The organism is Micromonospora sp. NPDC048894 (genome assembly GCF_040649765.1).
In the GTDB taxonomy this organism is placed as follows: domain Bacteria; phylum Actinomycetota; class Actinomycetes; order Mycobacteriales; family Micromonosporaceae; genus Micromonospora; species Micromonospora antibiotica.
On the sequence record NZ_JBEZFY010000004.1, the window covers coordinates 470,826 to 524,809 of the forward strand.

The 53,984-nt window shown below is 72.8% G+C and carries 46 protein-coding genes, 1 tRNA gene and 1 other RNA gene (1 of these 48 only partly in view); 19 read left to right on the top strand and 29 right to left on the bottom strand.

The window, feature by feature from the left end; genetic code table 11:
- Both AB0C22_RS11720 and AB0C22_RS11725 read left to right on the top strand, forming a co-directional pair.
- Positions 1-672, top strand: partial view of a gluconokinase gene (locus AB0C22_RS11720; protein WP_308291029.1) — the end only. 882 nt of this gene lie to the left of the window's left edge; only the last 672 of its 1,554 coding nucleotides appear in the window; the start codon falls outside the window, past its left edge; its stop codon occupies positions 670-672.
- 48 nt (positions 673-720) lie between these two features.
- On the top strand, positions 721-2,277 hold the full coding sequence (locus tag AB0C22_RS11725; protein WP_219467539.1) for an SLC13 family permease: 1,557 nt from the start codon (positions 721-723) through the stop codon (positions 2,275-2,277).
- A gap of 76 nt (positions 2,278-2,353) precedes the next feature.
- On the opposite strand, the gene AB0C22_RS11730 is transcribed toward AB0C22_RS11725, so the two are convergent.
- From AB0C22_RS11730 to AB0C22_RS11760, 7 genes are all read right to left on the bottom strand, one after another.
- Positions 2,354-3,133 (bottom strand): hypothetical protein, encoded by a 780-nt coding sequence (locus tag AB0C22_RS11730; RefSeq protein WP_219467536.1) that lies wholly within the window; start codon positions 3,131-3,133, stop codon positions 2,354-2,356.
- A 260-nt stretch (positions 3,134-3,393) separates the two neighbouring features.
- Positions 3,394-3,678: an antibiotic biosynthesis monooxygenase family protein gene (locus AB0C22_RS11735; RefSeq protein WP_219467533.1), complete on the bottom strand. Its 285-nt coding sequence runs from the start codon at positions 3,676-3,678 to the stop codon at positions 3,394-3,396.
- Between the two features lie 62 nt (positions 3,679-3,740).
- Positions 3,741-4,499 carry a MerR family transcriptional regulator gene (locus AB0C22_RS11740; protein WP_219467530.1) on the bottom strand — a complete coding sequence of 253 codons (759 nt, stop codon included), beginning with the start codon at positions 4,497-4,499 and terminating at the stop codon, positions 3,741-3,743.
- Positions 4,500-4,634: 135 nt separating this feature from the next.
- Positions 4,635-6,899: an EAL domain-containing protein gene (locus tag AB0C22_RS11745; RefSeq protein ID WP_308291028.1), complete on the bottom strand. Its 2,265-nt coding sequence runs from the start codon at positions 6,897-6,899 to the stop codon at positions 4,635-4,637.
- Between the two features lie 116 nt (positions 6,900-7,015).
- Complete coding sequence (locus tag AB0C22_RS11750; RefSeq protein ID WP_357534802.1) at positions 7,016-8,512, bottom strand: hypothetical protein; 1,497 nt, start codon at positions 8,510-8,512, stop codon at positions 7,016-7,018.
- Positions 8,509-9,597: a hypothetical protein gene (locus AB0C22_RS11755; protein WP_219467525.1), complete on the bottom strand. Its 1,089-nt coding sequence runs from the start codon at positions 9,595-9,597 to the stop codon at positions 8,509-8,511. The genes AB0C22_RS11750 and AB0C22_RS11755 overlap by 4 nt, the downstream gene beginning before the upstream one ends.
- Before the next feature lie 238 nt (positions 9,598-9,835).
- Complete coding sequence (locus AB0C22_RS11760) at positions 9,836-10,069, bottom strand: zinc-ribbon domain-containing protein (RefSeq protein ID WP_219467522.1); 234 nt, start codon at positions 10,067-10,069, stop codon at positions 9,836-9,838.
- A 124-nt stretch (positions 10,070-10,193) separates the two neighbouring features.
- On the opposite strand from AB0C22_RS11760, the gene AB0C22_RS11765 reads away from it, so the two are divergent.
- Both AB0C22_RS11765 and AB0C22_RS11770 read left to right on the top strand, forming a co-directional pair.
- On the top strand, positions 10,194-10,523 hold the full coding sequence (locus AB0C22_RS11765) for a YciI family protein (protein WP_219467520.1): 330 nt from the start codon (positions 10,194-10,196) through the stop codon (positions 10,521-10,523).
- Positions 10,524-10,618: 95 nt separating this feature from the next.
- Entirely contained in the window at positions 10,619-11,887 is a 1,269-nt protein-coding gene (locus AB0C22_RS11770; protein ID WP_308291027.1) for a sigma-70 family RNA polymerase sigma factor, read from the top strand.
- A 91-nt stretch (positions 11,888-11,978) separates the two neighbouring features.
- Here the strand turns inward: AB0C22_RS11770 and AB0C22_RS11775 are convergent, their stop codons facing one another.
- The 5 genes from AB0C22_RS11775 to AB0C22_RS11795 form a co-directional block, all read right to left on the bottom strand.
- The gene (locus AB0C22_RS11775) at positions 11,979-12,914 is read right to left on the bottom strand and encodes a trypsin-like peptidase domain-containing protein (RefSeq protein ID WP_357534806.1); all 936 of its coding nucleotides are present in this window, start codon (positions 12,912-12,914) and stop codon (positions 11,979-11,981) included.
- Between the two features lie 604 nt (positions 12,915-13,518).
- Positions 13,519-14,382 (bottom strand): SRPBCC family protein, encoded by an 864-nt coding sequence (locus tag AB0C22_RS11780; RefSeq protein ID WP_219467516.1) that lies wholly within the window; start codon positions 14,380-14,382, stop codon positions 13,519-13,521.
- A complete protein-coding gene (locus tag AB0C22_RS11785) occupies positions 14,375-14,935 on the bottom strand; it encodes a helix-turn-helix domain-containing protein (RefSeq protein WP_219467513.1) in 561 nt (186 codons plus the stop codon). Before AB0C22_RS11785 ends, AB0C22_RS11780 begins: the two co-directional genes overlap by 8 nt.
- Positions 14,936-15,034: 99 nt before the next feature.
- Positions 15,035-16,372: a cyclopropane-fatty-acyl-phospholipid synthase family protein gene (locus tag AB0C22_RS11790; protein WP_357534808.1), complete on the bottom strand. Its 1,338-nt coding sequence runs from the start codon at positions 16,370-16,372 to the stop codon at positions 15,035-15,037.
- Positions 16,369-17,751 (bottom strand): FAD-binding oxidoreductase, encoded by a 1,383-nt coding sequence (locus AB0C22_RS11795; RefSeq protein ID WP_219467511.1) that lies wholly within the window; start codon positions 17,749-17,751, stop codon positions 16,369-16,371. The genes AB0C22_RS11790 and AB0C22_RS11795 overlap by 4 nt, the downstream gene beginning before the upstream one ends.
- Before the next feature lie 184 nt (positions 17,752-17,935).
- Here AB0C22_RS11795 and AB0C22_RS11800 point away from each other — a divergent pair, with 184 nt between their 5' ends.
- Both AB0C22_RS11800 and AB0C22_RS11805 read left to right on the top strand, forming a co-directional pair.
- Positions 17,936-18,220, top strand: coding sequence for a DUF427 domain-containing protein (locus AB0C22_RS11800; protein ID WP_219467507.1), 285 nt, complete (start codon positions 17,936-17,938; stop codon positions 18,218-18,220).
- A gap of 58 nt (positions 18,221-18,278) precedes the next feature.
- The gene (locus AB0C22_RS11805) at positions 18,279-19,001 is read left to right on the top strand and encodes an RICIN domain-containing protein (protein ID WP_357534811.1); all 723 of its coding nucleotides are present in this window, start codon (positions 18,279-18,281) and stop codon (positions 18,999-19,001) included.
- Between the two features lie 99 nt (positions 19,002-19,100).
- On the opposite strand, the gene AB0C22_RS11810 is transcribed toward AB0C22_RS11805, so the two are convergent.
- The gene (locus tag AB0C22_RS11810; protein WP_357534813.1) at positions 19,101-20,399 is read right to left on the bottom strand and encodes an MFS transporter; all 1,299 of its coding nucleotides are present in this window, start codon (positions 20,397-20,399) and stop codon (positions 19,101-19,103) included.
- Positions 20,400-20,469: 70 nt separating this feature from the next.
- On the opposite strand from AB0C22_RS11810, the gene AB0C22_RS11815 reads away from it, so the two are divergent.
- Entirely contained in the window at positions 20,470-21,486 is a 1,017-nt protein-coding gene (locus tag AB0C22_RS11815) for a helix-turn-helix domain-containing protein (RefSeq protein ID WP_357534815.1), read from the top strand.
- A gap of 21 nt (positions 21,487-21,507) precedes the next feature.
- Here AB0C22_RS11815 and AB0C22_RS11820 read toward each other — a convergent pair whose 3' ends face one another.
- Both AB0C22_RS11820 and AB0C22_RS11825 read right to left on the bottom strand, forming a co-directional pair.
- A complete protein-coding gene (locus AB0C22_RS11820; RefSeq protein WP_219467496.1) occupies positions 21,508-23,457 on the bottom strand; it encodes a VWA domain-containing protein in 1,950 nt (649 codons plus the stop codon).
- 2 nt (positions 23,458-23,459) lie between these two features.
- Positions 23,460-24,956 carry a magnesium chelatase gene (locus tag AB0C22_RS11825; protein WP_357534817.1) on the bottom strand — a complete coding sequence of 499 codons (1,497 nt, stop codon included), beginning with the start codon at positions 24,954-24,956 and terminating at the stop codon, positions 23,460-23,462.
- A gap of 92 nt (positions 24,957-25,048) precedes the next feature.
- On the opposite strand from AB0C22_RS11825, the gene AB0C22_RS11830 reads away from it, so the two are divergent.
- Positions 25,049-26,038, top strand: a complete 990-nt coding sequence (locus AB0C22_RS11830; RefSeq protein WP_219467494.1) for an aldo/keto reductase — start codon at positions 25,049-25,051, stop codon at positions 26,036-26,038.
- 194 nt (positions 26,039-26,232) lie between these two features.
- Here AB0C22_RS11830 and AB0C22_RS11835 read toward each other — a convergent pair whose 3' ends face one another.
- Entirely contained in the window at positions 26,233-27,186 is a 954-nt protein-coding gene (locus AB0C22_RS11835) for a lytic polysaccharide monooxygenase (RefSeq protein WP_219467491.1), read from the bottom strand.
- Positions 27,187-27,323: 137 nt separating this feature from the next.
- Here AB0C22_RS11835 and AB0C22_RS11840 point away from each other — a divergent pair, with 137 nt between their 5' ends.
- The 5 genes from AB0C22_RS11840 to AB0C22_RS11860 all read left to right on the top strand — a co-directional run bounded on the left by AB0C22_RS11840 (position 27,324) and on the right by AB0C22_RS11860 (position 36,306).
- Positions 27,324-29,768 carry a DUF4153 domain-containing protein gene (locus AB0C22_RS11840; protein ID WP_357534820.1) on the top strand — a complete coding sequence of 815 codons (2,445 nt, stop codon included), beginning with the start codon at positions 27,324-27,326 and terminating at the stop codon, positions 29,766-29,768.
- Between the two features lie 174 nt (positions 29,769-29,942).
- The gene (locus tag AB0C22_RS11845; RefSeq protein ID WP_357534822.1) at positions 29,943-30,266 is read left to right on the top strand and encodes a sigma factor; all 324 of its coding nucleotides are present in this window, start codon (positions 29,943-29,945) and stop codon (positions 30,264-30,266) included.
- Between the two features lie 2 nt (positions 30,267-30,268).
- Positions 30,269-31,042 (top strand): hypothetical protein, encoded by a 774-nt coding sequence (locus AB0C22_RS11850; protein ID WP_357534886.1) that lies wholly within the window; start codon positions 30,269-30,271, stop codon positions 31,040-31,042.
- 244 nt (positions 31,043-31,286) lie between these two features.
- On the top strand, positions 31,287-35,381 hold the full coding sequence (locus AB0C22_RS11855; RefSeq protein ID WP_357534824.1) for an Ig-like domain-containing protein: 4,095 nt from the start codon (positions 31,287-31,289) through the stop codon (positions 35,379-35,381).
- A gap of 217 nt (positions 35,382-35,598) precedes the next feature.
- Complete coding sequence (locus AB0C22_RS11860) at positions 35,599-36,306, top strand: EcsC family protein (protein ID WP_357534826.1); 708 nt, start codon at positions 35,599-35,601, stop codon at positions 36,304-36,306.
- Between the two features lie 146 nt (positions 36,307-36,452).
- Here AB0C22_RS11860 and AB0C22_RS11865 read toward each other — a convergent pair whose 3' ends face one another.
- Positions 36,453-36,653 (bottom strand): DUF397 domain-containing protein, encoded by a 201-nt coding sequence (locus AB0C22_RS11865; protein WP_219467478.1) that lies wholly within the window; start codon positions 36,651-36,653, stop codon positions 36,453-36,455.
- Between the two features lie 142 nt (positions 36,654-36,795).
- Complete coding sequence (gene ygiD / locus AB0C22_RS11870; protein ID WP_308291024.1) at positions 36,796-37,677, bottom strand: 4,5-DOPA dioxygenase extradiol; 882 nt, start codon at positions 37,675-37,677, stop codon at positions 36,796-36,798.
- Positions 37,678-37,932: 255 nt separating this feature from the next.
- Here ygiD and AB0C22_RS11875 point away from each other — a divergent pair, with 255 nt between their 5' ends.
- Complete coding sequence (locus AB0C22_RS11875) at positions 37,933-38,835, top strand: universal stress protein (RefSeq protein ID WP_357534828.1); 903 nt, start codon at positions 37,933-37,935, stop codon at positions 38,833-38,835.
- A gap of 180 nt (positions 38,836-39,015) precedes the next feature.
- Here AB0C22_RS11875 and AB0C22_RS11880 read toward each other — a convergent pair.
- Positions 39,016-39,088 (bottom strand) — tRNA-Ala (locus AB0C22_RS11880).
- A 108-nt stretch (positions 39,089-39,196) separates the two neighbouring features.
- Positions 39,197-39,787, bottom strand: coding sequence for a YqgE/AlgH family protein (locus AB0C22_RS11885; RefSeq protein ID WP_208569670.1), 591 nt, complete (start codon positions 39,785-39,787; stop codon positions 39,197-39,199).
- Between the two features lie 150 nt (positions 39,788-39,937).
- Here AB0C22_RS11885 and AB0C22_RS11890 point away from each other — a divergent pair, with 150 nt between their 5' ends.
- Both AB0C22_RS11890 and mdlC read left to right on the top strand, forming a co-directional pair.
- Positions 39,938-40,741, top strand: a complete 804-nt coding sequence (locus AB0C22_RS11890) for an S-methyl-5'-thioadenosine phosphorylase (protein ID WP_208569671.1) — start codon at positions 39,938-39,940, stop codon at positions 40,739-40,741.
- A 294-nt stretch (positions 40,742-41,035) separates the two neighbouring features.
- Positions 41,036-42,631, top strand: a complete 1,596-nt coding sequence (mdlC, locus tag AB0C22_RS11895; protein WP_357534830.1) for a benzoylformate decarboxylase — start codon at positions 41,036-41,038, stop codon at positions 42,629-42,631.
- A 177-nt stretch (positions 42,632-42,808) separates the two neighbouring features.
- Here mdlC and AB0C22_RS11900 read toward each other — a convergent pair whose 3' ends face one another.
- From AB0C22_RS11900 to pruA, 8 genes are all read right to left on the bottom strand, one after another.
- Positions 42,809-43,783 carry a hypothetical protein gene (locus AB0C22_RS11900; protein WP_357534832.1) on the bottom strand — a complete coding sequence of 325 codons (975 nt, stop codon included), beginning with the start codon at positions 43,781-43,783 and terminating at the stop codon, positions 42,809-42,811.
- A 253-nt stretch (positions 43,784-44,036) separates the two neighbouring features.
- Positions 44,037-44,412: a transfer-messenger RNA gene (ssrA, locus tag AB0C22_RS11905) on the bottom strand.
- A 104-nt stretch (positions 44,413-44,516) separates the two neighbouring features.
- Entirely contained in the window at positions 44,517-44,996 is a 480-nt protein-coding gene (gene smpB / locus AB0C22_RS11910) for an SsrA-binding protein SmpB (RefSeq protein WP_208570348.1), read from the bottom strand.
- Positions 44,997-45,131: 135 nt separating this feature from the next.
- Positions 45,132-46,007, bottom strand: coding sequence for a permease-like cell division protein FtsX (gene ftsX, locus AB0C22_RS11915; RefSeq protein WP_208570347.1), 876 nt, complete (start codon positions 46,005-46,007; stop codon positions 45,132-45,134).
- 70 nt (positions 46,008-46,077) lie between these two features.
- Positions 46,078-46,758, bottom strand: coding sequence for a cell division ATP-binding protein FtsE (ftsE, locus tag AB0C22_RS11920; protein WP_030331491.1), 681 nt, complete (start codon positions 46,756-46,758; stop codon positions 46,078-46,080).
- Between the two features lie 118 nt (positions 46,759-46,876).
- Complete coding sequence (gene prfB, locus AB0C22_RS11925) at positions 46,877-47,998, bottom strand: peptide chain release factor 2 (RefSeq protein ID WP_204927319.1); 1,122 nt, start codon at positions 47,996-47,998, stop codon at positions 46,877-46,879.
- A gap of 64 nt (positions 47,999-48,062) precedes the next feature.
- On the bottom strand, positions 48,063-48,578 hold the full coding sequence (locus tag AB0C22_RS11930; protein ID WP_145918036.1) for a PadR family transcriptional regulator: 516 nt from the start codon (positions 48,576-48,578) through the stop codon (positions 48,063-48,065).
- A gap of 259 nt (positions 48,579-48,837) precedes the next feature.
- Positions 48,838-50,466, bottom strand: coding sequence for an L-glutamate gamma-semialdehyde dehydrogenase (gene pruA / locus AB0C22_RS11935; protein ID WP_219467470.1), 1,629 nt, complete (start codon positions 50,464-50,466; stop codon positions 48,838-48,840).
- Positions 50,467-50,966: 500 nt separating this feature from the next.
- Here pruA and AB0C22_RS11940 point away from each other — a divergent pair, with 500 nt between their 5' ends.
- Entirely contained in the window at positions 50,967-51,968 is a 1,002-nt protein-coding gene (locus AB0C22_RS11940) for a hypothetical protein (protein ID WP_219467468.1), read from the top strand.
- Between the two features lie 6 nt (positions 51,969-51,974).
- On the opposite strand, the gene AB0C22_RS11945 is transcribed toward AB0C22_RS11940, so the two are convergent.
- Complete coding sequence (locus tag AB0C22_RS11945; RefSeq protein WP_208570343.1) at positions 51,975-52,487, bottom strand: hypothetical protein; 513 nt, start codon at positions 52,485-52,487, stop codon at positions 51,975-51,977.
- A 243-nt stretch (positions 52,488-52,730) separates the two neighbouring features.
- Between AB0C22_RS11945 and AB0C22_RS11950 the strand changes: the two genes are divergently transcribed.
- Together AB0C22_RS11950 and AB0C22_RS11955 are read left to right on the top strand one after the other, a co-directional pair.
- Complete coding sequence (locus tag AB0C22_RS11950) at positions 52,731-52,958, top strand: helix-turn-helix domain-containing protein (protein WP_067306191.1); 228 nt, start codon at positions 52,731-52,733, stop codon at positions 52,956-52,958.
- A gap of 102 nt (positions 52,959-53,060) precedes the next feature.
- Positions 53,061-53,642: an Rv3235 family protein gene (locus AB0C22_RS11955; protein WP_219467466.1), complete on the top strand. Its 582-nt coding sequence runs from the start codon at positions 53,061-53,063 to the stop codon at positions 53,640-53,642.
- Positions 53,643-53,984 lie beyond the last annotated feature (342 nt).

Genomic DNA, 53,984 nt, shown 5'->3' on the forward strand with positions numbered 1-53,984 from the left:
TGGGTCGTCGGCGGGGCGATCAACAACGGCGGGATCGTGCTCCAGTGGGCCGGCGACGCGCTCGCCCCCGAGTTAGGCGAGCACGGTGAGGAGGAACTGCTGGCGCTGGCCGCCACCGCCCCGGTCGGCTCCGGCGGGCTGATCATGCTGCCGTACCTGCTCAGCGAGCGGGCCCCGCACTGGAGCGCGCTGCCGCGCGGGGCGTACGTCGGGCTGACCCACGGGCACCGCCGCGAGCATCTCGTCCGGGCCGCGTTGGAGGGGGTGTGCCAGCAGCTCGCCCTGGTCCTGGCGTCGGTCCGGGCGGCCGGCAACGAGGTCCGCGAGGTGCGGGCCAGCGGCGGCTTCGCCCGCAGTCCACTGTGGCGGCAGATGCTCGCCGACGCGCTCGGCATGCCGGTGCGGTTCCCCGCCGGCCACGAGGGCTCCAGCTTCGGCGCGGCGCTGCTCGGCATGCAGGCGCTCGGCCTGATCGACTCCATCGACGTCGCCGCCGACCTGGTCCGCATCGACGAGACGGTACGCCCCGAGCCGGCCTCCGCCGCCACCTACGCCGCCCTGCTCCCCCTGCACTCCGAGCTGTACGACGCGCTGGTGCCCACCTTCGCGTCGCTGCGCCGGCTGGCCCCCAGCCTGCCGGCGGAGCCACCGCCCACCCCCGCACCCATGTGACCGTCCGCACCGCACCGGGTCGGACCCCGTCCGAAGGTCGTGATTACCGTGCTCACTCTCCTCGCCGCACCGGCGGAACCGGCCACCAGCGCCGGTGACGCCCAGCTCGTCGTGGCCGCCCTGCTGGGCATCGCCGCAGTGGTGCTGCTCATCGCCTGGGGCAAGGTGCACCCCTTCCTGGCGCTGATCCTCGGCGCGGCGGTGCTGGGCGTGGTCGCCACCATGGCCCCCGACACGATGATCGAGTCGTTCAGCGCCGGGGTCGGCTCCACCGTCGGCGGGGTGGGGCTGTTGATCGCGCTCGGTGCGATGATCGGTGGGCTGCTCGCCGAGTCCGGTGGGGCAGACGGCATCGTCAACCGGGTCGTCGGGCGGGTCTCCGGCACCGCCCTGCCCTGGGCCATGGCCGGGGTCGCCGCGCTGATCGGCCTGCCGCTGTTCTTCGAGGTCGGCGTGGTGCTGCTGGTGCCGATCGTGCTGCTGGTCTCGCTGCGGACCGACGTACCGCTGATGAAGATCGGCATTCCGGCGCTGGCCGGCCTGTCGGTGCTGCACGGCCTCGTCCCGCCGCACCCCGGCCCGCTGGTGGCGATCTCCTCCCTCAACGCCGACCTGGGGCTCACCCTCGGGCTGGGCCTGATCATCGCCATCCCCACCGTGATCGTCGCCGGCCCGGTGTTCGGCAACTTCATCGCCCGGTACGTGCCGGCCACCGCCCCGGCCGCGCTGCTGCCCACCCGGCAACCGGCCACCTCCGGCGGTGGCCGGCGCGGACCCGGCAGCCCCGACGCCCGCCCCGACCGGAAGTCGGCCGGCCGGGACGCCGGGCGGGGACCGGCCGGCGACGACGACCTGCTCACCGACGACGACCTGGTCAACCCGGGCACCGGCCGGCCGGGCGCCCCGGTCGACGACAGCGGCACCGAGACCGCCCGGCGTGCCCCGAGGTTCTGGCCGGCGGTGCTCACCGTGCTGCTGCCGGTGGTGCTGATGCTGCTGCGCGCCGTCGGCGAGCTGGCCCTGACCGAGGGGACCTTCGCCCGACAGGCCCTCGACATCGTCGGCACCCCGATCGTGGCGCTGCTGGCCGGGGTGATCGTCGCCATGTTCACCCTCGGCTACCAGGCAGGCTTCAGCCGCAGCCAGGTCTCCTCGGTGCTCGGCGGCTCGCTGCCGCCGATCGCCGGCATCCTGCTGATCGTCGCCGCCGGTGGCGGCTTCAAGCAGGTGCTGGTGGACGCCGGGGTGGGCGACCTGGTCGCCGACGCGGCCAAGGACGCCAACCTCTCCCCGCTGCTGCTGGGCTGGTTGGTCGCCGTCGGCATCCGGGTCGCCACCGGCTCCGCGACGGTCGCCACGATCACCGCCGCCGGCATCGTCGCCCCGCTGGCAGCCACCCTGGACCGACCGGAGGTGGCGCTGCTGGCGCTGGCCGTGGGCTGCGGGTCACTGTTCTTCTCGCACGTCAACGACGCCGGCTTCTGGCTGGTCAAGGAGTACTTCGGGCTGACCGTGGGGCAGACCATCAAGAGCTGGTCGGTGCTGGAGACGATCATCTCGGTGGTCGGCTTCGCCGGTGTCCTCCTGCTCGACCTGCTCCTGTGACACCCCGACCCGGCGACTATGCGGGTCAAACCCCGGCGACGATGCGGGTCAGGCGCCGGGGTCGTTGCGGGGCGGGTCAGGCGCCGGGGATGTTGCTGGGCGGGTCCTCGCCGATCAGGCCCGCCGCCGGCTTCTCCGCCGACACGGGCAGGCCGAAGTCCGCGTACGTCAGGTCGAGCGCCGAGGTCTTGCCCGGCTCGCTGGCCAGCTCGATCCGGTAGCGGACCAGCCGCCCCTGCGCGTCCACCGTCGCGGTGAACGGCACCGTGGCGGCCCGCTCGCCGAGCACCCCACCCACCCCGTCGCCGAGCACCTCGGTGCTGCGCCGCAGGTCCAGCGTGCCGGCGTAGGCCCGTTCGCCGGTGGCGCGTACCCCGGTGGCCGTGCCGAGGGTGCTGGCCAGCCGGGTGTTGTCCAGCCCGGTCCGCTTCGCGGCAGCGGCCTCGGCGGTGCCCAGGTGCCACCAGGTACGCCCGTCCCAGACCGGCACCCGCCGGTCCGGGGCGGTCACCTTCACGTAGACGTCGGTGCCGGTGGCGAGCCGTTCGATGACCACCTTGCCGTTCGCCACGGCCAGCGTCGTCGTCTCCAGTCCACGCCGGCCCTTTGGGTCCCAGACCAGGCTGGTGGTGTCCCCACCGCCCGCGCCGTCGCCCAGGGTCAGCCGGTAGGACTGCTGGTCGACCCGCTGCGCGGCGGTGGCCAGCACGGCGGCCGGCTCGGTCGGGGCCGGTCCGGTCGTGGCCGAGCCGGTGGTCGGTGCCGGTCCCGCGCCGCCGTCGTCCGAGGTGCAGCCGGCCGCTGTCACCAGCGCGACGAGGGCGGCCGTGGCGACGGCCAGCTTCGGGTGCTTCACGGCGGTCTCCCCGGGTGGCGCGCCCGCCGGCCGAGCCGATCGACGCTGGTGACAGAGCGGTCGCGCCAGCCTAGCCCGGCACCCGGCCGCCGACCGGCCACCCCCGACCGCACCGGTCCGGCCCGGGCGACGACGGGTCCGACCCGTGTACACCCGGACCCTCCGACCGGTCCGGCGACTGGACGCCGCAACCACCGCCGGGGCACCGGGGGTCACCGGAACCGGGTGTGCCCCGGCAGAAACGACAGACCGGGGGCCGGTCAGGGGGCCTCGACGGCGGAGATGCGGTAGCGGTGCACCTCCGCGCCACGGATCGTCGCGATCTGCTCCTGCTCCGGGCCGGACCCCCGGAACGCCAGCAGTTCGTCGTCGGACTCCCAACGTTCGTAGACGTTGATCCGGCCCGGCTCGACCAGGTCGGCGCCGATGGCGAAGTCGACGCAGCCGGGCGCCGAGCGGGCCTGCCGGACCACCTCCACGCAGGAGGCCAGGTAGGTGTCCCGCTCGGCGGGTTCGACGTAGAGACTTCCGGCGACGATGAACACGGACGACCTCCGGTGGGTGAGCGGGACGAACCCCCATCCTCGCCCACCGCAGGCGGCACCGTTCAGGCCCGGCTGATCGCGTTGGCGTGGATCGCCTCCGCCAGGTACTCCGTCAGCCCCGGTGCGATCGCCTCGTAGTAGGCGGTGAACCGGGGATCGGCCAGGTACATGTCGGCCAGCCCGGTGTGCACCTCGTACGAGCAGTCGTAGAACCATCCGACGATGAGCTGCCGGTGTTCCTCGGCCAGCGCCATCGCCTCCGCCGAGTCGGCAGGCGTCCCGCCGGTCAGCGCCGCCACGATCCGCCCGCCCCACTCCTCCTGCGCCGCCTTGAGGCGCAGCCAGTCCTCCTTCGAGTAGTTCGCCGCCCGCTGGGTCGACACCCGGTACGCCTCGGTGTCGCCCCAGCGCTCCCGCGCCTCCTCGGCGTGCTCCGCCGGGTCGACGTCACCGAAGACCTCGAACCGTTCCTCCGGGGTCAGTTTGAGTTCCATCCGTCTCGCCTCCATCGCGATCTCGATCGCCGCGACCATCTCCTGGAGTTTCCCGATCCGCCCGGTCAGCAGGTCGTGCTGCCGGCGCAGGTGCGCCGCCGGGTCGGCGGTCGGGTCGTCGAGGATCGCCGCGATCTCCTCCAGCGGAAACCCCAGCTCCCGGTAGAAGCGGACGTGCTGCAACCGCTCCAGGTCCGCGTCGTCGTAGCGGCGGTAGCCGGCCGGCGTCCGGCCGCTCGGCGAGAGCAACCCGATCTCGTCGTAATGATGCAGCGTCCGGACCGTCACCCGGGCCGCCTTCGCCACCTGACCCACCGTGTACGCCATGGTCTCCTCCTTTCCGACACCAAGGCTCCGGCCTGCCGCGACGTGAGGGTCAAGCCCGATTCTGCGCCGGTCCCCCGATCCCGTAAGCCCACACCGGGGCGGACCGAGAAGGGAATGGGCGGGGGCCGGGGCGGGTCAGCGTGGGGTGTGCAGGGCGGCCAACCGGCCCGGGCGGCCGTACCGGTAGCCCTGGCCGTGGACACAGCCGATCGCCGTGACCGCCGCGTGCTGCCCCTCGGTCTCCACCCCCTCGGCCACCACCTCCATGTCGAAGGCCCCGGCCAACCGGGTGACCATCTCGACCGTGGCGTACGCCCGCGCGTCGGTGTCCAGCCGGGCCACGAACGACCGGTCGATCTTGAGGTCGGTGGCGGGGATGCGGTGCAGGTAGCTCAACGACGAGTAACCGGTGCCGAAGTCGTCGATGGCGATCCGGATGCCCAACTCCCGGAGCTGGGCGAGCCGCTCCAGCACCGCCTCGCTGCCGTCGATCAGCGCCGACTCGGTCAGCTCCAGGGTGAGCGCGCGGGGCGCCAGGCCGGCGGTGGCGGTGGCCGCGGTGACGGTGGCGATCAGGTCGGGGCGGCGCAGGTGCGCGGCGGCGATGTTGACCGCCACGGTCGCCTCGGGCACCAGGGCCCGCCAGGTCGCGGCGGCCCGGCACGCCTCGTGGATCACCCACCTGTCGATCGGCACGATCAACCCGGTCTCCTCCGCCAGCGGCAGGAACGCCGCCGGGGCGAGCAGGCCGAGCCGGGGGTGCCGCCAGCGGACCAGCGCCTCCGCGCTGCGGACCACGCCGGTGGCCAGGTCGACGATCGGCTGGTACTCCAGGTGCAGTTGCCGCTCGTCGACGGCGCGTCGCAGGTCGGCGATCAGCTCGGCCCGGCTGACCGCCGACTCCCGCAGCGCGGGCGTGCAGGTACGGTACGCGGACTTCCCGGCGGCCTTCGCCGCGTACATGGCGATGTCGGCGTCGCGCAGCAGGTCGGTGTGGGAGGCGTGCTGCGGGCCGAACTCGGCGATGCCGATGCTGGCCGACGGGTGCACCCCGACGTCCTCCTCGCCGACGGACGGTTGCAGGGCGGCGAGGAGCCGTTCGGCGAGCCGTTCCGGGGCGACCGGGCGGTCACCGGCGACCAGCACGGCGAACTCGTCGCCACCGAGCCGGGCGATGGTTCCGTCGCCACCGACGGCCGCCCGCATCCGGACCGCGATGCTGGACAGCAGGGTGTCGCCGGTGGCGTGCCCGAACCGGTCGTTGACCTGCTTGAAGCCGTCCAGGTCGAGGAGCAGGACGGCCACCGGCGGCCCCTCGCGCAGGGCCTGGCGCAGCCGCCGGTTGAACATCAGCCGGTTGGGCAGGCCGGTGAGCTGGTCGGCGTAGGCGAGCCGACGCAGCCGGGCCACCAGCCGCAGGTTCTCGTTGGCCGCCAGCCCCTGCCGCAGGGCGAGCACCCCGAGCAGCGTCATCATGCCGACGAAGACCAGGGGCGGGGTCTGCCCGGTGGGTCGGCGGGCCAGCACCACCGCGATGATCGCCCCGCCGACCGGCAGGTAGGGCAGCGCCACCCGCCACCACGACGGGAGCGGGGACTCGCCGATCTCCTCGGCGCCGTCGCAGGTCGGCGGCGGTGGTCGGGTGGTGGCGATGCCGATCAGCAGGTAGCTCAGCGGCCAGCAGACGTCGATCGGGTGCCCCGGGGCGTAGGTGCCGTGCGCGACCAGCGAGACGTAGACGGCGTCCGCGCCGGCCCGGGTGACCAGGCTCGCCCCGATCAGGGTCAACGGCGGCCACACCGGGCGGGCCGAGCCGGCCACCGCCACCAGGATGGTCAACTGCATCAGGTCGATCATCGGGTAGAGCAGGCCGAGGGTCCGCAGGGGATCGTCGAGGTCGGCGGCGGCGATGTCGCGGAACACCACCACCCAGCCGATCGGGATCAGGGCCAGTCCGACGATCACCCCGTCCAGCACCGTGCGGGCCCGGCCGACCACACTGCGTGGTGCGGTCAGCGCGGCCAGCAATGCGGCCGTGCCGGTGACGATGCCGGCGGTGAAGATCGCCCCGATCAGCGGGGTGTGCGGCAACTCGTCGGCACGCAACCGGTCCACCGTCCACAGCAGCCGACCGGCGGCCGCCAGGCCCATGGTGAGGGCGAGCAGCGCCCAGAACCGGCGCAGCGGGGCGGGGTGCCGACGCATCGTCCGGGTGCAGGCGTAACTTGCCCAGCTCGCCAGTGCCGTGGCGGTCACGTCGCTGGCCAGGGCCGCCCCGGGCAGCGCGGCGAGCAGCCAGCCCAGCTCCAGCACGACGACCACCGCGGCGACGATCGCACCCACCCGCGGAAGGGCCAGCGGTCGGGTCGGCGTGCCGGAGACGGCGTCCTGGGGTAGCACGGTGATCGCTCCGGCTCTCTCTCCAACGCGCACCTCGACCGTGCGGACGGGCCACGGACGGCGAACCATCGAAGCCTAGCCAGCCGGGCGGGTAGCCGCCACACTCACCGGGTCGGTTATCCGACCACTGAGGACAGCCCGGACGAGGGGTCGGTGAGCGGTGGCCCGCCGTGCGTCCACGGTGTCTCGTCCGCCGTCGGAAACGCGCCGGCCGGCAGGAACGCCTCCGACAGGGTGGTCAGGCAGAGCCGCTCCCCCACCTGCGGCACGGTGCCCGGCAGCGCGGTCAGCCCCCGGCCCATCCCGCCCGACAACTCCAGCACCACCTCGGTCCGGCCGTCCGCCGCCGGGGTCACGAAGACCACCTTCGCCTTCTGCCCCGGCCGCGCCGTCGACCACAGGGTCGCCCCGACCGGCACCCGGACCGCTTCGGTGGTCACCACCTGGATCCTCGGCCGCAGCACCGGCCGTTTGCCGCTGTCGTCCACCCGCGCCGGATCGGCCAGCGTCACGTCACCGACGAACGCCTCCCCGGTCAGCCGGTGCTCGGCCATCACCAACGGGTCGTCGTAGGCGCGCTGCACGGCGTAGCTGGTCGCGGCACGTTCCAGCCGGTGCAGCCGGACCGCCGCCGCGACCGCGCCGTCGTGTCGGGGCTGCGGCCCACCGTCGGCGTCGAGATGCTCGGCATACGAGGTGAAGGCGTCCCGGTCGCCGGCCCACCGCCCGGCCACCCGGGCCCCCGGTGGCAGCGCGCCGAGCAACCCCAGGCCACGCCACATCAGCTCCCAGGTGGGCGCGAGCTGCCCGCGCAGCAACCCCACCAGCTCCGTGTACGCCTCGTCGCGCGCGGCCGGGTCGTCGTCGGCCGCCGCCCAGGCGGCCATCGCCGGGGCCAGCGCCGCGTTGTCGAACTCCGGGTCGGTGGCCGGCCCGGCCGGCGGGCACACCCCCGGGTCCTCCGCCCGGGCGGCGGCCGCCGCACCGGTCCAGCCGGCCGGGGGGTCGATCCAGCCGAGCAGCGCCGGCAGGTGCAGGTCCTCCACCGCGCTCTGCCCGGTCGCCCAGTGCAGGGTGAGCGCGTCGGTCATCGCCAGCAGCGTCGACGAGCCGGGCTGCTCGGCCCGTTCGGCGAAGAAGGTCAGCCAGCGGCCGAGCAGCGGCACCGCCGGATGCACCGGATAGTCGCCGTCCGGCCGGCGGAACCGGGTGGACCGGCCGAGCAGCCGCAGGAAGGTGATCCCGGCCGGGTTCGGCACCCACAGCTGCGGGGCGTCGGAGTAGCGATAGCGCACGTCGCGTCCCCGGTCCACGGCCACCGCCTCCGCCACGCCCCGGAAATCGTCCAGCCAGGGCAGCACGATCCCGGCCAGCTCGGTGACGAAACGGAACCGCTGGTCCCGGTTGCGGGGCTGCGGCACGATCAGCAACCGGGCGTCGTCGGGGGCGGTGCCGACCAACGCGGCGAGCGGGGCGTGCGCCTCACCGGCCATCCCCAGCGGCACCAGCACCAGTGGGCGCTGCGCCAGGTGCAGGTGCCGGACCGTGGCGACCGGCTGGGCCACCCCGGCGGCGACGGCCTGGGCCCGGGCCAGCGCGCGCAGCGTACTCATGCGGGGTGGCCGGCGAGGGCGTCGGCGCGCAACCGGGCGGCGGCCCGCAGCAGCGCGGCGGCCTCCTCCCGCTCCGGGTCGGCGGCCCGTTCGCCGGTCGCCAGGGCCAGCACCTCGGTCACCTCGGCGATCCCGCCGAGCGCCTCCCGCACCGGCCGACCCAGCGCGCCGGTCTGCCCGCGCGCCTCGTCCCGGCAGAAGTACGCCAGCTCGCAGCCGGCCAGGCAGTCCGGCGCGTAACGGGCCGGCACGGTACGCAGCGCGGCGGTCAGCGTCGCCGGATCGGCGGCCGGATCGGCGGTGAAGCCGGCCGGTACGGCGGTGAGCAGGTCGTCCAGCCGGGCCATCCGGTCCAGTTGGCGACGCAGCACCAGCAGTTGCTTACGCACGTCGATCAGGCTGGCCACCGGCTGGTTGGCGAAGTCACGTGGGCAGACCAGCACCACCTCGTGCGACACCGACTCCGGGTCCCGCCCCTCGGCGGCGAGCAGTTCCCGCAGCGCCAGCACGTAGACGGCCGACTGGACGGCGGCGGCGGACACCTTCGCCGGGTCGGCCTGGCCGTCGATCACCGGGAACGACTTGATCTCCACGACGTGGAACCGGCCACCGAGCCGGGCGGCGACCAGATCCGGCTCCAGGTGCACCCGCTGACCGGCGACGTCCAGGCCGAGCAGCGGATGGTCGAACAGCGCCGCGTCCGGCCCGGTGGCGGTCAACGCGGCCCGGGACCGTTCCCGCCGGTCCGGCAGGTCGTCCGCGCCACCCAGGTCCGTCCAGCTCGCCCGCTGCGGCACCGGTACGCCCAACCGCGTCGCGACCAGCCGCAGCAGCTCCGCCCCGCCGTCCGCCTTGACCTGCGCCTCGAACGCGTTGCCGCGGGTGATGGCGAACCGGGACTGGCCGAACCGGGCGGGGAAGCCGACCCGCTGCGCGAGCGCCGACTTGTCCACCCCGGCCCCGTCCAGCACGGCCCGCCGGGCGCAGCCGGGGTTGCCGGTGAGCGCGGCGATCGTCCGGGCGTTGTGGCGTTTCGGGGGCGCGTCGCCCCGGATCGCGGCCAGGCGTCGTGCGGTGCTCGTCACGACAGGCCACGATAGCGGCCCCGACCGACCCCGGCCGACAGCCGGCGGTGCGGGGTGGCGCGGGCGGGTCAGCGGCCGGCGGACCGGTTCCAGGGCGAACGGGGCGAACGGGCACCGGCGGCCGGCCGGTGGCGGCGGCGCGACGGGCGACGACCGGGGGTGCAGGGTGGGCGGGAGGCGGTGTGCACCGGCACGGTCGGCGGGCGGCCGACCAGCCAGCAGAGGAAGCGGGCCACGGTCAGCCGACCGGGAGGCGGCGGGCCTCGTCGGCGTCGACGGCGTACTCGACGCCGCAGAACGAGCACTGCTGCACGTATTTCGTCCGGATCGGGATCAGCGGGACGAAGAACAGGGTGAACTTCGTCGACCGGCGGCTGATCACCTGCGCGGCCTGGTTGCCGCAGTGCCGGCAGACGGCGGTCACCACCCCCGACCGGGTGACCTTGGTACGGAGTCCGAAGATGAAGAACATCGCCCGGCATTACCCCGCCCGACGCCCCGGGAACCACAGGCGGAAAAATCCTGCCCACCGCTGTCCGGAACCCGGCCTCCCGAACGTCACCCTGGTGACGACAACGACACCGAGGAGCGTCCCGATGAAGTACCTGATGCTGGTCTGCACCGACACCGCGCCGGACACCGACCCGGAGGCCGCCCCCGACATCGAGGCGTGGGTCGCCGAGCGCGACGGCAACGGGCAGCGTGTGCTGGGTAGCCGGCTGGCGGACGTGTCGGCGGCCACCACCGTCCGGGTACGCGACGGTGAGCTGCTGCTCACCGACGGGCCGTTCACCGAGACCAGGGAGGTGATCGTGGGCTTCGACCTGCTGGAGTGCTCCGATCTCGACGAGGCGGTGGAGGTGGCCCGTCGCCACCCGATGGCCTACGAGGGGCGGCTCGAACTGCGTCCCCTGGTCGACCTCTGAGGGCCACGGCCGTCGACCCGGGCGGACCGCCGGGCCCGCACCACGGGGGTGGGCCGGCGGGCCCGGTCGCCGGGGACCCGGTCGGCGCGGTCGCGGTGGCGGGCGCCGAGGCGTACCCGCGGATCGTGGCCGCGCTGATCCGGGTGACCGGGGACTGGACGCTCGCCGAGGACTGCGCCCAGGAGGCGCTGATGGCCGCCGTGCAGCGCTGGCCCCGCGACGGCGTGCCGGGCAATCCGGGCGGCTGGCTGATGACGGTGGCCCGGAACCGGGCGACGGACGTGCTGCGGCGGGCCTCCGTGGAACGCCGCAAACTACGCGAGCTGGCGGTGCTCACCGACCAGCACCCCACCCCGGACGATCCGGAGGACGTGGTGGACGACCGGCTGCGGCTCGTGTTCACCTGCTGCCATCCGGCGCTGACGCTGGAGGCCAGGGTGGCGCTGACGCTGCGTACCGTGGCCGGGGTGCCGACCGCCGACATCGCGCGGGCCTTCCTGGTCGGCGAGTCCACCATGACCCGGCGGATCACCCGGGCCAAGGCCAGGATCGCCGCCGCCGGCGTCCCCTACCGGGTGCCGACCGGGTCCGCGCTGGCCGAGCGGCTGCCGGGCGTCCTGGCCGTGCTCTACCTGCTCTTCACCCGGGGGTACGACGCGGACGGCGAGCCCGCCTTCGCCGACGAGGCGGTCCGGTTGGCGCGGCTGCTCGACGAGCTGATGCCGGCCGAGCCGGAGGTCGCCGCCCTGTGCGCACTGCTGCTCTTCCAGCACTCCCGCCGGGCGGCCCGCCGCGACGCCGCCGGTGACCTGCTCACCCTCGCCGAGCAGGACCGCTCCCGCTGGGACCACGCCGCCATCGCCGAGGCCCTGACCGCCCTGGCCCACGCCGAGCGCCGGTCGGCACCGGCCCCCGCCGACAGACCGTCGACCACGGCCCGGGCCGACAGACCGTCGACCACGGCCCGCGCCGACCGGCCCGGCCCGTATCTGCTCCAGGCCCGGATCGCCGCCTGCCATGCCACCGCGCCGGACGCCGGCCGTACCGACTGGACAGCCATCGCCCACTGCTACGACGAACTGTCGCGACTGCGGCCCACCCCGGTGATCGGGCTGAACCGTGCGGTGGCCCACGGCTACGCGTACGGACCGACGGCCGGGCTGGCCCTGCTCGCCGAGGCCCGCGCCGGCGGAGCGTTGGACGGCTACCCACCGGCGCTGGCGGCGGAGGCGGAGCTGACCGCCCGCCGTGGTGACCCGTTCGGGGCGGCCCTCCTGTTCCGGGGCGCCGCCGACCTGGTCGGCTCGGACGCCGAACGCCGGGCCCTGCTCCGCCGTGCGGACGACCTGACTCCGTCACCCTGACCCGGCACTGCCCCGCCGACCCGCTGCCCGCTGACCCGCTGCCCGCTGACCTGCGCTGCCCGCCGACCGGGAAGCGGGGCGGGGCCGGGGGTCAGCTCGCGGTCAGCCGGGCCACGACCTGGCGGACGGTGTCCATCGGGATGGCGAAGCCGAGGCCGACGCTGCCCTCGTCCTCTCCGGTGGTGGCGATCGCGACGTTGATGCCCACCACCCGCCCGGCGGTGTCGACCAGCGCTCCGCCGGAGTTGCCGTGGTTGATCGCCGCATCGGTCTGCACCAGCCCGGACAGGTCGTCCACCGACCGGTGGAGGGCCGACACGATTCCGGAGGTGACCGTCCCGACCAGCCCGAGCGGGCTGCCGAACGCCAGGACGGTGTCCCCGACGGTCAGGGTCGAGTCGCTGCCCAGCGTCGCCGGGGTGAGCCCGGTCAAGCCGGTCGCCCGCAGCAGCGCGATGTCCGCCCTGGCGTCCTGCGCGACCACGGTCGCCGGGGCGGTACGGCCGTCGGCGAGGGCCACGTCGACCTGGCCGCCGGAGTCCACCACGTGCTGGTTGGTGAGGACGAGTCCGTCGGTGTCGAGAATGACGCCGGATCCGAGGCTGGACTCCCGGGCCCCGGTCACCTCGACGGTGACGATGCTGGGCGACACGACGGCGACCACCGTGGCGAGGGAGTCGATGGTGGCGGTGGAGACCGGGGCGGCGGCCGTCGTAGCGGTGACGGACGAACCCTGGCCGGCGAACCGGTCCACGACCAGCGCGCCGGTGCCGCCGCCCGCGAGCATCAGCACCACCGCCGCGCCACCGGCCAGCAGCCCCCGCCGCCACCGCGACGGCGACGACGGCGCTGGCGACGACGGCGAGACCGGCGGCGACGGCGGCGACGGCGAGACCGGCGGCGACGGCGGCGAGGTCGGCGACGGCGCTGCCGAGGGCGGTGGCGGTGAGGACGACGGCGGCTCGGAGACCGGGACAGCCGGTGGGACCGGGTTGGTGGGCGCCGGGCGCAGCATGGTGTCGGACATCAGGTCACCACCCCTCGACGAGGGTCGACCGGTCGAACCGAGGATGGTCGGGCCGGTGGTGGTCGGGCTGGTCGCGGTCGGAGCGGTGACGGTGGTTGTCGGGGTGCGACATGGGGCCTCCTCGGTGCGGCGATGAAGCCACCGTGCCGCGCCGGGCTGAGGCCCCCTTGTGGCGTACCTGTGCGTCCGCCGTGCGTGGCGCGCGGTGACCCGGGTGCCCCGTGACCCGCCCGGGTCACCAACCTCTGTCCGGCGTCCTTTCGAGCTGATGACGTCAGCGATTCAGCCGGCACCACCGGCGCGAACACCGACAGGAGCGGGGCTGGAACGACCCGGTCCGGGACAACACTGCCCGGGACCCACGGGTCGCACACAGCCAGGACCCCGCAGGATGCGCACAGCCAAGAGCCGGTGGTGTGCCCGTCTACCCCTGCCACCCGTGAATCGTCAACGTCATCAGCTCTACAGGGGTCACCTGCATGGTGCTGCTGCCGGGCGACTCCGGCCCAGGGCGACTCCGGCCCAGGGCGACTCCGGCCCAGGACAGGCCACCACCCGCACCCCGACCTTGAGAACCGGCCCCGGGACAGGTGCCGGGGGTGGTTCAGATGCCGGGAGCGCCGGTGCGGATCTCCTCGGCCACCCAGATCGGCTGCCAGTCGGCCATCTCGTGGAAGCGGCGCAGCTCGGACAGGCCGGCCACCGACCCGCTCCACGCCGCGTACGGCGGGTTGCCCTCGTCGAAGCCGCTCTGCACGAAGGTGAGCTTCGTCCTTCCGTCGGAATCGGCCAGCTCCCAGGTGGTGACACCGACGGGGCCCCAGTCCACCGACATCTTCCGGCCGGGCTCCAGGTCGATCACCTTCGCCGCGTACCCGGTGTCGAAGCCGCCCATGGCGTACCGGCCGCCGACCCAGGGCTCGATGCCGATCGGGTAGCCGAACCAGGCGCTGGCCTGCGCCGAGTCGGTCAACGAGGTCCAGACCCGGTCGACCGGCGCGGCGATGGTCAGCTCACCGCTCAGCTCGGCGGAGGTGAAGTCGGTCCTCGGCAGCAGCGGACGACCCTCCAGGTGCGCGGCGAGATTGGCGATCGACAGCGACCACCAGGTCTGCAGGACACCACGGATGCTGCTGCCGTCCATCGCCTCGGCGAAGTCGAAGTGGCTCTGGCTGAGGGTCAGCAGGGCGCTGCCCGGCCCCTGCGCGGTCAGGCGCAGTTCGCTGGTCGTCTCGACCCCGTCGAGCAGCCAGTCGAAGCGCAGCGTGTACGGGTCGGCGTGCCGCAGCCGTTGGTGGGGCGCGTAGCCCTCGGGCGTGTGCCGACCCCAGAACTCGTACCGGCTGGGCAGCTCGACCTCGGCGTGCTCGGTCAGCCAGACGCGCAGCTCGGCCGGGTCGGTGAGCGCCCGCCACACGGCCTGCACCGGCGCGGCGAGGCGGGCGCCCAGGGTGAGTGGTTCAGTCATGGTCTTCCCCCTTGGGGTAGCAGGCCACGGCGAGTTTGAAGGCGTCCCCCTCGACGCCGCCGTAGCGGGTGAACAGGTCCTGCAACGTCGACTGCAGGTCGTGCAGAAACTCCTGCCGGCGCTCGGCCGGCACCCGGATCTCGCCGGACACCCCGATCGAGGGCAGCTCCGGCGCGCTCCGGTCGAGCGCGGCGACGTCCGCCTGGACCTCCTCCATCAGGTCGAGCAGGTGGCCCAGGCTCAGCTCGTCGGACACCCGGCGGACGCCGCCGATCCGACCGACCAGCCGGGGCGAGAGCCAGTACGACCGGGCGACGGCCTGCCAGATGCCCTCGCTGATGCCGCGCACCCTGCGGCTGGCCACCTGCTCGACCAGGCCGGCCGCCGCGAGCTGCTTGACGTGGTAGTAGACCCGCTGCGGGGTCTGCTCCAGCCGGGCCGCCACCTCGGTGCAGGTGCGCGGCTCGGCCAACTGCCGCAGCACGTCCACGCGCTGCGGCTTGAGCAGGGTCTCGGCCTGCTCGATCTGCTCCAGGTACAGGACGTCTCTCATCGCAAAAACAATCCTGTACGTAAAAATCTTCCTTGTCAATGGGATCGACAAAAGCCGCGCCGAGATGGCGCGGCTTCGTCGGGGCGGCCGGACGGCGGATCAGGGCGTCCAGTTCGGGCGCAGCGGGTAGCCGTTCACGCCGTGCGGGGCGTTGCGGGTCGCCAGCACCTGGTGCAGTTGGATGCCGTTGCGCTCGAAGGCCAGCCGCGACCCCGCCATGTAGAGGCCCCAGACCCGGGCGGTGCCCAGGCCCACCTCGGCGACGCAGGAATCCCAGTTCGCCACGAGGTTGCGGCACCAGGCGGCCAGGGTCAGCGCGTAGTGCTGCCGCAGGTTCTCCTCGTGGTGCACCTCGAAGCCGGCGTCGTGCACCTCGCCGACCAGGCGGCCCGGCCCGGCCAGCTCGCCGTCGGGGAAGACGTACCGGTCGATGAACGCGCCGGAGCGGTGCGGAGCCCGGTTGTCGGCCCGGGTGATGCAGTGGTTGAGCAACCGGCCACCGGGTCGCAGCCGGTCCCGCAGCGCCCGGAAGTAGGCCGGATAGTTGCGCACCCCGATGTGTTCGGTCAGCCCGATCGAGGAGATCGCGTCGAACTGCTCCCGGGGCGCGTCGCGGTAGTCGAGGTGGCGCACCTCCGCCAGGCCGGTCAGCCCCTCCTGCGCGATGGCCTCCTGCGCCCACTGGGCCTGCGCCCGGGACAGGGTCACCCCGATCGCCTTGACGCCGTACTCGCGGGCGGCGTGCCGGACCATGCCGCCCCAGCCGCAGCCCACGTCGAGCAGGCGCATCCCCGGCTGGAGTGCCAGCTTGCCGGCGACCAGTTCGTACTTGGCCGCCTGGGCCTGCTCCAGGGTGTCGGTCGGGCTGCGGTACACCGCGCAGGTGTACGTCATCGAGTCGCCGAGCACCTTCTCGTAGAAGGCGTTCGACACGTCGTAGTGGTGTGAGATGGCGGTGCTGTCACGGCCCCGGGAGTGCCGCAGCCCACCCATCACCCGCCGCCAGCGGGGCAGTGCCTCCTGGGGCGGCGCCGGTGGGGGCCGCAGCCGCTCCCAGCCGAGGCCACGCACCAGGGCCAGCCCCTCGGCCACCGAGGGCACCCGCAGCCGCAGATCCAGGAGCACCCGCAGGGCGTCGTACGGGTCGCCGGGGTGCACCCCGCCCAGCCCGAGGTCGCCGCTGACGTAGGCCCGCGCCATGCCCAGGTCGCCGGGGGCGGTGAGCAGGTAGGACAGGCCCCGCTCGGAGCGGATGTCGAGGGTGATCCCGGCGTCGGTCGGGCCGATCGCGCTGCCGTCGTAGCCGGTGACGCGGACGGGCAGGTCATGGGTGGTGACCGCGCGGACGACGTCGGCGACGGTCGGGCCGGGCCGACTTCCCGCCGGCGGGCTGGCCGGGGCGCTCGCCGCCCCCTGTTCTCGGTCGGTCAGGCTCATTTTCGGGCAACCGCCTTCTCGTAGAGTCCGGTGAGCCGATGGTCCGGGTCGTAGCGGTCCTTCACCACACGCCAGGTCTCCCCGCCGTAGAGCTGGTCGAAGGCCGCCCGGTCGTAGTACGCGTCGGAATAGAGCGACTTGTGTCCACCGAATTCCGACACCGCCCGCTCGATGGAGCGGTTCACGTCGCCGTCGGCGGCACCGTCCACGACCTCGACGGTGCCCCAGAAGCCGATGTTGAGGTAGGTCACGCCGGGGCGCAGCGGGTAGAGCGGCCACGCCCGGGCCGAACCGGGACCGGCGGGCTCGCGCAGCCGCAACGGGCACAGCCACACCGGGGTCATCCCGACGTTCCGGTCGAACCAGCGCAGGAAGTCGGCCGTGCCGTCGAGCGGGATCTCGACGTCCTGCACGACCCGTTCCCGGGCCGGCCGGCCCCGCCACCGGTCCACCCGGGCGGCCACCTGGTGCCGGTGTTCCAGCCGGACCAGCCGGTGGTAGACGTCGCTGCGCCGCCAGCGGGCCGGCCAGAGCCGACGCACCACCGGATGCTGCGCGCCGAACGCGGCCGAGCACCAGAACCAGTCGGTGTCCCACCGCCACAGGTAGTCGTAGGTGCCCAGCGTGTCCCGCACCCGGCGACGCAGCGACCGGTAGTAGATGTCCTGGTCGGTGTAGTCGCTGAGCCGTTCGGGCTCGTCGGTGAAGGAGCCGAGCACCAGGTAGGACTCGCCGGGGCTGAACATCACGCCGTCCATCGCGTCGACCGGCCGCCCCTCCCACTCCCCCTTGGCGGTCACCTCGGCGACCGCGTCGGTCAGCTCCTCCAGCCGGGTGAACCGGATGTTGCGCAGGGCCACCGCCCGCCCCACCGGCTGGAGTTCGATGCGCAGCCGGGTGGCGTACCCCAGGCTGCCCAGCGAGTTGGGGAACGCGGCGAACAGGTCGGACTGCGGGCCGTCCGGCCGGGCGGTGACGACCTCGCCGGCACCGGTGAGGACGTCCAGCTCGACGACCGACTCGTGTGGGAGCCCGTTGCGGAACGACGTGGACTCGATGCCCAGCCCGGTCACCGCGCCGCCCAGGGTGATCGTGCGCAACTGGGGCACGACCAGCGGCATCAGCCCGTGCGGGAGGGTCGCGTCGACCAGGTCCTCGTAGGTGCACATGCCCTGCACCTCGGCGGTGCGGGTGACCGGGTCGACCGACAGCACGCCGTCCAGCCCGCTGACGTCGAGGCCGGGCACGCCGGTGGCCGACCGGGGCCGGAACAGGTTGGAGGTGCGTTTGGCCAGTCGAACGGGTTGCCCCGCAGGCACGGCGGCGTACGACCGCCGCAACGCGTCCACCGCCAGTTCATGATCACGCTGCGCGCGCATGAGATCACTTTACGCGCGAAGCGCCGTTCCGGGGGGACCCCAACGCTGGCCGTTTCGGATCAGCCGAGCCCTCCGGGAGGCGGGTGCGGGGCGGGGCCCGGCGGCCGGCACACGGGCACCGGTCGGAACCGCCGGCAGCGAGGGGTGCGGGAGCATCGACCGGGGTGGGGCGTAGCGTGGTGGCATGCCGAAAGCCGTGTGGAACGACCAGGTCGTGGCCGAGAGCGACGACACCGTCCTGGTGGAGGGCAACCACTACTTCCCCCGCAGCACCCTGCGCGACGACCTGATCACCGAGTCGACGACCCAGACGGTCTGCCCGTGGAAGGGCACCGCCTCCTACTACTCCCTCACCGACGGTGACCGGACCAGCCCCGACGCGGTCTGGTACTACCCCGACCCGAAGCCCGAGGCGGAGCAGATCCGCGACCGGGTGGCGTTCTGGAAGGACGTCCGGGTCGTCGACTGATCCCTCTCGGGAGCGGGCCGACTGGCCGTCGGCCCGCCCGGTGGGTCACCATGCCTGCATGGCCGTCCCCGATCCGCACCGCGACCCGTCCGGCACCGTGTACGGCGCCCGGCGGGCCGCCCGCCCCGGTCTGCCCCGTGATCCGCTGATGCGGTTCGCGCTGGCCGCCGGGCTGGCCGGCGTACTGCTGGGGGTCTTCTTCGCCACCGGCGTGCTGGGCGGCGGCGACGGGCGGACCCAGCCGGTGGTGCCGGCCGCCGCTGCGCCGACCCCCGCTTCGCCGGCCACGGCGGCCCCGGAGACCAGCGCACCACCGGCGACCACCCCGCCGCCCTCGCCGACCCCGCCACCCACCACCCCGGCCACGTTCAGCGGGCCGACCGTGCTGCGGGCGGTCACCTCCGGCCTCTGTGTCGGCACCGACGGCGCGGGTGAGACGGCCACCGCCGAGTTGGCGCCCTGCACCGGTGGCGCGGAGCAGCGGTGGGTCGCCAACCCGGTCGCACCGGACCTGGTGACGCTCACCAACGCCGGGCACGGCCAGTGCCTCGACGTCGAGGGCGGCAGCGGTGACGACGGAGCCAGGATCCAGCAGTTCGGCTGCCACGGGCAGGCCAACCAGCAGTGGCGGCTGACCCCGGTCGGCACCGGCCCGGTCCTGCTGGTAGGCGTCCAGTCCGGCAAGTGCGTGCAGGTCAGGAATGACGGCACCGCGGCCGGCGACGACCTGGTGCAGGCCACCTGCACCGCGTCGGCCGGCCAACAGTGGGCCCTCGGCTGACGGGTGCGGCGGGGGTGGCCGTAGCCCGGTCGGCGCACCGGACCGACCTCGACCCCGCTGCCCGGCCGGCGGACCGGCGGCAGGCCCGACCGGCGTCGGTCAGCCTCGGTAGCTCCACGCCCCGGCGGGACGGGCCGGCAGCAGGAGCGGTGGTGGCAGCGACCGACGTCGGCGCAGCAGCAGCGACAGCACCGCGGCGCCGACCGAGAGCGCCCCCGCCACATACCAGGCCAGCGCGTAGTCACCGAGCCGGTCGCGGACCAGACCGGCGCCGGTCGCCGCGACCGCCGCCCCGAACTGGTGCGCGGCGAAGACCCAGCCGAAGACCACCGCCGCCGAGGCGCCGAAGTACTCCCGGCACAGGGCCACCGTCGGTGGCACGGTCGCCACCCAGTCGAGGCCGTAGAAGACGACGAAGACCAGCATGCTCGGCCCGGTGCCGCCGGTGAACAGGCTGGGCAGCAGCAACAGCGACAGACCGCGCAGCGCGTAGTAGCCGGCCAGCAGCAGCCGGCTGTCCACCCGGTCGGTGAGCCACCCCGAGGCCACGACGCCGACGATGTCGAAGAGCCCGACCAGGGCGAGCAGACCCGCCGCCGTGGTCTGCGGCATCCCGTGGTCGTGTGCGGCCGGCACGAAGTGGGTGCCGACCAGACCGTTGGTGGTCGCGCCACAGATCGCGAAGCCGCCGGCGAGCAGCCAGAACGGACGGGTCCGGGCGGCGGCGGTGAACGCGCCGACGGCCCGCGCGGCGGCCCCGCCGGCTGCCGGCGGCCGGGGCGTCACCTCGGTCGCGCCGTAGGCGGGCAGGCCGAGGTCCGCCGGGTGTTCCCGCAACCACCACACCACAAGTGGTACGACCGCCAGGGCGGCCCCGGCCACCACCAGTGCCGCCGCCCGCCAGCCGTGGTCGCGGACCAGCACCGCGAGCAGCGGCAGGAAGACCAGTTGACCGGCGGCCCCACCGGCGGTGAGCACCCCGGTCACCAGCCCTCGTCGGGCGACGAACCAGCGTCCGGTGACGGTGGCGACGAACGCCAGCGCCATCGACCCGGTGCCCAGCCCGACCAGGACACCCCAGCAGAGGATCAGCTGCCAGCTCGCCGTGATGAAGACGGTCAGGCCGCTGCCGAGCGCCACCAGTGCCAGCGCGCAGGTCACCACCCGGCGGATGCCGAACCGTTCCATCAGCGCGGCGGCGAACGGCGCGGTCAGGCCGTAGAGCAGCAGGTTGACCGAGACGGCGGCGGAGATGGTGGCCAACGGCCAGCGGAACTCGGCGTGCAGCGGGTGCAGCAGCACCGACGGGGTGGCGCGGAAGCCGGCCGCGCCGACCAGCGCGACGAAGGCGACGGCGGCCACGGTCCAGGCCGGGTGGAGACGACGGGCTCGGGTCACGCTCCGAGTCTCGGGGCCCACCCGACCTGCGACGAGTGGCCGGAAAGCCATCGTACGCAATAATCGGGCCATGACCCTCGTCCCGCACCGGATCGGCGTGCTCGCCCTCGACGGCGTCGTCGGCCTCGACCTGGGCACCCCGGCCCAGGTCTTCGGGGCCGCCTGCACCGCCGACCGGCAACCGCTCTACACCGTCGACACCTGCACCCCCGGCGGCCACCCGGTCCGCAGCTCCTCGGGTTTCCGGGTCCTCCCCGACCACGGGCTCGACCTGCTGACGACCGTCGCCACGGTGGTGGTGCCCGGCCTGCACGGCGGCCCGCCGATGACCGACGGCACCGTCGACCCGGCGGTGACCGTGGCCCTGCGGCAGGCCCACGACCGGGGCGTCCGGATCATGTCGATCTGCACGGGCGCGTTCGCGCTGGCCGCCGCCGGGCTGCTCGACGGGCACCGGGCCACCACCCACTGGGCGCACGTCGAACCGTTCCGCCGGCTGTACCCGCAGGTCGACCTCGACCCGGACGTGCTCTTCATCGACTCCGGCCAGGTGCTCACCTCGGCCGGGGTGGCCGCCGGGATCGACCTCTGCCTGCACGTCATCCGCAGTGACCACGGCAGCGAGGTCGCCAACCGGGCGGCCCGGCGGTGCGTGGTGCCGCCCTGGCGCGACGGCGGCCAGGCCCAGTACATCGAACGACCGGTGCCACGCAGCCCGGCCAGCGGCACGGCGGCCACCCGCGAGTGGGCCCGCCAACAGTTGCACGAGCCGGTCACCCTGCGGGAACTGGCCGCCCATGCCCGGATGAGCGTACGCACCTTCACCCGGCACTTCCGCTCGGAGACCGGGCTCAGCCCGGCACAGTGGCTGCTCCAGCAGCGCACCGACCACGCCCGGCTCCTCCTGGAGACCACCGACCTCACCGTCGACCAGGTGGCCCGTCGGGCGGGCTTCGGCACCACCGCCGCCCTGCGCCAGCACCTGCACACCCGGATCGGCGTCTCCCCCTCGACCTACCGGCGCACCTTCCGCCGCCCCCCACCCTCCGTCGATCATCCGGTGGTGGGGTCCGCCACGACCGCATGACCGACGCGGGGTGGGTGGGGGTCAGCTCGTGTGGCGGGAGCGGAGATAGTCGGAGACCACGTATTCGCCCAGGTCACCCAGGTCGGGGGTGAAGAGGCGACCCCGGGAGCGCTTGGCGACGGCATCCATGAAGCGGCGCAGGCCGGGGTCGTCGCCCAGCAGGAACAGGTTGAGGGTGACACCGGCGCGGGCCAGCCGGTCCACCTCGCGGATGGTCGCCTGGACCGTCTCGGGCAGCGTCGGCCAGTGGAAGTACGCCTCACCGTCGTCCGGGTCGAGATGCGCGGTCGGCTCACCGTCGGTGACCACCAGCACCACCGGCTCGGCCCCCGGATGCCGGCGCAGGTGCCGGCCGGCCAGCCGCAACGCGTGCTGCAGGTTGGTGCCCTGCTCCATGTCCGGTTCCACCGCCGCCAGCTCCCGCTGGGTCAGCGTCACCGCCTCCCGACCGAACCCGACGATCTGCAACGCGTCCTGCGGGAACCGGGTCGCCATCAGGTGCGACAGGGCCAGCGCCGTCTGCTTCATCGGCCCCCACCGCCCCTGCGACACCATCGAGTACGACAGGTCCACGCAGAGCGCCACCGCCGCCGACGCCCGCCGTTCCGTCTCCACCACCTCGAAGTCCTCGACGGCGAGCTGGAGCGGCACGGTGGGGCCGGCCCGGCGGACCGCCCGGGTGAGCGTGCGCACCACGTCCAACGGCTGCTCGTCGCCGTACTCCCACTGCCGGGAGGCGCCGCTGACCTCGCCGGCCGCCCCGGCCGTACGCAGGTCGTGCTGGCCGCGCGGGCCGGCGGTGAGGTCGGCGAAGACCCGGCGCAGCGCGGTCCCGGCCAACCGGCGCAACGCCTTCGGGCTGAGCGTCAACCCGTCGGCGTCCCGGCCCACCCAGCCCTGCCGGCGCAGCTCCCGCTCCAGCTCCCGCAGCCGGCGTACGTCGTCGGCGGCGTCGCGGCCCAACGTCCGGGCGACCGCCTCGACGTCCACGTCGTCCAGGGTGGCCCCCGGCTGCTGCTGGTCGAGGGAGTCGAGCAGCTCGTCCAGCTCGGCGATCTCGTCCAGCGCCCCCGTCGCCTCGCCGTAGCCGAGCGGCTGGTCGCCCCGGACCCGCTCGCCGCGCTGCCAGTTCAGGTCGGGGCGCAGGGCGCGCAGGTGGGCGTCGAGGGCGGACAGCTCACCGGCGAGCCGGTCACCGAGCGACTGCCGCATCAGCCCGGCCAGCTCCTCGCGCTGCCGGTCGGACAGCGACCGCATCAGCCGCTCACCGGCCGCCGACCGGCGGGCCAGCACGTCGACCAGTTCGTCGACGGTGCCCGGCTGCTCCGGGAAGAACTCGCCGTGCCGGCGCATGAACTCGGCGAACGCGTCGGTGGTGTCCTCCGCACGGGCGTGCCGGGCCAGCAGGTCGTTGAGGTCCCGCATCATCTCGGCGAGCTGCACCTGCACGGCCGGGTCACCGGCGGCCCGCGCGGCGTCGCGCAGCCCGGCGAACCGCTGCTCCAGCACCTCCCCGCGCAGCCCGTCGAGGATCCGCTGGTACACCTGCCGGGCCTCGTCGCTGGTCCACCGGTAGCCGGCCAGCTCCTGCACCGCACGGGCGGTGGACCGGGGCAGGTTGTCCAGCACCGTCTCGGCGAACCGGGCGTCGTCGTCGGTGCGCTCACGCAGCGCGTCCCGCTCCGCCGCGAGGGCCTGGTCGAGCAAAGCCCGGGACCGGGTCACCGCGCCGTCCAGGTCACCCCGGCGCAGCGCCTCCCGGCGCAGCCGGCGGGCCCGGGCGGCCAGGTCGTCCAGGCCGCCCCGGCCCTGCGGGCCACGACGCAGCAGATCCCGCAGCGCCTCCCGCAGACTGCCGCCGGCCAGCACCTCCGCGCCGACGGAGTCCACGGCGGCACGCACGTCGTACGGCGGGGCGAGCGGATCGGGGCCGCCCTGCCACTGGCCGTACCGGAACCGGTTGCCGGCCATCCTCAGCTCCGACCGCCGTAGACGGTACGACCGGAATCGGTGACGTCCTTGCCGAGCCGGCGGGTCAGGTGCAACCCCTCCAGCACGAACTCGACCCCGGCGGCGGCCTGCTCCGGGGTGGGCGCGTCGCCCAGCCCCAACCGGTCCAGCGCCTTGGCCAGCCCCGGCACGGTGCCGACCTGGCGCAGCAGCTCCGCCGAGGAGACCAGCTCACCGGTCTCGATGACCGCCCCCTCGGCGACCAGCGCGGTGAAACCGGAGAGGTCCAACCCGGCCAGCCGGGCCAGGAACGTCTCGGCGGTGGCGGCCCGCAGCAGGTGGGCCAGGACCTCGATCTCCCGCCCCTCCTCGCCACTTTCGAACTCCACCTTGCCGCGCAACGTCGAGGTCACCGACACCGCGTCGCCGACCCGGGCGACCGGCTGCTCGGGCCGTACCGTGGCGTCGCCGGCACCCGACGCGGAGCCGGCGGCCGACGCGCCGGCGGGGCCGGCGAGCAGGCCGGCGCGGCGCAACGCGGCGGCGGCGACCGTCTCGGCGGCGGCGATGGCGAACCGGGCGGAGACGCCGGAGCGCGGGTCCACCGACGGCGACTCGCGCACCGCGCGGGCGAACCGGGCCAGCACCTCCAGCACGTGCTCCGGCACCTCGGCGACCATGTCGGCCTCCTGGCGGATCAGGGCCAGCTCCAGCTCCAGGTCGACCGGGTAGTGGGTGCGGACCTCCGCACCGAACCGGTCCTTGAGCGGGGTGATGATCCGGCCCCGGTTGGTGTAGTCCTCCGGGTTGGCGCTGGCCACCAGGAACAGGTCCAGCGGCAGCCGCAGCTGGTAGCCGCGGACCTGGATGTCCCGCTCCTCCAGCACGTTGAGCAGCGCCACCTGGATCCGCTCGGCCAGGTCGGGCAGCTCGTTGACGGCGAAGATGCCCCGGTTGGTGCGCGGCACCAAACCGAAGTGGATGGTCTCCGGGTCACCGAGGGTACGACCCTGGGCGATCCGGATCGGGTCGACGTCACCGATCAGGTCACCCACGCTGGTGTCCGGGGTGGCCAGCTTCTCGCCGTACCGCATCGAACGGTGCAGCCAGCCGATCGGCAGGTCGTCGCCGGCCTCGGCGACCGACGCGCGGGAGGCCGGGGTGAGCGGGTGCAACGGGTGCTCGTTGAGCACCGAGCCGGGCAGCACCGGGGTCCACTCGTCGAGCAGCGCCACCAGCGCGCGGATCAGTCGGGTCTTGCCCTGGCCGCGTTCGCCGAGCAGCACCATGTCGTGGCCGGCGAGCAACGCCCGCTCGACCTCGGGAAGCACGCTGTCGTCGTAGCCGACGATGCCGGGGAAACGGTCCTCGCCGGAGCGCATCCGGGCCAGGAGGTTGTGGCGGAGTTCCTGCTTGACGGTCTGGTACCGGTGTCCGGCGGCGCGCAGTGCGCCGAGGGTGCCCGGCAGGTCGGCGGGCGGGACCGGGAGAGCCTGGTTGGGCGCAGTCACCCGACCCACGCTAGCGCGGTCGGGCCCCCTGTGCCGCCGGACCGGGATCGCTCTTCCGACATGCCGGCCCGGGCCCGGGCAGCGGGGCTAGGGTCGACGGCGTGACCTACCTCGCCGCTGACGACCGCTACGACCAGCTGACCTACCGCCGCAGTGGGCGCAGTGGCCTGCGACTGCCCGCCATCTCGCTCGGGTTGTGGCACAACTTCGGGCCCGACCGCCCCTTCGCCCGCCAGCGGGACATCGTCTGCCGGGCGTTCGACCTCGGTGTCACCCACTTCGACCTGGCCAACAACTACGGCCCACCGCCCGGCGCGGCGGAGGAGGCGTTCGGACGGCTGCTCGCCACCGATCTGAAGCCGTACCGCGACGAGCTGGTGGTGTCCAGCAAGGCCGGCTACCTGATGTGGCCCGGCCCGTACGGCGAGTGGGGCTCCCGCAAGTACCTGATCTCCTCGCTGGACCAGTCGCTGCGGCGGATGGGCCTGGACCACGTCGACATCTTCTACTCCCACCGTTTCGACCCGGACACCCCGCTGGAGGAGACGATGGGCGCGTTGGACGCCATCGTCCGGTCCGGTCGGGCGCGCTACGTCGGCGTCTCCAACTACGACTCGGAGCAGACCACGCGGGCCGCCGCGATCCTGCGTGACCTGGGTACGCCCCTGCTGATCAACCAACCGTCGTACTCGATGTTCAACCGGTGGACCGAGGCCGACGGGTTGCTCGACACGCTGGCCGAGGTCGGTGCGGGCTGCATCGCCTACAGTCCGCTGGCCCAGGGGCTGCTCACCGACCGCTACCTCGACGGCATCCCCGCCGACTCCCGGGTGCGCACCAGCGTCTTCCTCGACGAGAACGACGTGACCGAGGAGAAGCTGGCCACGATCCGGGGCCTCGCCGGGATCGCCGGGCGGCGGGGGCAGACGTTGGCCCAGCTCGCGCTCGCCTGGGCGCTGCGTGACCCCCGGATGACCAGCGTGATCATCGGGGCGAGCAGCGTGGCCCAACTGGAGGGCAACATCGCCGCCGTACGCCATCTCGACCTCACCCCCGACGAGCTGACCGAAATCGATCATCTCCTCCCCTGACCCGCCGGGGGGTGACCGCCGGGCGAGGCCGGGGGCGACCGTGGTGACGGGGCAGAGACGGACGTCGCGGCGGGACCGCCGCGGATGCCCGGACGAGGCGCGTCGGCTGAAGTAGCGGTATCCCTGCCTGGGGATACCGCTACCTGGGCGACGTTGCGTGGATCATGCGGGCCCGGGTGGCCCGCACGGCGGGCTCACCAGATGCGGCGGCGGCCGGCACGGTGGTTGCGGACGCCACACGGCCGGCCGGGCGGCACGGGAGCCGGTCGGCGCAGCCGGGTCGCCACCGCCGCCACCAGCAGTACGGTCACCACCACCGCCGCGCCCACGACCAGCCGCAGGTTGCCGCCCCCGACCTGGGTCACCGACGCCACCGGCACGCCGGCCTCCTCCCCCGCGCCGCCGGACCCGTCGACGTCCGACGTGGCGTCGGTGGGGGCCACCGGGTCAGGGTCGGCACCGGTCGCCGCAGCGGTCGACGACGGGGTCGGGGCGGTGTCCGTCGGGGTGGCCGCGAGCACCCTGCCCGCCGATCGGAACAGCACGTCCGAGCAGGAATAGTAGGTGTCCGGGGTGTCGGAGTTCTGCCACACCGTGTAGATCAGGTGCCGGCCGGTCAACCCGGCGGGCAACCGCCCCGGAATCTGGTACGACCCGTCCCGCAACGGCGGGTCGGTCACCGACAGGAACGGGATCGTGTCGAGGTCGGCCCAGCGCAGCGGCGTCCGCGGGTCGTACCCGGAGCGGGTGGTGTAGAGCCGGAAGGTGCCCTTGTGCGGGATCGTGCCCCGGTAACGGAACGTGTACCTCGCCCCGGCGGTCAGCTCCGTCGCCGGCCAGTCGGCCCGGGCCAGGTCCAACCCCCGGTAGGCGGAGAGCCCGCCGCTGCACAGCTCACCGTCCGGGATGCGTTCCCGGTCCCGGCCGGCCACGCCGTACACCCGGATGTTGTCCCACTCGCGCAGCGCCGCGCCCGCCGACACCGCGGCCAGGCAGGCCGGCGTGGAGACGTGCGGCCCTTCCGGGCCACAGGCCGCCGAACGGCTCAGCGGGCTGGTCGGAGCGCCGTGCGCGGCGGCGGGAGCCGCCGGGAGCAGCACGGTCACCGCCACGACCGCGAGCGCGGCGAACGTTCGGCGTACGGTCATCTGGTCGACCTCCCGCCCTTGGTACGGATGCGGGCGGGCAAAGGTTCGACGATCCGACGCGTCGTGCCGGCGGCGGGGCCGCGACGGAGACCGGTTCGCTCTACAGTGACCGCACTTCCCGCATCAAGGAGCACACCGTGTCCGAGCCGGAGCCGACGAAAGACTCCCCGGGGGGCAGCCCACCGCCGCCCGGGTCCCCGCCCGCCGACGGGGTGCCCCATCTGCTGACCATGCCCACCGTGGCGGGGATGCCCCCGGCCATCAGGTGGCCCGGTCGGGAGGGTGAGCCCGGGTGGGCCATCCCCGTCCAGATCCCGGACGGCACCCTCGGGTACGCCATCTTCCTGCCGCTGGTGCCGGCAGGCGACGTCACTCCGGTCGCGGTCCCGCCCGCCGTCGCGCCGGCCGACCACGCAGACGGCAACCCCACCGCGCCGCCCGGCGACGAACCGGCCGGTGGGCCGGCTCCCGGTGCGTCGGCTCCCGGTGTGTCGGCTCCCGGTGTGTCGGCGGCGACTGCGTCCGGTGGGTCGGTGGTCGGCGGGCAGGCCAGGTCGGTGACCGTCCCGGCACCACGCACCGCCGCCACCCCGACCGGCAGCACTCCAACCGCCGCCACCACGGCCGGTGGCACCACGGCCGATGGCACCACGGCCGATGGCACCACGGCCGATGGCGCTCCGACCCCACCGACCTCGACGGTGGGCGACCCGCAGCCCGGCACCGGCCAACCCGCGACGCCCGCCACCAGCGGGCCCACGCCGCCCGGCACCGGCCAACCCGCGACACCCGCCACCAGCGGGCCCACGCCGCCCGGGGCCGGCCAACCCGCGACGGCCGGCGGCGGCACGGCGACGCCGGGCGCGGCCAGCCAGCCCGCGACGCCCCGCACCGGCGGGACGGCGACCCCCGGGCCCGACCGACCCGAGGCCGGCCAGCCCGCGACGCCCCGCACCGGCGGGACGGCGACGGCGGGGCCCGGTTGGCCCGGGACGCCCGGGCCGGCGGCCGGTGGGCGGCCGGCTCCGCACTGGGGTGGCCCACCGACGGGCTGGCACCCGACCTCACCCCCGCCGTCGTTCCTCAGCACCCGGTGGCCCGGCCCCCGGCCCGCCACCGGGTGGGCGGTGCCGGCGGGGGTTCTGGCCGGGGCGTTGGGCGTGGCGTTCTTCGTGCCCCTGAGCCGCACCGGCATCGGCTGGTTCCTCGGCTGGTTGATCCTGACCGTCGGGGTGGTCGCCGCCGTCCGCCGCAGCACCGGGACGCTGACCCGCACCGATCGTCTGATCCGGGGTGGCTGGGCGGCGGGCGCGTTGGCGTTGCTGGCCGTGCTGGCCTTCCGCAACGCCTGGTGGTTGGTGACCTTCTGCGTGCTCGGGGCGCTGGGCTGTGCGACGTTGGCCATCGTGGGCGGAAGACAGGTCCGTTCGATCCTGTTCAGCCTGGTCGCGGCCCCGTTCGCGGCGCTGCGCGGGCTGCCCTGGGTACGCCGGCACGTGAGCACCACCGGCTCCGGCCAGCTGGTGCCCCGGGTCGTCGGATCGGTCGCCGCCACCGCCGTGGTGCTGCTCGTCTTCGGGCTGCTGCTCTCCTCCGCCGACGCCGCCTTCGACCAGGTCCTCGGCGCGATCGTGCCCGAGATCAACGCCGGTACGGTGTTCCGCTGGCTCTTCCTGGCCGTGGTGGGTGGGCTGATCGCGGTCGCCGCCACCTACACCCTGGCCGCCCCGCCGGACCTGTCGACGGTCGACCGGGAGGGTCGACGTCACTGGGGGACCCTGGAGTGGGCGCCGGCCATCGCCGCCCTGACCCTGCTCTTCGTCGGCTTCGTCGCGGTGCAGTTCACCGTGCTCTTCGGCGGGCAGCGGCACGTCCTGCGCACCGCCGGCCTGAGCTACGCCGAGTACGCCCGCAGCGGGTTCTGGCAGCTGACCGTGGTCACGCTGCTGACCGTGGCGGTACTGGGCGGGGTCAGCCGGTGGGCCCGCCGGGAGACCAGGGTCGAACGGGTCCTGCTGCGGGTCCTGCTCGGACTGATCAGCGCGCTCAGCGTGGTGATCGTGGTGTCGGCACTGTCCCGGATGTACACCTACCAGAAGGTCTACAGCTTCACCGGTGAGCGGATCTTCGTGATGGCCTTCGAGCTGCTGCTCGGCGCGGTCTTCCTGATGATCCTGGTGGCGGGGGTGCGGTGGCGGGGCCGGTGGATCCCCGGCGTCACCGTCGGGCTGGCCGTGGTGATGCTGCTCAGCCTGGCCGTGCTCAACCCGGAGGACTACGCGGCCCGCCGCAACATCGCCCGCTACGAACAGACCGGCAAGATCGACGCCTGGTACCTGCGGGCGCTCTCCGCCGACGCCACCCCCGCCCTGGCCAACCTGCCGGACCGGGTCCGCCGCTGCACGCTGAGCTGGATCGACGACGACCTCGCCGAGCCCGACCCGTGGTACGCCTGGAACCTGGGCCGCAGTCGGGCCCGTGCGGAGCTGGACCGGCTGGGCCCCCGCGCGATCGGCGGGCAGAAGGACTGCAAGGCCGCCGACCAGTTCGACCTGCCGAAGACCCGACGCACCCCGCGCTGACCCCCACCCGCTGCCCGGCCCGGTGACGCACCGGCCGGGCAGCGGCGTCAGGTGGGCCCGGCGATGGCGCGGGCGGGCCACCACCGGACTGCCGGCAGACGTTTTCCGCCCGCCCAGGCAACCCCCGGCCCCGGACCCCGCGTGACTATCTCGAATCGGTGATCGGAGGCCTGGATGGGTGATCGCGACACGGCGTTCGCGGCGTACTTCGCGGCGCGGTCGGAGGCGATACGCGGCACCGCGTACCTGCTCTGCGGCGACTGGCACCGGGCGGAGGACCTGGTGCAGACCGCGTTCACGAAGCTCTACCTGGTCTGGAACCGGGTGTCCCGGCACGAGGTGCTGGACGCCTACGTACGCCAGATCCTGGTCCGGACGTTCCTCGACGAACGGCGGCGCGGCTGGTGGCAGCGGGAACGGGTGGGCGACGAGCAGACCGACCGGCCGACGCCCCCCGAGTCACCGGAGACCCGGTCGCCACCCGGCCGCCGTCGTTGAGTGTGGACGCCGCGCTGCGTTCCGGCCGCCGGGCCCGGGTACGCCGTCGTGCCACCTGGGCCGGCGTCGGGTTGACGGCGGCGCTGCTGGCGGTGGTCGGGGTCGGGGCCATCGGGGCCGTCGGCGCACCCGGCTCCGACGGGTTCACCCCGGGCGTCGGCCCCGTCCCGCCGCCGTCGGTGCACGACACCAAACCGGCCTGGCCGACCGGGCCGGACGGTCGGCCCCAGGAGGACCGGACGGCCCGGGCCGGCACCCGGTACGACCAGGCGGCCCGGCTGCTCGACGACCTCGTCGCGGTGGTGCCGGCCGGCTACACCGTGCCGGCGGACCCGGCGAACCCCCCGGCCGGCCAGCCACTGCTGCGCGACCACCAGGCACAGTTCGCCGACAGGGTGGACGGCGTCGAGGTGTGGAGCTACACGTCCTCGCTCACCCTGCAGCAGGGGCAACGGATGGGCCGGTTGCTCGTCGAGGTGCACAGTGCCGGTAACCAACTGCCGACCGAGCCGTGCCCGCTGGCCCGGCAGTTCTGGGGCATGCCGGGCGACTGCGAGGTGGTGACCGTCGGGGCGGCGCAGGTCGGCGTGGTGGTCCGCCCCGGCGACGACGACCGGTTCGACCAGTGGGCGGCGTACCGGCATCCGGACGGGGTGGTGGTCTTCGTGGCGCAGTCGCGGCGGCTCGGCGACGGGCAACCGGAACTGGCCGCGCTGCCGTTCACGGTGGATCGACTCGCGGCCCTCGCCGCCGACGACCGGTTCCAGGTGCGCTGACCCGACGTGACCGGGATGAGCGGGTGGCCTGATTGGCGGCGGCCATCCGCAATTCCAGCATCCGTCCGATCATCCGCCCGATCACCGCCGATGGCGCATTTCCCCTGGTAGGACAGTATTCGATCAGCCGGAAAACGGCTGTCAACGGAAACCTCGGAGAAACGGGGGCTGGTTAGCGTTCGCGATCGTTGAACGCTCAACTCGCTCCGAGGAGAATCCTTTGACGGTACGAACATCGAGGAGCATGCGCGTACTCCTCCCGGTGATCGTCGCGATGACCGCCCCGCTGGCGCTGGCGGCACCGGCCGCCGCGGCGTCACCCACCGTGGTCGCACCGCCCCCGGCGTCCACGACCGACCTGCCCGACCCGACGGCCCGTGGCCCTTTCGGCCACCAGGCCGTCCAGGAGGCCAGGTTCGGCCTCGCCAGCATCCAGGAACCGAACTCCTCAGGCGCCGACCCGACGGCCGGGACCGCGCAGGCCCCGGAGCGGATCGAGATCCGGGGCCAGCTTTACACACCGGACTTCACCCGACGCACCGCGCCGTCGCCGGTGCTCGTGCTGGTGCACGGCAACCACGGTTCGTGCGACTCGGGCCAGGACACCGCCCAGCTCACCTGCGCCCAGTTCAAGCACAACGAGAACGGCTACGCCTACCTCGCGGAGAACCTCGCCACCTGGGGTTACACCACCTTCTCGGTGTCCCAGGACCAGCTGATGATGCGGCAGGACGGCAACAAGGGCAAGGGCATGCACAGCCGCCGGATGCTCATCGCCGCCACCCTGGACGCGCTGAGCGCGGCGAACCGCCCCGGTGGGCTGCCGGTCGACGCGCACACCACCGTCGGCACCACCCTCGCCGGCCGCCTCGACCTGACCCGCATCGGCCTGATGGGCCACTCGCGCGGTGGTGACGCGGTCTCCAGCTTCATCGACTACAACCGCATCCGCACCGACGGGCCGCGTTACCCGCTGCGTGGGGTGATCTCGCTCGCCCCGGTGGACTACGAGCGCAAGGCCCCGTACGGGATGCCGTACCTGTCGATCCTGCCGATGTGCGACGGTGACGTGTCCAACCTGCAGGGCGCGCGGCTGTTCGAACGCAGCCAGTACGTCAACCCGGGCGACCCGTTCCCCCGCATCCAGGTGGAGCACCTCGGGGCGATCCACAACTGGTACAACACCGTCTGGTACGCCGACGGCGGCGCGGACGGCCAGGCCAACAACGACGCGGCCTGCGGCAACTCGGCGCCGTTCGCGACGAACAACATCCACCCGCACAACCTGCGGCTCAGCGGCGCGGCCAGCTACACCGACCCCGACCTGAACTACGCCATCGACAACTCCGACCCGCTGAACCCGGCCGTGAACACCAAGTTCTCCGGCGATCCGGCCCGGATGGGCGACCAGGAGAAGCTGGGGCTGGCGACGATGGCGGCGTTCTTCAGGCGGTACGTCGGCGGCGAGGGCGCGTTCCAGCCCTACCTGACCGGCGAGCTGGCGAACACCCCCGGCGGGTTGCAGGTCCCCGCGTCGGCCTGCCCGACCAGCCCGTCCGGCACGGCGATCGGATGCAACGAGCGGGTCAACACCAGCTACTTCGCCGCACCGCAGGAACGGGTGGACGTGATCCGGCCCGAGGTGAACAACCCGCTCACCCGCAACGCCCTCGGCGGCACCCTGACCGGCACCGGCTTCGCCGACCCGTACGCGCAGGCCGCCGGGGTCACCCCGAAACCGGCGAGCACCCTCGGCGGGTACGACTGGTGCAACCCGGAGCCGCAGGACTTCGCCCCGGCGCAGCTCGGGAAGACCGGGTTGCCGACCGCCGCCAAGCCCTGCCCGCTGCCGACGGCGGGCGCGCTCGGCGGGCAGAACGGCACCCGGGAGAACAGCCCGATCAACCACTCCTACGGCCGACAGCTCACCCTCGCCTGGGAGCCGGGCTCGACCGCGTCCCTGACCGCCGCGATCCCGGCCGCGTCCGCCGACGTACGGCACCTGAAGGCGCTGGCCATGAGCGCCGCCGTCAACTTCTTCGACACCCGCAACCCGGGGGCCGACAACCGGGGCGACAACACCCGGGACACCACCGTCAACGGCACCCCGACGAACCCGGTGTGGCCCAACGAGAAACCCACGTCGTACGACCCGGCCTCGACGACCCAGCGGTTCGTGATCGCGCTGCGCGACGCCGCCGGTCACGAGGGGACCGTAGACGCCGGTGACCCCCGCTGGGGCAACGCCCTGCACATGTCGACCGGCACGAACACCCCGAACACCCACATCGTCCTGGACCAGATCCGGGTCCCGCTGGCCGAGTTCGCGGCGCAGGGCGTCGACGTCGGCGCGCTGGCGAAGCTGGAACTCCGGTTCGGGGTGGGCGACCTGCCGAAGTCCGGCTCGATCGAGCTGGCCGACGTACGCTTCCAGGAATCCGACGCGGGGGCGCGGCTCCTGTCGGACGGCGACCGGGCCGACGGCGCGGGTCACGGCCCGTCCGCCCTCGGCGGCCCCGACCCGGCGACCTACCTCGCCGGTTACGACAACACCCCGGGCACCGTCGCGCTCGTCGACCCGGTGGCCAACCCGCAGGGCAACACCACCTGGACTGTCGACGACGACCGCAAGCAGTGCCCGACGGCGGACTTCACCTCGATCCAGCGGGCCGTCGACTTCGCGTCGCCGTGGGACACCATCGTGGTCTGCGCGGGTGTCTACCAGGAGTCGTCGACACCGGTGAACCACGCGTCCAACCCGATGCAGACCGGTGCCCGCAACGGCCTGACCATCACCAAGCCCCTGAAGATCAAGGGGGCCGGCGCGGACAAGGTCACCATCAAGCCGGACCCGTCGCTGGGCAACCTGGCCGGCGACCAGCCGTACCTGCGTGACGGCGGCGGCAACGTGATCACCGTGTCCCGGCAGTCGCTCGGCTCGACCGACACCAACGAGATGTTCCTCGACCTCTCCGGCGTGACGGTCACCTCCGGCGACGTCTGGGCCGAGGCGGGTATCGCGTTCTTCGGCGCGGCCGGCCGGGTCGCCGACAGCGTCGTCGGCCCGCTGCGGGTCGCGACCACCGACGAGGAACTCGTCGCGCACCCGCACGGCTGGGGCATCGTCAAGACCGGCATCATCCGGGGGGCGGGCACCGGCACCGTCGAGAGCGAGCTGACCGTCACCGGCAGCGTGGTCAGCGGCTACCAGTCCGGGGGCATCCTCTTCGACGGCGCGCGGGGCCGCGACGGCACCCCCGAGACCACCGTCCGCTCCGGCATCCGCCAGCACGGGTACGTGACCGACACCGTGGTCACCGGCGAGCCGAACAGCCGGTTCCCGCAGACCGGCATCGCGTACACCAGCGGGACGGACGGTTTCGTCAACACCAGCCGGATCACCGGGAACTACTTCGCGCCCGCGCCGTCGCGGTCGTACGGCATCCTGCTGACCGACGCCGGCACCGAGACGGCCGGGGCGCTCACCGGCACCCGCAACGTCCTCACCGGCAACGGCTTCGCCGTCTACAACGCCAACGCCGACAACACCGCGGTACGCGAGGGCGCACCGTTCGCGCTGACCGGCAGCTACCTCGGCAGCGGGCAGCCGGTGCCGGGCGGTCCGGCGGTCCCGGCCACCGGCATCGAGGCGATCTCCGGCGTGGACGGCACCGGCAGCGCCACGGTCACCGTCACCAAGCGCCGACCGACCCCGCCACCGGCGGTGCCGACCACGGTGGGTCGGGTCGCCGACGCCGCACCCTCCGCCGAGCTGGCCGACCCGGGACGCGGGGCGGTGTTCCAGGTCGGGTCGACGGTGCACCCGCTGATCCGGGGCACCGACGACTTCGCCATCGCCTCGACGAGCCTGTTCGTCAACGGCACCCTGGTCGGCACCAGCACCACCGCCCCCTACCTGTTCGACTGGACACCGGCGGCGAAGGACGCCGGCAAGCAGGTCAGGTTCCAGGCGATGGTCGTCGACTCGTCCGGGCAGTCGACGCTGTCCAAGCCGGTCGTCGGCACGGTCGATCCTGCGACCCCGGCACCGACCGTACGGATCGGGTCGGTGCAGGCCGACCCCACCTCGGGGACGGCGACGCTCACCGCGACGGTCAACACGGCCGGCACCCTCACCCTCACCGGTGAGAAGGTCAACGCGGTCACCCGCCAGGTGGCCAAGGCCAACACGGTGACGGTGACCGTGACGGTCGCGCCCGCGTACCGGCAGACCCTGGTCAGGACCGGTCGGCTCGACGTGACGTTCACTGTCTGGTTCACCAACGCGGCAGGTCAGAGCCCGGTTGAGACGGTGCAGGTGACCCTGATCAGGTCGTGACGGCCCAGCACTGAGGGGAGGGATCCCGGAGGATCCCTCCCCTCGGCACGTGTACCGGCAGGCCGCGTCGGACCGGGTCTGTCAGTTAGCCGATCGAACCGACGATCTGGTATCTCCTATCTGGATCATACGTACGTCTGGCGGTCGACGCCTGCACCGGTGCGACCCCGCACCTGGTCACCGGCCGGCTGATCTGTAGGCCAGGAACGGAGCAACGATGGACGCGGACGAGCACAGCGAGGGCCCTTCCAACGCGATAGCCCGCCACTTCCAGAACCTGACCGTGAAGGTCATCCAGGACGGCGTCGGCCCGATCACCGGGTCGATCCCCTACGCGGAGGCCCGCCTCGGCAAGGCCCTCCCGGCCTGCTCGATCGTCGACTCCGACGGGGCGCCCCTGCGTGACAACGCGAGCGAAGCGGCGATCGAGCGGGTGATCGATCGACTGATCAAGGAGTCGGTGGCTGCGGCGTCGACGAACGGGTTCGTCACCGGCCTGGGCGGTTTCGTGGCCATGCCCGTCACCCTCCCCGCGAACATCGCCGGATCACTGGTGATCAACGCACGACTCGTCGGGTCGATCGCGTACCTGCGGGGTTACGACATCTCGGACCCGCAATTCCAGACCTTCATCGTTCTCACCACGGCAGGTGGAACGCTGGCAGGCTCGCTCCAAGGGGCGGGAGTCAAGGTCGGGGCGAAGTTGACCGCTCAGATGATCAGGGCGATCCCGATGACCGCCATTCGGAAGATCAACGAACGGGTCGGCTTCATGCTTCTCGCCAAGTACGGCACGCAGCGTTCGGCCATCACGCTGGCCAAGGGCATCCCGATCGCGGGGGGCCTCGTCGGAGCCGGGATGGATGCCGCCCTCACCGCTCTGGTGGGCCGCGCGGCCAAGGCCAACTTCCCGGCATCCATCTGAGCCGCAGGGTTACAGCGCGACCAGGCCGACGAGAAGAGCGCGCCTGCCCTACCGCCCAGAACGGTCGATCCGCCGGAGCGGGGCTGCGGCCAGAACGGATCTGGCCGCCAACGCCGCAGGGGTAACTTCCGGGTTCAGGGTGCAGGTCAGCTCGTGGTGTCGGCCTTGAGGCCGGTCAGGAAGCTGGCCCAGGAGCGGCCGTCAAAGGCGAGCACCGGGCCGGTGCGGTCCTTGGTGTCGCGGACGTCCACCGCGCCATCGACGAACCGCACCTCGACGCAGGCCGCGTTGTTCGCGCTGCGGGAGGACTTGAACCAGCCACGATCGGGGGTGGGGAGAGCGGTCATCACGTCATCTCCTGGCGATCCGCCGGATCAACTCCAGCGATTCCGCCGAGTTTAACGCCCGCTCGCGTGCCTCGGCGAAGGTGACGACGTAGTCCGCGACCCGGCTGGACTGAGCCTGCCGCCGGGTACAGCCGGCACTCCCTCAGATGTTGGACCCGTCCGGCGGCAGGCCGGACGGCGGCTGGGGCGATCCGCCCCGGCCGTCGAACTGCGGGCAGGACATCCCCAGGGTGTACGCGGTCATCGACAACGAGCCGTAGGCGTAACCGTCCACAAGAATTCCGGTGTCAGGCGCGTCCGTGGCAGCGGCGAGACCCGCGAGGTACAACGCGGGAATGAAGTGATCAGGCGTCGGCACCGCCCGGCGGAAGTCCCCGTGGGCGTCGAGAGTCGCGTACTCGCCCGGGTCGGTCAGCATCCGGGAGGTGGCGTCCTCGTCGAAGCGCCGCGCCCAGTCGAAACCGTCGTCAGTCAGCGCCCAGTCCATGCCACCCAGGTTGTGCACCACGTTGCCGCTCGCCACGATCAGCACACCACGCCGGCGCAGTGGAGCGAGCCGGGCACCCAGTTGAAGGTGGTAGTCAAACGACTTGTCCGCGTTGATGCTGAGCTGGACGACGGGAATCGTCGCCTCAGGAAAGGCGTGCATCAGCACCGACCAGGTGCCATGGTCGATGCCCCAGCTGTCGACGTCGGCCCCGACCCAGGTCGGATGGACGACGTCACTGACCTCCTCGGCCAGTTCGGGCAGCCCTGGAGCCGGGTACTGCACCTCGAACAACTCCCGGGGGAACCCGTAGAAGTCGTGAATGGTCCTCGGCCGGGGCATCGCGGTGACGGCCGTGGCATTGATGTACCAGTGAGCACTCACCACCAGGATCGCGCGTGGACGCGGCACCGCAGCGCCGAAGGCTTTCCACGCCGAGGTGTACCGGTTGACCTCGAGAGCGTTCATCGGGTTGCCGTGGCCCAGGAACGCCGCGGGCATCACGACCTCCGGGGCGGGTGGTACGTCTGAAGACACGTGAGCTTCCCTCCGGGCGGACCGGTTCGTACGGCGCGGGCTGCCGGCCCTGAATCTCACGATAGCGCCACCTCGCTGCGGCTCCGGCCCGAAGCACGCTCCTCGCGGATCATAGATCGGGTTACGTCGAGGGCTGCGGATCGAGATACTGTCCCTCAAGCGCGACTGCCGAGGGAACCGCAGACGGTCACCTGTCCGGGCCCGGCCACGACCAGCCTCTCCCCCGAAGTCGACTACCGATCGAAGGCGGTACGCGTGCCTCTTACCAGCATGGTGGTTGGCGTCGACGGTTCGATGGGATCCGACCGCGCACTGGTCTGGGCGCTCACGGAAGGCCGCATACGGGATCTGCCCGTACGGGCGATCAACGTCTGGCAACCGAGCGGCGCACCCCTGGAGGTCGAGCGGATCGCGGCCCTGCACTCCGTGGCCGACCTCCGGGCCGGTCTCCTTCGGGACGTCACGTCCAGCGTGGATGCGGTGATCGCACGAGAAGGCGCGGCGGACGTCGCGACGACCTCGCATGTCGTCTACGGCCACCCCGTCAGGGAACTGACCCGGGCGGCGGGCGGCGATTCCCTCCTTGTCGTGGGTTCACGCGGACACGGCAGCACCACCGGTTCGCTGTTCGGCTCCGTCAGCCAGGGCTGCGTCCAGTACGCGACCGGCACGGTGATCGTCGTCCCCGCGCCGGAGCCGAGGCCCGAAGCGGGACGCGTGGTCGTCGGGGTCGACGGATCACCCCAGTCGGTACGTGCACTGCGGTTCGCCGATGACGAGGCCCGCCGGCGTCATGCTTCGTTGCAGGTCGTACATGCCTGGTCCCGGCCCTACCTCGGATTCGCCGGAGGTCCGGGGGGCCTCCGGGAGGAGGCTGTCGACGAGATCGCCGTCCAGGCGGCGGAGACGCTGCAGGACAGCATGCGACGCGGCGCAGTCGATGCCATGCGTACCGACGTCGAGATCCGGCTGGTCGAAGGTTCCCCCGCCCCGGCGCTGCTGGAGGCCGCCGACGACGCGGATCTGGTGGTCGTCGGATCGCGCGGGTACGGGGGGTGGAAGGGACTTCTGATGGGTTCGGTGTCGACCCGGTGCGTGGTCAGCTCCCCCTGTCCGGTAGCCGTGATCCGTAGCCATGCGGACGAGGACGACACGTAGCGACCGGCCCCGGTCGGGAACGGTGACCGATCGCCGACGACCCGGCTGCCCGGTGTCCACGCGCCCGGCAGGGTGTGCCGTGCGAGGCTGAGGTGAGAACCCGCCGGACGCCGGGCGGAAACGAATCAGCGACCCGGTCGATGATCACTCGACCAGGTCGCTGACCTGACACTTCAAGGGTGGAGCCGAGGGGACTCGAACCCCTGACCCCCACACTGCCAGTGTGGTGCGCTACCAGCTGCGCCACGGCCCCTTGCGGTCGTCCCGGTCTCCCGGGCACGGAGAGAACTATACACACGACGCCCGGCATGGTCATCTCACGGGGGTACCCCCCGGACCGGCCCCGGGAGCGCCCGACGGATCAGTTCAACGCCACGTCCGGCGGGAAGTGCGCGACCGCCGCCATCATGCCGCCCTGCCTGCGCAGCACCATCGGCCAGAGGTCGTCCGGACGGTCGACGAAGGCGTCGCCGGGCAGCGCGTCGAGCACGAACCAGGACCCGTCCTCGATCTCCTGCTCCAACTGCCCGGAGCCCCAACCGGAGTAGCCGGCGAAGACCCGGATGCCGCCGATGCTGTCCCGCATCCGCTCCGGGTCGGCCGACAGGTCGACGGTGCCCACCGCGCCGGAGATCGGCTGGAAACCCTTCAACCGCCGCATCGGGTGCCGCATCCGGGCCAGGCAGATCGCCGACTCCGGCTGCACCGGGCCGCCCTCGAAGAGCACCGCCGGGTGGCGGGCGAGGTCGCTCCACTCACCGAGGACGTCCGCGACGGCGACCTCGGTGGCCCGGTTGAGCACCACCCCGAGCGCGCCGTTGGCCTCGTGGGCGACCAACAGCACCACCGTACGATCGAAGTTCGGGTCCTTGAGCGCCGGTGTCGCGACCAGCAGCCGCCCGGTCATCGACTCCACGGCACGACCGCTGATCGCCGGTCCCTCCCCCTGCATCTCGGACATCGTCAGCCGCGCACCGGGTCCGACAACCGGGCACCACCGACCATCCGTGCTGTCACCGCCATGTCTGGCACCATAGCCTGCACCCGGTGCGGTGGCTAAGGTCTGACCGACAGGTGATCGAAGGCGGTCGAGGGAGGATCGATGGGTCCGACGGCGGACATCGCGGTGATCGGTGGTTCAGGGCTGTACGCGCTGCTCGACGACGCGACAGAACACCAGGTGGAGACCCCGTACGGCGCCCCTTCGGACGTGGTCACGATCGCGTCGGTGGGCGGTCGACCGGTGGCCTTCCTGCCCCGGCACGGGCGTGACCACCGCCACCCACCGCACCTGATCCCGTACCGGGCGAACCTGTGGGCGCTGCGGTCCCTCGGGGTCCGCCAGGTCCTCGCCCCGTGTGCCGTCGGCGGGCTCCGCCCCGAGCTGGGCCCCGGCACCTTCGTGGTGCCCGACCAGCTGATCGACCGCACCAGCGGCCGGGTGCAGACCTACTACGACCAGGGCGCGGTGCACGTCGCGTTCGGTGACCCGTACTGCCCGGTGGGGCGGCGTACCCTGCTCGGCGCGGCGGCCGGGCGGGACGTGCCGGCGGTGGACGGCGGCACGGTGGTGGTGGTCGAGGGGCCCCGCTTCTCCACCCGTGCGGAATCCCGCTGGTACGCCTCGATGGGTGGCACGGTGGTCAACATGACCGGCCACCCGGAGGCCGTGCTCGCCCGCGAACTCGCCCTCTGCTACACCTCCATCGCGCTGGTCACCGACCTGGACGCCGGGGTGGAGGCGGGCGACTCGGTCACCCAGGAGGAGGTCTTCCGGGTCTTCGGGGAGAACACCGACCGGTTGCGGGGCGTACTGCTGGACGCGGTGGCCGCCCTGCCCGCCGACCGCGACTGCCCCTGCGGGCACGCGCTGGACGGCATCAGCACCCCGTTCCCCCTCCCCTGAGCCGTTCCCGCACCCCCACCGCTTCCCGCCCCCCACCGCTTCCCGCGACCGCACCGCAACCGTGCCCCCACCACGCCGCGCCGCCACCCCGGCCGGCCGGGTGCTCGGGCACCCGCCGACGCGACGACGCGCTGCCCCCTGTGGCTGTGCCGCCACCATGGCGGCACAGCCACAGGGGCGATAGCCGGCAAAGCACCCGAACCACCGCCTGCCACCCGATAGATTCGGCAGGTCGGCGGCGGACCATCGGCCCCGGCGGCAGCGGCACGGGCCGGGGACACGGAGGCGGGGGCGATGGCGACCGTCCGGGAGACCACCTACGACCTGCTCCGGGCCCTCGACCTGACCACGGTCTTCGGCAACCCCGGCTCGACCGAGGAGCCCTTCCTCCAGGACTTCCCAGCCGACTTCCACTACGTGCATGCCCTGCACGAGGCGTCGGCGGTGGCGATGGCCGACGGGTACGCCCAGGCCACCGGCCGACCGGCGCACGTCAACCTGCACACCGCCCCGGGCACCGGCAACGCCATGGGCAATCTCGTCACCGCGTGGCACAACCGGACCCCGCTGATCGTCACCGCCGGGCAGCAGAGCCGGGAGATGCTGCTGCTGGAGCCCCGGCTGGCCAGCCGACGCCCCACCGAACTGCCCCAGCCGTACGTGAAGTGGAGCCACGAGCCGACGCGGGCGCAGGACGTACCGGCGGCGTTCATGCGGGCGTACGCCACGGCGGCCCAACCCCCGGCCGGCCCGGTCTACCTCTCCCTGCCGCTGGACGACTGGCAGCAGCCGGCGGACCCGCCGCCGCCGGTGCGCACGGTGGCCACCCGGTTCGCCCCCGACCCGCGTCGGCTGCGGGAGTTCGCCGCGTTGCTGGCGGCCAGCCGCAACCCGGTGTTGGTGTTCGGTGCGGCGGTGGACCGGGCCGCCGGCTGGCCGGTGGCGGTGGCGGTGGCGGAGCGGCTCGCCGCGCCGGTCTGGTCCGCGCCGGCACCGGAGCGGGCCGCCTTTCCGGAGCACCACCCGCACTACCGGGGGGTGCTGCCGTACGCGATCGCCCCGCTGGCCGAGAAACTCACCGGGCACGACGTGGTGCTGGTGGTCGGTGCGCCGGTGTTCCGCTACTACCCGCACCTGCCCGGTGACCACCTGCCGCCCGGGGCGCGGCTGCTGCACGTCACCGACGACGCGGACGAGGCGGCCCGCGCCCCCGTCGGCGACAGCCTGCTCGGTGACGCCGGGCTGACCCTGGCCGCGCTGCTGGACCTGCTGCCGGCGGCCGACCGTCCCCCACCCGAGCCCCGCCCCGCCCCGTCACCACCACAACCCGGTGACCCGCCCGACGCGGACGCGCTCTTCGCCGCCCTGGCCGCCTGCTGGCCCACGGACGGGGTACTGGTGCAGGAGTCACCGTCCAACCTGGCGGCGCTGCGACGCCGGCTCCCGGTGACCCGCCCGGCGTCGTACTTCACCATGGCCAGCGGCGGGCTCGGCTACGGGCTGCCGGCCGCCGTCGGCATCGCCCTCGCCGAACGGGACACCGGGCGGGGCCGGCCGGTGGTCGCGGTGATCGGGGACGGCTCCTTCCACTACTCGGTGCAGGCACTGTGGACCGCCGCGCGACTACGGCTGCCGGTGGTCGTGCTGGTCCCGGTGAACCAGCAGTACGCGATCCTCAAGGCGTTCGCCGAGTTGAAGTCCACTCCCGGCGTGCCCGGGCTGGACCTGCCGGGCCTGGACCTCACCGCCATCGCCCGCGGTTACGGCTGCGCCACCCGCGTCATCGACGCCCTGCCCGACCTCGCGCCCGCCCTGACCGAAGCCCTCCACGCCGACACCCCCACCCTCCTGTCCACCCCGATCGACCCCACCCCTCCCAAACTCCTCTGACCCCCCGCCCGCCCACCTTCCCACCCACCCACACCCCGCCCCCACCCGCACCCCGCCCCCACCCGCACCCCGCTCCCGCCCGCGTTGATCAAGAGGTTTGCGTCATTTCCAGAGATCAACTTGACCCAAACCTCTTGATCAACCCAGCTGGGTGGGGGTGGACGGGGAGAGGAGGGGTTAGGGGGTGAGGGTGAGGAGGCGGCCGGTTGCCACGTCGAGGACCGGGCGGGTGCCGAGGGGGGCCGTCAAGGTCACGGTGACCGGTTTGAGCACCGCGAGGTCGACGCACTCCCCGGTGCCTTGGACCACTCCGCCGCCGACCACCACCACGCCGTCGCTCTCCCACACCAGCGCGGTGGGCCCGGTGTCGCAGGCGCCCATGCTCACCGTGTACGTCAACCGGGCGTGATCGACGCGTTGGAGTCGATCGGCACCGGCCACGCCGCCCGGAAGGGGCCGGGTCGGGGCAGCCGGCTCGGGCACGGCGCCGACCGCCCGGGCCGTTACCGCGAGGCGGGCAACCGGGGCGGTCAACTCGGCCACGGTGAACAACCAGGCTGGCACGGCGGCGACGCCCCGACTGGTGCGTACCTCGGCCTCGCCGAGCGTCACGCCGGTGACGGTGAGTGGGATGCAGGCTGTGGCCGCCTGCGTGGAGACCGAATCGTCCGGCCTGGTGCCGGCCGTCGGGGCGGCGGCCCGGGGCACCCGGGGCCGCCCGTCGCACGGTGGCGGGTCCCCCTGGTCCAGTTGCCGGTACGCCTCGGCCGCGCTGATCAGCGGGACGGTCAGTGCGCCGTCCGGGAAGCGGATCGCCGCGTCGGCGGGCACCTCGGTCGGCATCGGGATCTGGTCGCGGTACCAACCGGAACGGAAGGCCATCTCGGTGTCGGCGGTGAAGCCGGGTTGACCGGTGAGCACCGTGGCGTCCTGCAACGGCAGGTATCCACTCGACCAGTCGGACCCGGGCCGCCACGCCCCCGCGACCTCGGCGGCCCGCTCGTCGAACGCCTCCCGGTGCCGCCCCGGATCACCCCCGACCGCCCCACCGGCCCCACCCGGCACCGACCCCACCGGCACCGACCCTACCGGCGCACACCCGCCCGCCACCGCCACCACGAGCCCCCACCCCACCACAACAAGTCGCCGCATACCCCCTGTGACGCTCCACCCCCGCCCCCGGTTCCCACCCTCCCCCCGCCCCCTCCCCCCACCCCGCCCTGCCCCCCGTTGATCAAGAGGTTCAGGTCAAGTTGATCTCCAAAAATGACGCAAACTTCTTGATCAACGCGACCGGGACGCGCGGGGGAGAGCGCGGGACGCGCGGGGAGCGCGGGAGGGGGGAGGGAGAGGGCCGGGTGGGAAGGGAGATGCGCCCCGGTCCTGGGGACCGGGGCGCATCGTGTGGTGGAGGTGCCGGGAATCGAACCCGGGTCCTTCGCCGGTTTGTCAGGGCTTCTCCGAGCGCAGCTCGCTATGCCTCTACTCGGCCCCACCGCTCACGCGAGCAAGTTGGTGTGACGGGCCCAGTCGCTGATTGATCTCGCCGCACGGACCCCGCGACCGGGTCCGGTTGGCCAGCCTCCTAACTGATGCCGGCTAACTGGGACGAAGGCGTTCCCAGGCCGACAGACTCACTACTCGCCTCAGGCGGCGAGAGCGAAGTCAGCGCGATTTTGCTTGGCGCTTATAAGTTTCCGACGACCGATTCTCGAGACGACGTCGGCTTCCTCGGCTCGCTTCCCCTGTCGCTGCGTACGAAGTCGAAACCAGTCACCCCCTCGACGGGCCACCGATGTGGCGGCACTGTCCAGACTAACGCCTACCGCAACGGGTTTCATCCCGAGGCCCGGCCCAGCGTGCCGAGCCGGGCAAACAGGATGAATCAGTCGTCCATTCCCTTGCCGCGCCGGCCCGACACCCGGGCGATCTCCCGGTCGGCGTCCCGCTTGGCGAGGTCCTGCCGCTTGTCGTACGACTTCTTGCCCTTGGCCAGGGCGATCTCGACCTTGGCCCAGCCGTCGGAGAAGTAGACCTGCAACGGGACCATGGTCAGGCCACCCTCACGGGTCTTGCCGATCAACTTGTCGATCTCCAACCGCTTGAGCAGCAGCTTGCGGGTACGCCGGGGCTCGTGGTTGGTCCAGGTGCCCTGGGTGTACTCCGGGATGTGCATGCCGTGCAGGAACAGCTCGCCGTCGCGTTCCTGGGCGAAGGCGTCGACCAGCGAGGCCCGCCCGGCGCGCAGCGACTTGACCTCGGTGCCGGTCAGCGCCATGCCCGCCTCGTACGTGTCGAGGATGGCGTAGTCGTGGCGGGCCTTCTTGTTGGAGGCGACCACCTTGCGGCCCTTTTCCCGTGGCATCCGGCGCACCCCCTTCCGTGTGCGCTCACCGACCGGCCGGTCGGTGAGCGGGGATCATGCTACCCGAATGACAAGGGCCCTCCCGCGCCGTTTCTTCCCGGCGCGGGAGGGCCCGCACGTCGACCCCTGCCGCGATTAGACCCGCAGGTAGAAGCGGAGCGTGACCCAGGCGGTGGCGGCGCTGATCAGGCCACCGACGCCGGCCATCAGCGGGAACATCAGGAAGATGTCCGACCACTGGATCGGCGAGAGCAGCCCCTCGAGCGCCTTCAACGAACCGCTGAACAGCAGCTGTTTGGCGCCGATCAGCGCGATCAGGCCCAGCAGCGAGCCGATCAGGCCGGCGACCACCGCCTCCAGCACGAACGGCGCCTGGATGAACCAGTTCGACGCACCGACCAGCTTCATGACCGCGACCTCACGCCGCTTGCTGTACGCGGCCACCTGGATGGTGTTCGCCACCAGCAGCAACGCGGCGATGGCCATCACCACTGCGGCGGCCAGCGCGATGTTCTGGATGGCGGTGAGCACGTTGAAGATCTTGTCCAGCAGCCGGCTCTGGTCGACGATCACGTCGACACCCTCGGTGCCCTGGTACTGGTCGTAGATGTTCTTGTACTGCTCCGGGTTGACCAGCTTCAGCCGGAACGACTCGGGGAGCAGGTCGGGCTTCACGACGTTCACCAGGTCGGGCGCGTCCTGGTACATCTCCTTGAACGTCTTGTACGCCTCGTCCTTGTTGACGTAGAGGACCTCCTTGACCAGGGGGTCGCCCTTCAACTTGGCGTCGAGGTCGGTGCGCTGCTGCTCGGTGACGTCGGTCTTCAAGAAGATCGAGACTTCGACGTTCTTGTAGTAGAGGTCCTTCATGTCGCCGACCTGTTTGTACATCAGGCCGCTGGCGCCGAGCATGGTCAGAGAGACCGCCATCGTGATGATCATCGCGATCGTCATCGTGACGTTGCGCCACAGTCCGACCAGTACCTCGGACAGGACGTACTTTATCCGCATCGGGTGTTCCTCCGGCTCTCCGGCGTGAGGTGTTCGTCGTCAGGTCGTACGGCAGGGGTGGAGCGCCGGCTCACCCGTAGACGCCGCGGGCCTGGTCGCGCACGATGCGGCCACTCTCGATCTCGACGACGCGACGGCGCATCTGGTTCACGATGTTGGAGTCGTGCGTGACCATCACGACGGTCGTGCCGGTGCGGTTGATCCGGTCCAGCAAACGCATGATCTCGATCGAGGTGTCCGGGTCCAGGTTTCCGGTCGGCTCGTCCGCCAGCAGGATCAGCGGACGGTTCACGAACGCCCTGGCGACCGCGACCCGCTGCTGCTCACCGCCGGAGAGTTCGTGCGGGTACCGGTGCTCCTTGCCACCGAGCCCGACCAACTCCAGCACCTCGGGCACGACCCGGCGGGCCACCGCCTTGGTCTTGCCGATCACCTCCAGGGCGAACGCCACGTTCTCGTAGGCGGTGCGGTTCGGCAGCAGCCGGAAGTCCTGGAAGACGCAGCCGATGGAGCGCCGGAAGTGGGGTCGCTTCCAGGACCGCATCGAGGTGACGTCCTTGCCGTTGACGACGACCCGGCCCTTGTTGGGGGCGACCTCGTGCAGCAGCATCTTGATGATCGTGGACTTGCCGGAGCCTGATGGCCCGATGAAGAAGACGAACTCGCCCTTCTCGATCGAGACGGACACGTTGTCGAGCGAAGGCCGGGACGCCTTCGGGTACGTCTTCGTCACTTGCTCAAGCTGAATCACGGGTCGTGAGTCTACGCGGTGTAACCGCAGAGCCAAGTGGCACGCCCCGCCGAAGCGGGGCGCGTCATCGATTCGCCCGGTCAACCCGGAATCGACGACGCGCCCCGTTCACGATCGATCACGCAGCGTCGTTGGCGAGCTGCTGCTGCTTGCGCCAGCGGATACCCGCCTCGAGGAAGCTGTCCAACTCCCCGTCGAAGACCGACGACGGATTGCCGGTCTCCTGCTCGGTTCGGAGATCCTTCACCATCTGATAGGGGTGCAGCACGTACGAGCGCATCTGGTCGCCCCAGGAGCTGGTGCTGCCGGACTTCAGGCCGGCCAGCTTCGCCTCCTCCTCCTGCCGCTTGCGCTCCAGCAGCCGGGACTGGAGCACCCGCATCGCGGAGGCCTTGTTCTGCAGCTGGGACTTCTCGTTCTGGCAGGTCACCACGATGCCGGTGGGGATGTGGGTCAACCGCACCGCCGAGTCGGTGGTGTTGACGCTCTGCCCACCCGGCCCGGACGACCGGTAGACGTCCACCCGGATCTCGTTCTCCGGGATGTCGATGTGGTCGGTCTGCTCGGTGACCGGCAGCACCTCGACCCCGGCGAAGCTGGTCTGCCGGCGGCCCTGGTTGTCGAACGGGCTGATCCGGACCAGCCGGTGGGTGCCCGACTCGACGCTGAGCGTGCCGTAGGCGTACGGCACCTTGACGGTGAACGTGGCGGACTTCAGGCCGGCCTCTTCCGCGTACGAGGTCTCGTAGACCTCCGTCGGGTAGCCGTGCCGCTCCGCCCACCGCAGGTACATCCGCAGCAGCATCTCGGCGAAGTCGGCCGCGTCCACCCCACCGGCGCCCGCCCGGATGGCGACCAGCGCCTCCCGGGAGTCGTACTCGCCGGAGAGCAGGGTGCGGACCTCCATCTCCTGGATGGCCTTGGTCAGCGTGGCGATCTCCGACTCGACCTCGCCCAGCACCCCGGAGTCGGCCTCGTCCTCGGCCAACTCCAGCAGCACCCGCGCGTCGTCGAGGCCGGACCGCAGGCTGCCCAGCTTGCTGATCTCGCCGTTGACGTACGACAACTGCGAGGTCACCTGCTGCGCCTTGGCCTGGTCGTCCCAGAGATCCGGCGCGGACGCCTGCTCCTCCAGCCGGGCCTTCTCCTCCCGCAGGCGGTCGAGGTCGAGCACCGCCTCGATGTTGCGCAGGGTCGCGTCGAGTTCCTTGAGCTGTTCGGCGTAATCGGCAGCGGTCACGACAGACAAGGGTACTGTGCGTGCGGCGGTCCGCTCACGTCACACCACCTACCAGGGCCGATGATCAGCCGACCGGGGCGGTCTTGAGCCAGGACAGCGCCGCCTTGTGGTAGGCGACGGCGAACTCCAGCGCACTGGCGTCGTACTCGTCGCCCTCCTTCTTGGCGGTCTTGACCTGCTCCCGGACGTACGCGAGGGCCTCGGTGTGGTATTCGTTGGCCGAGGTGTAGAGGTTCTTGAGCTGGCTGGCCGAGTGCAGGTTGCCGAACGCGATCCGCAGGGCGATCGGGTTGCGGATGGTGTCCCGACCGGGATTCTCCGCCAGCCATCGGGAGAAGGTCCGCTTCCCCGCCGCCGTGATCGCGTAGGGTTGACTCATCCGCGGCCCGGGCTTGCCCAGCCGCACGAAACCACGCTCCGCCAGGACCGGCAACTCACGGTAGACCTGACTGCGTGTCATCGACCAGTACGGCGCCAGTCGGCGCTCAGCGGCGGCCATCAGCTGGCCGCCTGTCATCGGGCCCTCATGCAACAACCCCAGCAGGGCCGCCGCAGTGGGGTTGACTCCGGAATCCGCCATGCCCTCTAAGCTGCCACTTTGCCGTCCCGGCGTCCAGGATTTCCGGATTTGCCACCCGGGAGGATTTCCAATGTGCACTGTCGGCGGACGACAGTGCTCCCAGGACCGCCCCCGACCGCCCACTGGCCCGCACCATCGGCGGTGACCTGGGGCGCACCGACCGTGGTGGCCGGCGCGGTGGCCGTCCCGCGCCGCCCGCGCCCGGGACGACCCCGACCGGCGGCGGCCGGATCACCCGCCACCGCCGGTCGTCGCCGGTTCACCCCATGTGCGGGTACGTGTGGTCGGTCGGCGCCACGAACGTCTCCTTGATCGTCCGGGGCGACATCCAGCGCACCAGGTTGTGCCACGACCCGGCCTTGTCGTTGGTGCCGCTGGCCCGGGCTCCGCCGAAGGGCTGCTGCCCGACCACCGCCCCGGTCGGCTTGTCGTTGATGTAGAAGTTGCCGGCCGCGTACCGCATCTTCTCGGCCACCGCGTCGACCACCCGGCGGTCGGTGGCGAAGATCGACCCGGTCAGGGCGTACGGGGCGATGGACTCGGCCTGGGTGACCACGTCGTCGAAGTTGGCGTCGTCGAAGACGTGCACGCCGAGGATCGGCCCGAAGTATTCGGTGGTGAACGTCTCGTGGGCCAGGTCGGTGCACTCGAACAGCGTCGGGCGGACGAACCACCCGACCGAGTCGTCGGCGGTGCCCCCGGCCAGCACCCGGCAGCTGTCGTCCCCGGCGATCAGGTCCAGCGCGGCGGTGTGCCTGGCGAACGCGCGGGCGTCGATCACCGCGCCGCCGAAGTTGGCGAAGTCGGTCACGTCGCCGTAGGTCAACGCGTCGGCGGTGGCGGCCAGCCGGTCCCGCAGCCCACCGGACCACAGCGACCGGGGGACGTACGCCCGCGAGGCGGCCGAGCACTTCTGGCCCTGGTATTCGTAGGCGCCCCGGATCAGCGCGGTGTGCAGGGCGTCGACGTCGGCGCTGGGGTGCGCGACGACGAAGTCCTTGCCGCCGGTCTCGCCGACCAGCCGGGGGTAGCCCCGGTAGGCGGCGATGTTCTCGCCGACCGTGCGCCACAGCTGCTGGAAGACCCTGGTGGAGCCGGTGAAGTGGATGCCGGCCAGGTCCGGGTCGGCGAGCACCACGTCGGAGACCTCCTCGCCCCGCCCGGTGACCATGTTGATCACGCCGGGGGGCAGGCCGGCCGCCTCGAACAGCCGCATGGTGAAGTGCGCCGCGAACTGCTGGGTGGGGCCCGGCTTCCAGACCACGGTGTTGCCGAGCAGGGCCGGCGCGGACGGCAGGTTGCCGGCGATCGCGGTGAAGTTGAACGGGGTCACCGCGTAGACGAAGCCCTCCAGCGGGCGGTGGTCGAACCGGTTCCACACCCCCGGCGACGAGTTCGGCTGGGCCGCCAGCAACTCCCGGGCGAAGTGCACGTTGAACCGGAGGAAGTCGATGAACTCGCAGGCCGCATCGATCTCCGCCTGCACGGCGGTCTTGGACTGGCCGAGCATGGTGGCCGCGTTGAGGGTGTCCCGCCACGGGCCGGCCAGCAGCTCGGCGGCGCGCAGGAAGACCGCGGCCCGCTCCTCGAACGGCAACGCCCGCCACATCGGCGCGGCGTCCTTGGCGGCCCGTACGGCGGCGCGGGCGTCGTCGTGGGTGGCGTGACCGGTGACCCCGAGCACGTGCGCGTGCCGGTGCGGCTGCACCACGTCGATCGGGTCGCCACCGGCCATCCGCTGCTCACCGGCGATGGTCATCGGCAGGTCGATCCGCTCGGCGGCCAGCTCGGTCAGCCGCCGTTGCAGCCGCTCCCGGTCGGCGCTGCCCGGCTCGTAGGTGCGTACCGGCTCGTTGTGCGGCTCGGGTACGGAGAACACGGCGTCCATCACAGCTCCTGGGCGATCTCGACAGCGGCGGCGAAATCGGCCCCGCGGGCACCGACCGGACGGCCGGACACCGGACACCGCGCGGCGTGCCTGGCGCGGTGGCGGGACCTCCGGGGATTCTCCCACGCCGACCCCGACGGAACCACGCCCCGCCCGCCCCGCACCGATGATCGCGAGGCCACGACACCTTCAGGGCGACGATTCGTATCAAACAGCCCCCGTCGATCAGCAGAAAGACAGGGCGGTCCGACGGCGGCGGCACCGGGAGGGCAGCCGCCGTCGGACCGACGCGGGCCCGGCCGGGCGGACCGGCGCGGGCCGGCGGCGCTACGGGCAGACCGCAGCCGCACCGCCCATGCCACCCGCCCCCTCCGGCTGCCCGGCCGGGCGTGGGGACGGTCCGCGCCCAGCCAGGGACCGCACCGTCAGCCCGCGTACGCTGGTTCGAGCGATCAGAGGCCCTCCCGGTGCCGGGGTGGCGCGGTGTCGAAGGGGAGACGATGAGCAAGCAGCCCGGCAGCTCCACGGCGGCGTCCACACGGACGGTCGACACCGGGCAGGGCGGCGGGGAGACCCACACCGCACCGGCGGGGTACGCCCCGGGCACGCCCCTGCTGGCGGTGCTCGCGCTCGGATGGCTGGCCGCGATGCTGTGGTCCACCCGGGAAGCGATCCACTCGGCGGCGGTCGGCCTCACCGCGATCACCCTCTCCGCCTTCGCCCTACCCGGGGTGATCTCCGCCGCGCTGGTCGCCGGGACGGCCGTCGCGCTGGCCGCGAGCGAACTGGCCGCCCGCCGGCTCGGCGACCGCGCCGCACTGCGCTTCGCGGCGGCGCTCGGGGCCGGCATGCTGGTCGGGCTGGGCACCGCCCTGGCCGTCAACCTGACCTACGCCGACAACGCCACCACCAACACCATCGCCGGCACCAGCGCGGCGGCGGCCATCATCGGCGGGGCGATCGCCGGGGCGCGTACCCCGGCACCGGTCGGCGCGGTGGTCGCCGCCGCCCTCGGCACCCTGCTCTTCGTCGTGCTGTTCAGCCAGGCCCGCGACCCGCTGTTCGACCTGTTCGGTGCGGACGACTCGCAGGCGTCCCTGGTCGGCGCCGCGAAGTGGGTCTCCCGCACCGAGTCGCTGCTCGGCGGACTGTTGGCCGGGCTGCTCGCCTTCGGCTACCTCAGCTGGGCCCGCCGCCGGGCCGTCCGCCGCGCCCCCGACGCCCCTGCTCCACGCTGGCCCGCCTACCTGCTCGCCGGAGCCGGTCCGGGTCTGCTCCTGCTGCTCACCGAGGTGATCATCCGGATCGGCGGCCGGACCCTGCTGGATCTGGCCGGCGCGCTCAGCGAGGCGGACGCGGTGGCCCAGACCAGCATGGGCACCTCCCGGATCGACAACGGCATCTGGGTGCTCTTCGTGGGCGCGTTGACCTCGGTGGTTCTCTTCGGCCGCACCCTCGGCCCGACCCACCGCGACGACGACCCCGAGACCGTCGAGGACTGACCCGGGTCAGGAGGCGGTACGCAGCAGCAACTCCCACTCGGAGGGGGCGTACCACTCCAACTCGTGGTCCTCGGCCCCGTCGACGGTGAACTGGGCGTCCGGGTCGCCGGCGAGCGCTTCGTGCACCACGTCGACGGCGGCGGTGACGTCCTCGACCGCTTCGTCCCCGTCCACGTGCAGCGCGGCCACGGCCGACGCCGGCACCGGTCCGTCCAGCTCCACCACGCTGGAGCCCAGCTCGCCGTCACCCCGGCCGACGGCGGCACCGGGCAGGTCGACTGAGACCACCACCCGCCGTCGGGGTGCGGCCGGGTCCTCCCGCAACAGTTGCAGGGCGTCCTGGGCGGCCCGGGTGAAGGCGACGTACTCCAACTCCTCCTCGTCGCCCTCGGCGTACCACTCGCGCAGGGTGGGGGTGACCGCGTGCCCGTCGCTGACCGGCAGTCCCCGCTCGCGCAGCAGGGCCAGCATCGGCACGGTCGCCGGCACGTACACCCGGACCAGCTCGTCGCCCGCCATCGTCTCCCCCGCTCGTTGCCGTGCCGGCTGTTTCGCCGCGTCCCCCGGGACCGTGGCCGCACCGCCCGCCCGAACGCCGATCATGCCGTACGGGCGGTACGGGCGCGGACCCGACGGCCGAGACCGTCATACACCGCACACCGCTGCGGTGGAAGACGCCGCACCGGGCGGACGGTCCGGTGCTGGGCGGGGAAGGCTGTCGGTGGCAAACTGATCCGAACGACGTCAAGCCGAGGGGTTTCCGTGGAGCCGAGGTTTCTCCTGCTCTCCGACGTGGCCGCCGAGCTGAACGTCTCAGATTCGCAGGTCTATCACATGGTACGCAGCGGCGAACTGCCCGCCATCAAGATCGGCGGGCGGGGTCAGTGGCGGGTGGAGCGCGCCCGGCTTGAGGAATACATCCAGCTCAAGTACGCCGAGACCGCCGAGTGGGTACGCGGCAACCCGCTCACCGACCGCGACCCGGAGTGATCGCCCCGTCCCCCTGAGCCATTGACCCTGGGCGTTGCCGTGGTCGACAATCGACGCTGTCGAAAGCAAACGAAGGCAAACGCAGGGATTGAGGGTGCAGCGATGGCCGACTCCCGCCGTCCGGGGCCGACCCGACCACCGATCCGGTTGCGCCCCGCCCCCATCGCCGACCCGCCCTACGTCGACGAGGTGCCGGATCTGTGGCCCCGACCGCCCGGCCAACTCGCCCTCGACCTGTTCGGCACCGGGCAGCCGCCCGTCGGTCGCCCGGCCGGCCGACGGCCCGACCCCCGACCCCACCCCGGGCATCCGGCCACCCCGGCACTGCCCCCGCCCGCCACCGCCACCCCCGAGGCGACCCGTGCGGCCCACCGGTTCGTCGGCACCTGCCTGGAAATCCTCAACGGTTACCGGCCGCCCGGCCAGATCCGGGCACTGGTCGAGCCGGGGCACACCGCCGAGGTGAGCGAACAACTCGCCCGCGCCTCATCGCGTACCCCGCCGGTGCGTCGGCGCTCCACCCGTCCCGCCGTCCACCTGCGCCGGCTGCGGGTGTTCGAGCCGCACGCGGCAGCTGTCGAGGTGGCTGTGGTGGTCGCCGCAGGTGGTCGGACCTGGGCGATGGCGCTCCGCCTGGAACACCGCCGAGGCAGCTGGCTCTGCACCACCCTCCAGGTCATCTGACCCCCCCACCCACCCGCCCACCCCAGACCCCCACCCCCACCCCCGCGCCCCCGCAGCCAGCCCGCCGTGTTGATCAAGAGGTTCAGGTCATTCCTAGAGATCCAACTGACGTATTCCTCTTGATCAGCGCGGGAAGCGGAACCCGGAGGGCTGATCCGGGTGAGGGGCGGGGCTGGGTGGGGGTGAAGTCGGGCAAGGGGTTCTGCGGTCTGGATAACAGGACCGCCGGGAACGGCAGGACCGCCCGGAACGGCAGGACCGCCCGGAACGGCAGGACCGCCCGGAACGGCAGGACCGCCCGGAACGGCAGGACCGCCCGGAACGGCAGGACCGCCCGGAACG

What these genes read in the sequence shown, in the direction of transcription:
- AB0C22_RS11740 (WP_219467530.1), bottom strand. Translation starts at nt 4,499, where the DNA reads ATGGCGTACACGGTGGGTCAGGTGGCGAAGGCGGCCCGGGTGACGGTC.
- AB0C22_RS11750 (WP_357534802.1), bottom strand. Translation starts at nt 8,512, where the DNA reads ATGAGTACGCTGCGCGCGCTGGCCCGGGCCCAGGCCGTCGCCGCCGGG.
- AB0C22_RS11760 (WP_219467522.1), bottom strand. Translation starts at nt 10,069, where the DNA reads ATGTTCTTCATCTTCGGACTCCGTACCAAGGTCACCCGGTCGGGGGTG.
- AB0C22_RS11765 (WP_219467520.1), top strand. Translation starts at nt 10,194, where the DNA reads ATGAAGTACCTGATGCTGGTCTGCACCGACACCGCGCCGGACACCGAC.
- AB0C22_RS11775 (WP_357534806.1), bottom strand. Translation starts at nt 12,914, where the DNA reads ATGTCCGACACCATGCTGCGCCCGGCGCCCACCAACCCGGTCCCACCG.
- AB0C22_RS11780 (WP_219467516.1), bottom strand. Translation starts at nt 14,382, where the DNA reads ATGACTGAACCACTCACCCTGGGCGCCCGCCTCGCCGCGCCGGTGCAG.
- AB0C22_RS11785 (WP_219467513.1), bottom strand. Translation starts at nt 14,935, where the DNA reads ATGAGAGACGTCCTGTACCTGGAGCAGATCGAGCAGGCCGAGACCCTG.
- AB0C22_RS11790 (WP_357534808.1), bottom strand. Translation starts at nt 16,372, where the DNA reads ATGAGCCTGACCGACCGAGAACAGGGGGCGGCGAGCGCCCCGGCCAGC.
- AB0C22_RS11795 (WP_219467511.1), bottom strand. Translation starts at nt 17,751, where the DNA reads ATGCGCGCGCAGCGTGATCATGAACTGGCGGTGGACGCGTTGCGGCGG.
- AB0C22_RS11800 (WP_219467507.1), top strand. Translation starts at nt 17,936, where the DNA reads ATGCCGAAAGCCGTGTGGAACGACCAGGTCGTGGCCGAGAGCGACGAC.
- AB0C22_RS11805 (WP_357534811.1), top strand. Translation starts at nt 18,279, where the DNA reads ATGGCCGTCCCCGATCCGCACCGCGACCCGTCCGGCACCGTGTACGGC.
- AB0C22_RS11815 (WP_357534815.1), top strand. Translation starts at nt 20,470, where the DNA reads ATGACCCTCGTCCCGCACCGGATCGGCGTGCTCGCCCTCGACGGCGTC.
- AB0C22_RS11820 (WP_219467496.1), bottom strand. Translation starts at nt 23,457, where the DNA reads ATGGCCGGCAACCGGTTCCGGTACGGCCAGTGGCAGGGCGGCCCCGAT.
- AB0C22_RS11835 (WP_219467491.1), bottom strand. Translation starts at nt 27,186, where the DNA reads ATGACCGTACGCCGAACGTTCGCCGCGCTCGCGGTCGTGGCGGTGACC.
- AB0C22_RS11845 (WP_357534822.1), top strand. Translation starts at nt 29,943, where the DNA reads ATGGGTGATCGCGACACGGCGTTCGCGGCGTACTTCGCGGCGCGGTCG.
- AB0C22_RS11855 (WP_357534824.1), top strand. Translation starts at nt 31,287, where the DNA reads ATGCGCGTACTCCTCCCGGTGATCGTCGCGATGACCGCCCCGCTGGCG.
- AB0C22_RS11860 (WP_357534826.1), top strand. Translation starts at nt 35,599, where the DNA reads ATGGACGCGGACGAGCACAGCGAGGGCCCTTCCAACGCGATAGCCCGC.
- AB0C22_RS11865 (WP_219467478.1), bottom strand. Translation starts at nt 36,653, where the DNA reads ATGACCGCTCTCCCCACCCCCGATCGTGGCTGGTTCAAGTCCTCCCGC.
- AB0C22_RS11885 (WP_208569670.1), bottom strand. Translation starts at nt 39,787, where the DNA reads ATGCAGGGGGAGGGACCGGCGATCAGCGGTCGTGCCGTGGAGTCGATG.
- AB0C22_RS11890 (WP_208569671.1), top strand. Translation starts at nt 39,938, where the DNA reads ATGGGTCCGACGGCGGACATCGCGGTGATCGGTGGTTCAGGGCTGTAC.
- mdlC (WP_357534830.1), top strand. Translation starts at nt 41,036, where the DNA reads ATGGCGACCGTCCGGGAGACCACCTACGACCTGCTCCGGGCCCTCGAC.
- AB0C22_RS11900 (WP_357534832.1), bottom strand. Translation starts at nt 43,783, where the DNA reads ATGCGGCGACTTGTTGTGGTGGGGTGGGGGCTCGTGGTGGCGGTGGCG.
- smpB (WP_208570348.1), bottom strand. Translation starts at nt 44,996, where the DNA reads ATGCCACGGGAAAAGGGCCGCAAGGTGGTCGCCTCCAACAAGAAGGCC.
- ftsX (WP_208570347.1), bottom strand. Translation starts at nt 46,007, where the DNA reads ATGCGGATAAAGTACGTCCTGTCCGAGGTACTGGTCGGACTGTGGCGC.
- AB0C22_RS11930 (WP_145918036.1), bottom strand. Translation starts at nt 48,578, where the DNA reads ATGGCGGATTCCGGAGTCAACCCCACTGCGGCGGCCCTGCTGGGGTTG.
- pruA (WP_219467470.1), bottom strand. Translation starts at nt 50,466, where the DNA reads ATGGACGCCGTGTTCTCCGTACCCGAGCCGCACAACGAGCCGGTACGC.
- AB0C22_RS11940 (WP_219467468.1), top strand. Translation starts at nt 50,967, where the DNA reads ATGAGCAAGCAGCCCGGCAGCTCCACGGCGGCGTCCACACGGACGGTC.
- AB0C22_RS11945 (WP_208570343.1), bottom strand. Translation starts at nt 52,487, where the DNA reads ATGGCGGGCGACGAGCTGGTCCGGGTGTACGTGCCGGCGACCGTGCCG.
- AB0C22_RS11955 (WP_219467466.1), top strand. Translation starts at nt 53,061, where the DNA reads ATGGCCGACTCCCGCCGTCCGGGGCCGACCCGACCACCGATCCGGTTG.